We start from the raw sequence: 57,671 nt of genomic DNA on the forward strand, positions 1-57,671 counted from the left end.
CTTCAAAGTTAAGATGATGGTATGACAATTTTATATACTCCATAAACCCTTTAAATTAATTAGGTGGTTTATGTCGCACTTCAAGTTTTACTCTGCCTAACGACAAAATTTTCACAACCACTCAAAATAAAATCCTTCCAAATTTCACAATTAATCATGAAAAAAAACAAATCACAGCAGATCGAAAATTCACATATTTTAATTATAAAAATTTTATATATTTAAAATTAATTAAAGATTTCATAAAAACAGATGAAATACAAGATACAGATAATGAAGAATTTTATTCAGAACTTTTAACAAAATCTACATATGATTTTTTATACAAAGTTGATAAAAAAATTAAGAAAAAAATACCTTATCCTATTTTCAACTTAGATATAAAAAATCAACCTGATTATGAGAATATCTTCATTATATCTAAGCTTCCCGAGATATTAAATTATATAGATACATCAATATCTAAATATTTTAGAAAAGTACAATATTTAGAACCTTTAAGAGCAACTGCTCAAAGATATTATAGAAAACAGGAACTAGCTATAAATGAGGTAGATTCCAAAGGTTCAAATATTGCGATGTTCTTAGTTGAGCACCACACAAACCACGCCCTTAAAAAGTTGATTTATAAACATTTTAATTTAGAATTTATCACTGAGTCAAATAAAGGACATATCACTTTAAATTTATTACTTGATAAAATAAAAAATGAAAAAATTAATTTAGCTGATTTAGGTGTCGGATATTCTCAAATTTTACCTGTTATTTTACAACTATGGAGTGCTGTATATAATAACAATGATGAACAAGGTTGCTTGGTAGTTGAGCAACCTGAATTACATTTACACCCAGCATATCAAGCAAAAATAGCAGATATTACAATAGACATCATAGATCAAATTAAAAAATCTGGGCGAATATATAATTTTATATATGAGACACATAGCCCACACCTAATAAATAGAATAGGTGAATTAATTGAAGAAAAAAAACTTGATAAAAATGATGTTCAAATTCTCATTTTTAACAATGATTTACATGATACACAAATTACAGAGGCTACCTTTGATGACAAAGGTAGTTTGATCAATTGGCCATTTGGTTTCTTTCTTTAACTTAATTTGCGTATTTTAGACATGTATATTTATTTAGATGAATCTATTCTAAATTTAAATTTAGAAAATCCTGACAATTTATGCAAAGTTGAGTTTTTATTAACAGGCTATGCTGAAGGAAACTATATCCTTAATGCTCCAAGAAAATTACTTAAATTTTTTTTTGATAATAGTAGTCTTTCAAGAATAGCTAGAGATGCAGCAGTATTTGCATATAAAAACTATAGCATGATGAATGCTTTCTTAGAAAAAATACCTTACAAAATCATCGTTAAAGATAAAAGTAATATTAATAATTCTGATAATCAATGGATAATATCTCTCACAGATGTTAAATATGGTTTTTTAGTAAATGGAATAGTAATTCTTGGTGAAAATTTGAATGATTCTAAATTTTTAAATTTTACTGCACAACACTTTCAAAAAACAAGCAATGATTACAAACCTTTTATTTTGATAAATCATTTCCATGGTGGCGGAGGTAGTACTACTTACAATGAGCTAGACAATCTCCTTAATAGAAAACTTAATCATATTTTCTGCTTTCTTGATAGTGATAAAGAAAGCCCTACTTGTCTCGACACAGATACTGCAAAAAAATGTATTAGGAGTATTAATAAAAATTCTTGGTTAAGTAAATTTTCCTCAACAAATGACTACAGAGAGGCAGAAAACTTAATTCCTTTATCATTACTTGAAAAGATTGAACAATTTCCTTTATCAAATATTCAAAAAATTAAGCAGATTGAAGGTAAACATCAAGTCCTTTTATATCCATATATCGATATAAAAAATGGATTAACTAAGAAGTTTCTGACTAAAATTAGTCAAACACAATCTCAGAAAAAAGAGTTTTGGCATACTATATTACAAAAAATAGCTTTAGAAGGAATACCTATAGAATGCAATATAGTTAATGATATATGTACAATACACACCCAATTAAAAGATAATGTATGCCAAATATTACCCGCTGGTACACAAAAGACTCTAGAGAGTACAATTAAGGTGCTTGAAAAAATGCCTATAGATGAATCTTTCAATATTATTAAAGATGATTATTCAAGTAAGGCTTGGTTTGAGATCGGTGAAACAATTTTTTGGTTATCATGCGCCCTTCCTAAAATTAGACTATCTTGAAAATTTAACTTTACTTTTCCCTCACCTCTTAGGAGAGTGTGAGGGAGAGGTATTTTTCAACTCATAACAAATCTGCCAAAGATGCTCTAAAACCGTATCAGTATTTTGCAGCACTTCATGATTCCAATACCGCACCACTTTTAAATCTAAAGCCTCTAAAAAAAGAGTCCGTTCAGCATCATATTCTTTACCATCATCCATATTGTGCTGACTACCATCCAACTCAACCACTAAACCACTAAACCAATTTCATTACAGTAAAAATCGACAATATTCGTGTCTGCGAAATTTAAGATTCATAAATCGCTTAGCACGAAGTAATTGCCACATTAAATGCTCTTCATCTGTGGCATTCGTTCGCATGGTTTTGGCAAATTCAAGTAGTCTTGAATCTATCATTTTTCTTACTTCCTCTCCCTAGCCCTCTCCTAAAATGAGAGGGAACTTCACCTAAATTTATGTCGGGATTAAATCAATTACAACTCCCTCTCCCTCGGGGATGAGAAGCAATGCTTCGCAAGGGGGTGAGGGGAAAATTAAAGAGATGAGAAGCACTGCTTCGCAAGGGAGAGATATTTTTTTAGTCAATGAGAAGTGCTGCTACAACACTCCTCTCTCCATCAACATTTTCAACCCACTCACTTTGCCAAAATACTTCAACCGTTCCTTTTCCCACTTCACTTGCTGTTTTAAAGTCACCACATCTGCATCAATAGCTTTATACACTTCAGCTTCAGACCGCACAGGCTTAGAAATATAAAAACCTTCAATAATTTCATTAATTTTCTGTGCTAACTTCTGACTTTGCCCTTCCAAAGCCAGTTGATACAACTTTACTTGTTCAGCACTTAAAGCTTTTGAACTCGTACCTTTATTCTGTTCAAGTTGTAACTGCAATTTTAGTAAATAATACAAATCCTGCTGCGTATGCGCTTCATTCACAACTTGTTGTAACTCAGTCTTTTCTACCTTCTTTTCTTCATCGGGTTCACGGTCAGGATGAATCATCGCAGTGATTTTTAAATACACGGTTTTAAGCGATTGCTCTGCCATTTTTTCAGCTTGTTCACGTTTTTCTTGCTGTTTCTTTTGCTTATGCAACTCACGTTCACGCTGAAATTTTTCACTATCCCACTCTTCTATTTCATCATCTACTGGTACTGAATTTTCTAATACTAGCTTTTGAGTTTCAATAACAGCTTTAGCCTTAACTTTTTCATTTCGTAATTGAAAATAAAACACATTAATTTTATTCACAAATTCATGTTGTTGGCTTGAAAGCGACTTTGATTTTTTCAGTATTTTTGCAAGTTCAGCAGTTTTTTCATCAAGTAATTGCTGCTCAGCTTTAGAAAATTCATCACTTTGCACATTTGCCCAAAGCCGTTCTAATTGAGCAAATAAAATTTGATGTAACTCGCTATAAATTGGCAGCAGTTTTTGCCGTACATGCTGCAGGATCTCAGCCTGTGAATTTTGCCATTTAGAAAGTTCTATTTTTTGCTGTTCAATTTGATCAATCAACCGATTTAATTTTTTATGCTGCGGTGAAAATGCAGCCTGTGGTTGAGCAATATGTTTTAAATCGAAAGACATAATAATGAAACAATACAAAAGAAAAATTATACCTGAATTTATCCAGTTATCATTTTATCCTTCACATATTGATCATTATCCTGCTCAAGAACTGAAGGGATTTCAAAGCAATAAAATTTATAAATAACACTCTATTGTAAATCAAATCATTATTCTTTGAGATGATCCAAAGCCGTACCCTTCACAGGATTTCGTTTCCAATAATACGGTTGGAAAAATCTTAAAAATAAACGCCACGGCGTGATCCATGTGATTCGAACATTACTTTTCTTATTTTGACTAATACGCTTGGCTAAATAACCACAAACTTGCTCAGGTGGGTCAATAATAAACATAAATAACCACTTCATTTTATACCAATTTTTAACTTCACCTTGTTGCCAAGAAGATATTAATAAATCAGTCGCTACCATTCCTGGGCTTAAAGTTCCAATCAGAACATTACTATTCTTTGCTTCTTTATTCAGAGCATGGCTCAAATAAGCAACGGCTCGTTTACTGGTTGCATAAGGAGTCATTCCTGCACTCCATTCACCACGACTGCCCCAACCTTCCATATTAAAAATTTGTCCAGAACCTTGTGCAATCATTCCCTTAAAAGCCACTTGCGAACCATACAAACTACCAAGAACATTTGTTTTGACCACACTTTCTAAATCTGTACTGCTAATATCAGCAAATGCTTTTGCAGCATTACACGTTCCTGCATTATTGATCCAAACATTCACATGCCTAAATTTTAAAATGCTTTCATCCCACAGTTTTTGCAAATCTTGATATTCAGTTACATCACAGGTGACAGCAAAAATTCGATGTGGATCATAACGTTGACCTAACTCGATAACGACACGATTTAACTGCTGCGTATTTCGTGCCGAAATCACCACCGACCAACCTAACTTTAAAAATGCTTCCGCTAGACCTAAACCAATTCCACGTGTTCCGCCCGTAATCACAACCGATAAAGTTTGATCCGCATGTATTTTGTTCAAAATATTCTCCGTGGTCATAGTGATAAATCAATAAAAATAAGCAAGTACAGCGTGATGAAACTAATGCTAATTCAGGATAATTCGTATTACAAAATCAACTCTCAAAATAGAATCTAAAATATTCAAAATAATGATGAAGTTAAGTCATCATATGTTTTTTGCATAGTCTATTTATTTTATAAGTCATACTTTGTGAATAAAAATTTCATAATCAAAAAAACCATCAAGGATCTATTTACAATCAGTGGTTAGATTTGACTTTAAATTCTGCCAGCCAAAAAAACTAGATCATCGTGACCCATTTTTAGGAACATATTTTTTAGAGCGTGATTTTGCCCGCCATTATGCCGTCACAATAGATCGTAAGAACCCACTACTTTTACCATTATTTGCAGATTTTACAGATTTACCTCCCTTCTATGTGCAGGTTGGTTGAAAAGAAGTTTTATTGGATGACAGTCGAAAGTTTGCCAAACGAGCAAAAGCACAGGGGTAGACGTAACCTTGGATATTTGGACGGAAATGTGGCATGCGTGGGCAATTGTGCCTTTTGTCTCAGAAAGTAAAGCTGACAGTATTAAGGCAAGAAGATGGTTAGCAGGCTTTCTTGGATAAATTTTGGAAACAAATAACAGACATTTGTTGGATTTATTGACCTAAACTTTTCATCATCCCGCCATATCTTGCAATGAAGAATTTTTGTTTGATATAACACACACCATTTTAATGTTAATACAGGGAACGTAAAATGCGTATTTTAAAAATTGCATTAACATCTACCATGCTCAGTCTTTCCGTGAGTGCTTTTGCAAAACAAACAGTCTGTGTATTCGATCCAGTAGGGAAAGCAGGCGATGCATTTGCATTGGCAAAAGACTATGCCTTAGAAGCAAAAAAGTGGAATGCGAATATCGAACTCAGAGCATATGTAGATGAACGTATTGCTGCCGATGATCTTAAGGCTGGAAAATGTGATGGCGCAATTATCAGTGGCTTACGTGGTCGCCAATTTAATAAATATACAGGTTCATTAGATGCTATCGGTGCATTAACCGACATGAAAACGGCCATTACAGCCTATCAGTTATTATCTAAGCCACAAGCTGCAAAATCTATGATTAATGGGCCATATGAAATCGCAGGTTTAGGCACCATTGGCCCTGCTTATTTATTTGTGACCAACCGTAAAATTGATACACTTGCCAAAGCGGCAGGTAAAAAAATTGGTGTATTTAAATACGATGAGGCACAACCTAAATTAGTACAACAGATTGGTGCTCAAGCCGTTTCTGTAGATGTCACCAATGCAGGTGCAAGATTTAATAATCATGAATTAGATATTATCCCTGCACCTATTGTTGCCTTTAAGCCTTTCGAACTTTATAAAGGGCTCGGTGATAAAGGCGGGATTGTCAAATTCCCATTAACACAAATTTCTGCAAACTTTATTATTCGTAAAGATAAATTCCCAGAAGGATTTGGACAACAATCTCGCACATGGGTTTCGAGTCAATTAGGACGCACATTTAATATCGTAGCGAAATATGAGAAAGATATTCCAGCTAAATATTGGATGATTATTCCACCGCAAGAACAACTGAGTTATGTCAAAATGATGCGTGAAGCACGTATTCAGCTCACTAAAGAAGGCGTTTACGACCCAAAAATGATGAGTTTTCTTAAAAAAGTACGCTGTAAACAAAACCCAAGTAGTTTTGAATGCGTACTCAATGACGAATAAATAGCTGTAAATATTCAGCAGAAATAACCTAAAATTACTTCTGCTGAATCACTTCAACCATCCATAATCACTTTCTTTACCTACAAAAATTACATTTTTAATTATAACCGAATGAATTTTTTGCTTTATTTTAATAATAGAACCTTTACATCAATTATAAAGATAACCAGCATTTACCATGAAAGACCTTTTAAAATCCTAAGTTTCGGCAATAGCATTAAGACACATAGATAACACTCAAATTGATTGAGCATTTTCGCTAAGTTCTATCATTTTCACATATAAATTCAATGAATATATAAAATGATAAGTACATGATAAAGACTTGCAAAAATTTCCATATTAAAATAGTGTGATACATATCAAGCCATTTTATTTTAACATGATGAAAATAACAAAAAATCAAAAACTATGCTTTTTACTCTTTTTAGTGCCACAGCTCACTTTAGCAGAATTGCCAAAAGTTCCAGAGAGCGAAAAAATTCAAATATTTAAAGCAGCAAAGTTTAAAAAAACAGGCGTGGGATGGGAAAGCCGTTGTAGTCTGGTGCATATTCCCTCCTATGGAGATTTCAATAAAGATGGTCGCCCAGATGCAATCGTATTCGATGGTGGTTCGAAATGTTATTCACGTTTAGGGAGCGGCTTTTATTTATTAACTCAACAAAAAAATAAACAATGGACGAAGATCTTTAATAGCGAAGGAACACCTGAGTTTTTAACGACCTATGGCAGACATGGTTGGCCCGATATTTCTATTAATGATTCAAGTACATGTTTTTTGGTTTATAAATGGAATGGACATGAATATAAAAAAGATCGTTTCGAATATAAGAAAAAATCATGCGGAAGTGTTATTACTAAAAAGTCTTCATAATATTGGTTCAACTGTGATTATTAATTCGTTTTTAACAAGTTCGAGGAGATAAGTAAAAGTTACAAAATATAGTTTAAATGCGACTATTTTGATCATAAATTAAGTTTTAATGCCTTAAAACTGATCTTTTATGTAGCTAGATTAAATAAAATATTCAAAAATTACAAAAATATGACTCACAATATTTAATCGTTCCAATTATAAAAACATATTAACTTTATGAAGGCTAAATTCTCAATTTTAATTTTATAATTAAATATCAGTATGTTATAAAAAATATTGAATTTTATATCGCTTCATATGAGTGCAAAAAATCCAAATGAGTGCATCGCTTTGCTTTATATCGAGTCTTAGTAATATTTTGAATTGTTTAATCAATTTTTCCCGATAATGAACCCCTTTCCCTGATCAATTCTATCGCTATACTGAATCTAAATTGTGATCAATCGCACCAAAATAGAACCATACTATGCAAAATATCGATCTTCTCTTTCTACTACTTGGTGCCATTCTAGTATTAGCAATGCATGCAGGCTTTGCATTCTTAGAATTAGGCACAGTACGCCATAAAAACCAAGTGAATGCGTTAAGTAAAATCATTACAGATTTTTCAATCTCTGCGATTGCCTACTTTTTTATTGGTTATTACATTGCGTATGGGCAACATTTTTTCCATACAGGTGTGACCTTAACTGCAGAACACGGCTATAACTTAATGCGTTGCTTTTTCTTACTTACTTTTGCTGCGGCCATTCCTGCAATCATTTCAGGAGGTATTGCAGAAAGAGCAAAAATGCGTTCACAAGCAATTGCGACGTTGTTTTTAGTCGCGCTGATCTATCCATTTTTTGAAGGAATTGCATGGAACGGTAATTTTGGGCTACAAAAATGGCTAGAGAATACTTTTGGTGCAAGTTTTCATGACTTTGCAGGCTCTGTTGTCGTTCATGCAATGGGTGGATGGATTGCACTTGCTGCTGTGCTGCTTCTTGGTGCACGTCATGGTCGCTATAAAAAAGATGGTCGTGTCAGCGCACATCCACCCTCTTCAATCCCTTTCCTTGCCTTAGGCTCTTGGATTTTGATTGTGGGCTGGTTTGGATTCAATGTTATGAGCGCACAACGCTTAGATGCGATTTCTGGGCTTGTGGCGATTAACTCACTCATGGCAATGGTTGGCGGAACACTTTCGGCAAATTTCTTTGGAAAAGAAGATCCCGGATTTTTACACAATGGTCCATTGGCAGGTTTAGTTGCGATCTGCGCAGGCTCAGATATTGTTCATCCGATGAGTGCTTTATTTATTGGTATTTGTGCAGGTTTTATCTTTGTTAAATTGTTTACCTATACACAAAATAAGTTAAAAATTGATGATGTTTTAGGTGTTTGGCCTTTGCATGGTGTATGCGGTACTTTTGGTGGTCTTGTTGTCGGTATATTCGGTCAACAATGGATTGGTGGTTTAGGTGGCGTATCTTTCATGTCACAATTGATTGGTACAGTGCTTGCGATTACCTTAGCTTTAGCAGGCGGATTCATTGTTTACGGTATTCTGAAAGCAACCATAGGCATCCGTTTAAGCCAAGAAGAAGAATTTAGAGGCGCAGATTTATCTATTCATAAAATTTCTGCAAATTCTGAAGATGCGATGTTCTAATTTATATTCGTTGATGTTTTTGATTAATATTTAAAAGTGATTGTCTTTTCAATTGAGTCATAATGACTCAATTGAAACTGATCATCATATTCTTAAAAATTTAGCAGCAGAAATATCGTATATCTCTTCTTAAAATCGCCAATCTTTGCACTAAGAAACTTAAGTTTCCCGTACAAAATTAAGTCATTTTTAATTTTCATATATTTAAATTGCAATCAATAAATTGCAATTGAATGTGTGCAGTATGTCATTCTCAGAGTCGAATAAATTTTTCATTAGAAACAGTTTGATATTAGGAATATTATTTTTAATCCTTTGGTTATTTTTTCCTGTAGGCGGTGCAATCGATATGCAGATGATCCAACCTTGGATCAGCACTTCTGGAGAATTCCTACTCAAGGATAATTGGTTCTTAGTTGAGATTAATCATAAGCTCATCAAGTACATAGTGATTGTTTTCTACGTTTGTGTAATGGTAACTTGGATTGCCTCTTTTAAATCTGAAAAATTAAAACAATATAAGTGGCAACTCGGCTATTTATTTTGGGTGAGTCTTTTATCTACGGTATTTATTGGAATTGTTAAATCACAATCTGCACATGCTTGCCCATGGTCAATGACACATCAAACAACTTTAGGTTATATCTGGGATTTTTCAGCGACCCACGGTCATTGCTTCCCAGGTGGTCATGCCAGTACAGGTTTTTCTCTCATTGCTGGATTTTTTGCTTTTAGAACAACAAAGCCAAAAATTGCCTACCTATTTTTAGTACTTGGATTAATTCTGGGTTTCTTAACAGGTTGGGGACAAATGATGCGAGGTGCACATTTTCTCAGTCATAACTTATGGACTGGCTGGATCATTTTTACTTTTAATTTAGTTCTTTATCGAGTTTTCTACTCACAATCCTATGCTGTCATGGGTAAATATTTCAAAAATATCAATATATCCACAAGAACAATTGCACCTATTCAAGCCAAACACCGTAAAGACTTTCTATAAAATAAAATCTAGATTGGATAATTTTAAAACTGATCTATGAAAAAAATCTGACTAAACAACGCATCAGGTTCATCTTGGCTGTGATTTATTTTATGGTTCATTTTCAGAGTTATGAAATGGGTGTAACGATTACGAATTACAGTATGTATAAAGGTTGAATCTTAATCATACGAATATTCAACCAATTGAATTTTAAAATACTGATTTGAGTTATTTACTTAAGCTCAGTTTGAATCAGGTTTCTGTATCAACTGGACTGGAATTTTAACCAATACACTTAATCCACCTAATTCTACACTTCTCGACAATTTTAATTCACCACCCAAATGTTGAGTCGCTTTATCGACAATCGATAAACCTAAGCCACTACCCACTTCTAAGTGGTGATAAACACGATAGAAACGCTTCAGCACTTTGTCATACATTTCAGGATCAATACCTGAACCACTGTCTTCAATCTGCACATATGCAAAATGATCCACATCGGCAAATACTGAAATATTAATCATTCCAGACTCAGGCGTGTATTTAATCGCATTATCAATTAAGTTAAAAATAATTGAATGAATACTGTGCTCAATACTTTTCAGCACAATATCGTCATTACGAATAAAGCCGAGATCGATATCCTTTTCCATTGCCAAATTCATCAGTTGTTCAACACAATTAAGCGCAACATCATTCAATTTAAATTGCGTGATTTGTACTTCATTACTCAAGGTTGAATCTTGCTTCGCCAATGCCAAAAGTTGCGTCACCAAATGTTGCATACGTGCCAAACCCTTACTCAGATTTTGTAAGTTGGTTTCTTCTGGAAATTGACTCATTAAAATTTTTGTCTGCAAATTCAATGCAGTAATTGGCGTTCTAAGTTCATGTGCAGCATCTGCGACAAACTGGCGTTGTTCATGCTGTGCTACAGAAATTCGTTCAAATAAATGATTCATTTCCTGAATTGTCGGTGCTAACTCCAATGGATATTGTCCACCTGGAATGGCTTTTAATGAGTTTGAATCACGTTTAGCAAGTTCCGATTTAAAGTCTTCGAGTGGTTTCAAACTACGGCGAATAATATAAATCAAACCCAATAAAGCCAATGGAATAATCAACAAATAAGGTAAAAACATACTTGCAGCCAATTCCAGTGCTAAATGCTGCCTTACTTTCTCTTGCTGACTGATTTGGATTTGGTACGTTTGAGTTGGAATCACATAAGCAATCCAACTGCCATGTGGTGATTTTTGGCTGTAAAAGCCTGCTTTTTGTTTAGGCTCAACCAATAAATGTAGCGGATCAGATTTATGACTTTGTTCTGAATACATCCAAACATCTATGAATAAGTCTTCTTCATGGTAGCGTTTATGAACATCAAATTGACTTTGTATCGGACGTGGATTTAATTCTACACGTTCAGCCAGATACACCATTTGTGCATCTAAAATTTCATTAATTTCTTCCAAAGAAATTTTGTATGCAGAAAAGACTAAAACACAGCCCAATAAAATACTGAAAATTGATGTATAGCGAATCAGACGCTTTCTTAATGAAAAAGACGTATCCATATTATTCTGCTTTATGAGTCTGTCCTAAACGATAACCTAGACCACGGATCGTTCGAATAATATCTTTACCTAATTTCGAGCGTATATGATGCACATAAACCTCAATGGTATTACTGTTAATTTCACTATCAAACGCATACAACTTATCTTCTAAATTTGATTTTGAAAAGATTTTATTGGGATGTGTCATAAGTGGAATGAGAATTGCCCATTCACGATTCGACAATTCAATGGTGGTACCTCTTAACGTCGCAATATGCTGCTCTACATCTAAAACCACTTCACCATTTTTTAAAATTGCTGAATCCTGAACGACACCTTGGGCATTTGTATTATTTGTACGTCTTAATAATGCTTGAATACGTGCAACCAACTCATCAAACTCATACGGCTTGATCAAATAATCATCTGCACCTTGATTCAACCCATCGACACGATTCTCTAATTGATCTCGCGCTGAAATAATCAGAACAGGTAAACCTGAACGTTGACGTATTTGTTTCAGCACTTGCATCCCATCCATCATCGGTAAACCAAGATCCAATAAAACCAAATCAAATGATTGTTGGCTCAACATTTTTAATCCGTCTAAGCCATTATTCACCCACTCCACATCATAACCATGAAATTTGAGTAAGGTTTGTGATGATTCAGCAATCATAAAATCATCTTCAATCATTAAGATTTTTGTCATGGGTAATATCCTTTGTATCAACTATGAACTGCGCATGGATGCAACATATTGTCACTTTCCTTGATCACTTGAGTTTTAACATTCAGTAAACTCAATAAACTTGGAAATAAATTATCTTGACTTAATTGCGCAGCCTTCTGTTGAGTTAAACAGTTGATTTGCTTACTTGACGCAGATTTCCATGCGTCTGAGAACCATAACACCATCGGTACATGTGTTTGTTGGCTTGGTGCAATTGCATAAGGTGCACCATGTAAATACATGCCATGTTCACCTGTAGATTCACCATGATCAGACAAATACCAAAATGCAGTACGGTAATGAGTTTGCTGTTTCAATGACTCAATTAATTGATTCAAAACATGATCGGTATAGAGAATCGTATTGTCATAACTGTTAATCAATTCAGTCGATGTGCAACCTTGAATCGCATTGGTATCACAAGATGGCTTAAATTTTTGGAACTCACTTGGCGTACGTTTGTAATATGCTGGTCCATGACTGCCAATTTGGTGTAAAACGATGAGACGTGGTGTCTTATCATCTTTTGGTAATTTACTTAAATAGAGATTTAAACTATCCACCAAAACACCGTCAAAGCACTCATTATCTTTACACCATTTTTGTTTTAAATCTTCTGGAATAATAAACTGTTCAACACGGTCACACGCGCCTTTACAACCTGAATTATTATCAATCCAAGTGACTTTATAACCCGCACGTTGTGCAATATCGAGTAAACCTTCACGGTGGCTTGCTAACTGCTCATCATATTCTTTACGTGGCATGCCTGAAAACATACACGGAAGTGAAACAGCAGTCGCCGTACCACAAGAACTGACTTGCGAATAGTTAATCAAATTTGCTTGTTTTGATAATTCAGGATTGGTATTTTTGCTATATCCATTTAAAGAAAAACTTTCAGCACGTGCAGTTTCGCCAACCACCAAAACCATCAATTTTGGTAATTGGTTCAATGCTGTATCTTCAACTAAATGTGCATCTTCACCATAACGAATCAGTGGTAAATTTTCTTTAGGCGCTTTTTTATGGAAATACGACATGGTAGAAGCTATGGTATTTTGCGGAGAAATCATGCCTTTTAAATCACGATGCTCACGGAATATCGCAGCATAATCCACATAAAATACAAATAACAAGCTGCCAATAATGGCAAGTGAACCAATAATATTGATGCCTTTAAAGAGTAAAATTCGACTTAATTTTTCAGTCTTAATTTTAACCCAAGCAATAACGGCAATAGGAATAACGACAAAGAGAATTGTCCAAATTAAAAGCTGCAAAGACATTAAATCAGTTGCTTCTGAAGGGTCAGTTTGCACAATATTTTGAATTTGATCGGGTGAAATCACTGCGCCCAAAGAGCTGACAAAATACGAGCTAAATCCACCAATAAAGACCAGAACAATGGCGAAAAATTTTGCTGTCCACTTCCAATCTAAAATTTGTAGCAATAAATTATATATAGCAACTAAAACAAAACCTGTCGCAATAAGAAAAAGTTGAGCCTTAATCCCTTGATAAGGCGTCAGCGTCTGAACTTTACTTAAAAAAGCAAAATTGAGGCATACACCTAACCACACTGCCACAATTAAGTTAAATGCAGTGAGGGAAATTGAAATTTTACGTTGCTTGATCTGTTGTATTAAATTGGACATCACTCTAACGATAACTCTCTTCAGTCTTTTTAATTTAAGAAATGAAACTTAAATTGAACTTAAAAGTATTATTTTCAATATATTGCGTAACAATTACACCTTTAATAAGTATATTAATTTTCTCACCGCCTGATAAACAAAACACATTAACAGGTATAAATAAAATAAATTTACTGCTTAATTATTACCAATAAAAAAAATATTCACACTTAATAAGCTTCAAACAATTCATCCATGTGTAAAATTGGAATAGTTTTAAATTATTTAATTGCTATTCTGCGACTTAGATTACACTAATTTTATAAAACCGGTTGATTTTTTTATTCAAAAAATAACAAAAAAATATTTTATTCAACCACATATAATTAAATATAATTCAATTAAAAAACAACAGTATACTTAAATATGTGGTGTGAAAAAAAATCAATTTCAACAAAAAATCATGAATGTAAAACCAATAAAAATCCTTCCGCCACATTCACGTAATAATCATAATACCCATCAACTTAATAATCATTTATAAGTTAAATTAAATATTATGTGATTAACAATAATGTTGAATATCATAATAAGTGGGCGTGATTTTTTTGAATATAAAACCAACGAAAAATAGGGATTAAACAGATCAGCCCAATAATCAAAATCAAAGTTAAAAACTTAAAGTAGCCTAATAAATCGCCCAATACACCACTAAAAATATATAAAATCCCACTGATAAATGCCATGATTGAGACTTGTAAGGTAAAATCTGTTCCTGCATATCCTTTACGACTGTATTGCATCACCAAGGTCAAAATCACCACCAAAAGCATGGTAGCAAACATATCTTCTAAAGCATTGATCAGATAAATGATCCAAGGCGAAATTTGTGCTATTTGTTCATGCTTTGCAGCCAACCAAACAAAACCCAGTAAACTGATTAATTTCAAAAGAAAGAATATAATGAATGCGTAATCACGTCTTATTATTTTGAGTATATAACCTGCTAGACCAGCACCCAATAAAGCGGCACCTGCACCAAGCATAGTAATATAAATACCAATTTGAGACAGACTTAGACCTAAATCAACCAATAATGGTTTGGTGATGGGGCCAGATAATCCATCGGTAATTTTAATCACGCACAGTACCCAAAGCCAACGTCGCATAGATTCATTGGCAAAAAAATAGTCGAGATAAGACTTAAAACTTTTAATAAATTTGATATCGGTTTGAAGTAATGTTTCAGTTGAATTTGTGAATAATTTTGGTTGGCGACTCGCCTCTTGATAGCGCAAAATTGGAATAGTATTTAACGCAACGATGCCCGCTAAAATTAAAAAAGTTGCTTGCCAACTAAGCCAATCCATTGCCCATAAAATTGCACCACCACCCACAATAAAACCGAGTCGTGAACCAATCACTTGAAACATGTTTCCCAAATGCAGTTGATCACCTTTGAGAATACTGACCGCCAAACCATCTGTTGCAATATCTTGTGTCGCGCCAATACCATTCATACACAGTAAAGCAATGAAAAAACATAATAAATATAAGGGTTGATTGAGGGATTGAATCGGTAAAAAAGATAAAATGATGAGAATAACGATCATCAAAAACTGTGTCGGTAAAATCCAACTTCGATAATGCCCTGAGCGTTTAGATCCAAACTTATCAACCAAAGGTGCCCACAATACTTTCATTGCCCAAGGTGCCATTAACAATCCAAAGCCACCAATATGTGCCAAGGAAACCCCTTGAGCACGTAATATAGCGGGCAAAGCATGGGTCATGAATCCAACAGGTAAACCTTGTGCCCAATAAAGTGAAAATAACAGTAGGTACATCTTAGGCATGCTGTTTAACCTGTATTAAGGCATTGAAATAAAATCATATGTATCGTCATTATCTAGCTTGATCTAAAAATACACATCGTGGTAAACATAAACGAATTGTGAATAGACTCTATAATGTGTAATAGTCATTTCAGCCTATCCTTTGCCAATGACTGCATTTTGGCAAAATGCTACAATCATTCAAGTAAAATCACAAAAATGTTGTAATACTAAAAAATGTCACTCAATTTTCCAAGTCTACCCGACCAAGTTCCGCAACGTGGAACGGCTTCCAGCCGAAATATATTTAAAAGCCTTTATTTAGCACAGGGCTGGAGTTTTAATGGCGAATTTCCTAATTTACCTAAAGCAGTGGTCATAGTCGCACCACATACCTCCAATTTTGATGGCTTATTTGGTGTCCTTGCCATGTTAGGCGTTGGTTTAAATATCACTATTTTCGGTAAAGATAGTTTATTTAAAACACCATTAAAAGGGCTGTTTGAATGGATTGGAATTATTCCGATTAATCGTGACTCTCCACATGGTGTCACCCAAGAAATTATTGATATTATTAAACAAAAAAAACAAATTTGGATTGCCATTGCACCTGAAGGCACTCGAAAAAAAGCGGAAAAAATAAAAAGTGGTTTTTATCATATTGCTATGGGCGCACAAATCCCGATTGCTATATTCTCTTTAGATTATGACCGAAAAATGATTCATAGCTTAGGAACATTACAACCAACGGGAAATTATGAACAAGATTTAGAAGATATTTTGAATCGATTTAAAGGTAAATTTTCACCAAAAAGAAAAAGTCTATTGTCTATTCCTTTACAAAAACTATTGAAAAATGGCTAGAAAAAAAACATGCAATCTGTTCAGATGGGCGCATATTTTTTTGATCAAAAGTAAGACAATATGCGTTTTAAACAACTTGGATTTATAGGCTTATTGGGTCTAGCCCTAGTTGGTTGTGACAAGACCACTAAAACCCCAGTACAAACTTCTCAAATTAAAGCGCGTGAGCCTGTAATTGCCATCGCCTTGGGCGGTGGTGGGGCAAAAGGTTTTGCCCACATTGGTGTATTAAAAGTACTCGAGTCACATGGCATTAAGCCAAAAATTGTCACAGGTACCAGTGCAGGTAGTTTTGTTGGAAGTATCTATGCCGGTGGTAAAACACCTTATCAAATGCAACAAATTGCACAGCAATTAAAAGAATCAGATTTGCGTGATCTGACTTTAAATAGCCAAGGCATTGTTTTAGGTCAAAAACTTCAGGACTTTGTTAATCGCAATGTTGGAAATAAACCGATTGAACAGTTCCCTATCCGTTTTGCTGCAGTTGCAACACGTTTAGATAATGGTAAAAAAGCGGTATTTATCAAAGGTAATGCAGGTCAAGCGGTACGTGCATCGTGCAGTATTCCCAATGTATTCGTTCCTGCAACCATTGGTAAAACTAAATATGTCGATGGTGGTTTAGTCAGCCCAATTCCAGTTCAAACTGCTCGTGATTTGGGTGCAGATATTGTGATTGCAGTTGATATTTCTGCACGTCCAAGTGGCAACCAGTCTGTGAGTATGTGGGGTTTATTAGACCAAACCATCAATATTATGGGGCAACAAAGCATCAACTTTGAATTGAGCCAAGCCAATATTGTCATTCAACCACAAGTGGGACATTTAGGTACTTTAGATTTAAAATCCAGTAATCAGGCAATTTTAGAAGGTGAAAAGGCTGCACAAGCTAAAGTCACAACCATTCAAACTGCGATTAATAATTTTAAAAAATCTCCTGCTGCATTTAAACCTACACCAAGTCCAAGAATACAATAAATACTGAAGAAATCATTTTTTAAAGATTGAATGATGATAATGCAGCATTTGTTCGCATATACGTGAACAATCACGTTTTTATATGCAGCATCTCAATGATCTGATACATTGATATGGATGATCCGTCATCTATATCAATGATAATCACAAGAGTAGATGTATGAACTTTATTATTGAACCATGGCATTGGTTTGTACTTGGTATATTGCTGATATTATCTGAGCTCGTGCTACCTGCATTTGCTGCCATCTGGTTCGGCATAGCCGCTGTTGTGGTCAGTATTTTATACTGGCTTTTTCCGAGTATGAGTTTCACTCTACAAATCGTTTGTTGGATGGTGTTATCTATTATTTGTACGGTTGCGTGGTTCAAATTTGTAAAACCATTGTCTGTTGATAAAACCAAAGCTGGGCTTCCACGTGAAGCGACGATTGGACAAACGGGTATGGTCATTCAAATCGGTTTAGCGCATGAGCAAATTCGGGTTCGCTTTCCATTACCTGTTTTAGGTTCTGATGAATGGAATTGCCGAACACTTGCTACAGTACAAGTGGGTGATCGCGTTAAAGTCACTGATATTTTAGGCAATGACTTAGTTGTACAGCCTTATTCATCATCTTGATAATGAACAATAAAGAGGAAAATTAAATGAGTTTTGGTTCTATAGTCGTTTTAGTCTTATTTGCCTTTGTTGCAGTGACAATTTTTAAAGGTGTGCGTATTGTTCCACAAGGTTATAAATGGATCGTACAGCGCTTAGGTAAATATCATACAACACTCAATCCTGGGCTAAATTTTGTTATTCCCTATATCGATGAAGTTGCTTACAAAGTAACGACCAAAGATATTGTATTAGACATTCCTTCTCAGGAAGTGATCAGCCGTGATAATGCGGTACTGATGATGAATGCAGTAGCCTATATCAATTTAACCACACCTGAAAAAGCGGTATATGGTATTGAAAATTATACTTGGGCAATTCAGAATTTAGTACAAACCTCTCTCCGCTCTATTGTCGGTGAGATGGATTTGGATGATGCACTTTCTTCTCGTGACCACATTAAAGCGAAACTAAAAGCAGCCATTTCAGATGATATTTCGGATTGGGGAATCACCTTAAAAACTGTTGAAATTCAAGACATTCAACCATCACCTACCATGCAATCTGCAATGGAAGCTCAAGCAGCAGCTGAACGTCAACGTCGTGCAACGGTGACCAAAGCAGATGGTGAAAAACAAGCAGCTATTTTAGAAGCAGATGGTCGCTTAGAAGCATCTCGTCGTGATGCAGAAGCTCAGGTAGTATTAGCACAGTCATCACAACGTGCAATTGAAATGGTCAGTAGCGCTGTTGGAGATAAAGAAATTCCTGTCGCTTATTTACTCGGTGAACAATATGTCAAAGCAATGCAAGACATGGCAAAATCTTCAAATGCAAAAACTGTCATTTTACCTGCAGATATTATGAACACAATTCGTGGTGTAATGGGTCGCAACAACTAAATATTTAATTGATTATATTCAATCACTTAATCAAAACAGGCGACCAGTTGGTTGCCTGTTTTTTTATTGTTAATTTTATCGGCAAAATCCCATCGACTAAGAATTAATCAGTATTTTTGTGTGTTTTATGGTTAAATTTCACATTATTTAGAAATTCTCCCTTTTGATCTACATCCTTCCACGTATATGGATATCATATGAGTTCCTTGAATCCCACCTTAATTACCTTTCTATTTTATATAGTTGCAATGGTCGTCATTGGCCTGATTGCTTATCGTGCAACAACCAGTTTTGATGACTATATTTTAGGTGGGCGTCGTTTAGGAAGCTTTGTAACAGCACTTTCTGCAGGTGCATCCGACATGAGTGGCTGGCTGCTTATGGGTTTACCTGGTGCAATCTATTTATCAGGATTATCTGAAATGTGGATAGCAATTGGTCTAATTATAGGCGCATGGTTAAACTGGCTGTTGGTCGCAGGTCGCCTCAGAATTCATACCGAAATTCAAAACAATGCCCTCACCTTACCTGACTATTTCTCTAATCGTTTTAATGATCATAAAAAGATTTTAAGAGTTGTTTCAGCCGTTATCATCCTGATTTTTTTTGCAATTTATTGTGCTTCCGGCATGGTTGCAGGTGCGCGTTTATTTGAAAGCATGTTTGGTATGTCGTATACCACGGCGCTTTGGATCAGTGCGATTGCAACCATTAGCTATGTCTTTATTGGTGGTTTTCTTGCTGTAAGCTGGACAGATACCATTCAAGCCAGTTTGATGATTTTTGCTTTACTGATCACGCCTATTGTCACCATTTTAAGCTTAGGTGATATCAGTATAGTCAATGCAGCTCTAGAAGCTGCACGACCACAAGCTTATAATTTATTTACAGATATGAGTTTTGTCGCAGTGTTGTCTTTATTGGCATGGGGCTTAGGCTATTTTGGACAACCGCATATTCTTGTTCGTTTCATGGCTGCGGACTCAGTAAAATCTATTCCCAATGCGCGCCGTATAGGCATGACATGGATGATTCTCTGCTTGGGTGGTGCTGTTGCCGCAGGTTTCTTTGGTATTGCTTATTTCGAATTACACCCAGAACTTGCAGCTGTGGTCAATGCAAATCCTGAAACTGTATTTATGGAACTGACTAAAACGCTGTTTAACCCTTGGGTCGCAGGTGTGGTTTTGGCTGCAATTCTTGCTGCTGTAATGAGTACACTGAGTTGCCAACTATTGGTCTGCTCTAGCACATTAACAGAAGACTTTTATAAAGCCTTTATCCGTAAAAATGCTTCTCAAAAAGAATTGGTTTGGATCGGTCGTTTAATGGTGCTCTTAATTGCGATCCTTGCAATTGTATTGGCAACCAACCCTGAATCAAAAGTATTAGGTTTAGTGGCATATGCTTGGGCAGGTTTTGGTGCGGCATTTGGTCCTTTGATTCTTCTTTCACTCTTCTGGAAACGTATGAACTTATCTGGCGCACTTGCAGGTATGGTCGTAGGTGCTGTAGTGGTGATTGCATGGAAAAATATTTCGTTTTTTGCCTCAACTGGTGTTTATGAAATTATTCCAGGGTTCATTTGTTCATTCCTTGCTATTATTTTCTTTAGCTTAATCAGCAAAGAACCAACGGCTGATATGATCGAACGCTTTGAAACAGCTGATCAAATTTATAAAGATTCTGTTTAATTTATTAAAAATCAGAAATTAAAGGGGTTTTCGCCCCTTTTGTTTTATCAAAATTTTATTTAATATTTTATTTAACGAACTGGCTTATGTCCTAAACCAGTCGCCAATTTAGCTTTTACGTGCCAACAAGAACTGAGAAATTTGATTCAACTCTTGGGCATCATTACCAAAATATTCCAAAGCTTTAAATGCTTGATCATGCAATTGTTGTGCATATTTTTTTGCATTATCTAAACCCATCAATGCAGGATAAGTCGATTTATCCACTTGCTCATCTTTACCCGCAGTTTTACCCAAAGATTCAGTATCAGAAATGACATCTAAAATGTCATCTTGAACTTGAAAAGCCAAACCAATCGCTTGCCCATATTGGCGTAATTGCGGAATAGCTTGATCAGTACCTGAAAAAATCGTGACGGCTGACATCATAATCGCAGCTTGGATTAAAGCACCTGTTTTATTCAGGTGAATATTTTCCAACTGTACTTGATCTACATGTTGACCTTCTGCTTGAAGATCTAAAACTTGCCCACAGACCATTTTCGAACTTGCTGTCGCTAAAATCTGCAATTGTTTGAGAATAATTCCCTGATCAATCCCTTGCCCTTGATCAAATAAACGACTGCCTAGCACTTCAAATGCCATCGACTGAAGAATATCCCCCGCTAATAGCGCAGTATCTTCACCAAAAGCGGCATGACAAGTCGGTTGCCCACGACGTAATAAATCGTTGTCCATACAAGGCAAATCATCATGTGCCAATGAATAACAATGAATAAATTCAATGGCTACCGCAGCTCTACGCACCGCAGCAGTATTGGCATACTCAGCTTTTAAATGTGAGGTTGCATAACATAAAGCAGGACGGACTCGTTTGCCACCTAACATGACGGTATGGTGAACAGCAGATTTTAATGGCTCTGGTAAAGAAAATGCGTCTAATGCAGTTTGTAAATCTTGCTGAATTTGAATCTGCGCTCGTTTTAAAATTTCTGCATTTACATTGGGAATAGAAGTCACATCTGCCTCGATTTGTACGAATTTCTAAAACTCAGAATCATCAATGAATTTCAGTCAAATTAGTATATAGGGTGATTAAAGTCATTCTACTATGAGTCACTTTAATTCTCACCCATTAATTCCAAATACAAGACCACATATAAAATCCTGAATGATTCATTGAATTGAGAAAACCAAATTCGTGTTTTATTCACAATGAACAAATTTGCCAATGAATTTAACTTTTACGGATCAACTTTATAAATAGCCAAAGCATTTTTACCCAATGTTTTTGCATCACGAACAGCACGATCTAACTTTTGTAAAACATCTACGCTAAGGTCTTTTGGGCGATCATCATTCAAGTTTTCTGGGTTGACTAAACAATCGGCTTGATTCAAATGATATATCCCGATCGATGCCGTGAGATATTCAAATATTGCCCCGAGCTGAATTTTCTCATTGAAAATGGCAAATTTAAGACGTTCTGCAAGTGTCACGACAGCCCATTCGGTTAAACCTTCAACGACAACCACAAAACTCGCAGAGTTCAGCCTAAAAATTTTGACTTCAGTTTGAGAAACCGCTTCATTTAAAACAGATCCTAATTGAGCGAGAACTTCATCACCTTTGGTATAACTATTTAATTGATTAAAACGTTTAAAATCATCTAGATCTAATTTTAAAAATGAAATATCAGTCTTACGTTTTTTTTGTGCTAATCCACTTAAATAGTGGTCTAATGCGATTTTATTTTGTAAACCTGTAACAAAGTCTAAATATAAATGATCATGTAATTTCTGATTATTTTGTAGTAATACATTTTCACGGCGTTTTAAACGCGTTACATCTGAGCAAACTAAAAGAATCGTTTCTATATCATTATTTTGGTCTCGACCCACTTTGTAATACCCGAGATAAAACTTTCCCTTCACATAAAATTCTTGTTCAAAATACTGATGTTGCTGATTAAAATGGAGTAAAGCCTCATTAAATTGTGCATAGACGACAGTAGAAAATGTTCTGAGTGATTTATCAAAAAGATATAAAGCATCGCATTCATAAATATCAGAAAATTTTTGATTAACACCTAAAAAACGTGCATTTTTATCAAATAAAGCAATGGGTAAAGGAATTTGAGAAATAAATGAAACTAAATGCAATTTATCTAAGTTTTGCAAATAATCAAATACACTTATATCCTCAAGACTTTGTTTTAATTTTACAGATTCTAATTCCATACGCCACCTCGAACTTAATTGGCATTTCTTCGATATATTGTCATAAATGAAGCATAAATATTTTCTATTTATAATTTGTGCTGTTAAAATTTTTCATCACACTTTTTTCTAAAACCTATTCTATAATCACTCTAAAACGTATCGATGAAGAGAATAAATACCTGAGTCAATCATATGATTGATAAAAATATGCAATAGGTAATGAAGTCATTTTCCAATTTAAAATCAATCAATTTGCTTAATATTCATGCGCCTTCAATTCTTACTGAAATTATTTACGTTGAGTTAAGCATAAATACTAGAAAATATTTTGTCATATATTCAACAAAAATAATATAAATGATGAAAGATATCTCAAAAAAAACCTTGCGGTTGCAAGGTTTTTTAAATATTGAAAAATTTAGAACTAAAAACTATCTGCTGGAACGCGAACCCAACCATCCATTAGCACACGTGCGCTACGACTCATAATGGCTTTTTTAACCACCCATTGACCATTTTCATTCAATGCTTGAGCACCTACACGAAGCGTTCCAGAAGGATGACCAAAACGAACAGCGTCTCGTTCACCACCACCTGCAGCCAAATTGACTAAAGTATTTGGAATTGCTGCTGCTGTACCAATCGCAACAGCTGCTGTACCCATCATTGCATGGTGTAATTTCCCCATAGACAATGCGCGTACCAACAAATCTGCATCGCTTTCACTAACAGCTTTACCACTTGATGAAATATAAGCTTTCGGTTTAGAAACAAAGGCTACTTTTGGCGTATGTTGACGATTTGTAGCTTCACTAATGTCTTTGATCAGCCCCATTTTTACTGCACCATAAGCGCGAATTTTTTCAAAACGCGCCAATGCAGCAGGATCACTGTTAATATCTTCTTGCAGCTCCGTTCCTGTGTATCCAATTGCTTCTGCATTTAAGAAAATCGTTGGAATACCTGCATTGATCAAAGTCACTTGGAAAGAACCAATTTCTGGAACATCTAAAGTATCGACAACATTGCCTGTGGGAAACATCGCACCGCCATCTTCACCATCATCTGCGGGATCTAAGAATTCAATTTGAACTTCCGCAGCAGGGAAAGTTACGCCATCTAATTCAAAATCACCTGTTTCTTGTACCTGACCATTGGTCATAGGTACATGAGCAATAATCGTTTTGTGAATGTTTGCTTGCCAAATTCGAACAGTACACATACCATTTTCTGGAATACGTGAAGCTTCGACTAAACCATTGCTAATCGCGAATGAACCCACAGCCGCGGTCAAATTGCCACAGTTACCACTCCAATCTACAAATGCTTTATCAATAGAAACTTGTCCAAAAAGATAATCAACATCATGCTCTGCTTGCTGACTTTTCGCCAAAATAACTGTTTTACTGGTACTTGACGTTGCAGCACCCATTCCATCAATTTGCTTTCCATAAGGATCGGGGCTACCAATGACACGAAGTAATAGTTGATCTCGTGCCTGCCCTGCTATTTGTGCACGTTCAGGTAGGTCATCTAATTTAAAAAATACACCTTTGCTTGTACCACCGCGCATATATGTTGCTGGAATTTTAATTTGTGGTGCAGAACTCATCTTGTCGCATTCCTTTCATTTATCTTTGTTGTAACAAATAATGAATCATCATTCAGTTTTATATTACCCTGTTTTTGTCGAAAAACACGGACTCATTGACTTAAGTATTAATAATTTTTTTAAAAATGCCTAAATATCGAACATAGCATTTGATTGTATATAAATAACCAATATAATTTATTTAATTGAAAATTAAACAAAATATTAAAAAACTATTTTTTGACTTTGCAGTTTCCCTACATAGATCAGTCATGTACTAGGTTTAAAGTAACCAATCAATTACAATAATTCCATTCTTATAAATAGAGCTAATTACATTGAGCAGCGAGTCTACACAACTACAACGTGGACTTAAGAATCGTCATATCCAATTGATTGCTATGGGTGGTGCAATTGGTACAGGCTTATTTTTAGGTTCAGCGCAGGTCATCCAATCTGCGGGTCCATCCATTATTTTGGGTTATGCCATTGGTGGTTTGATTGCATTTTTAATTATGCGCCAGCTCGGAGAAATGATTGTTCATGAACCTGTTGCAGGTTCATTCAGTCACTTTGCCAATAAATATTGGGGGAAATTCCCAGGCTTTTTAGCAGGTTGGAACTACTGGATTTTATATATTTTGGTTGCAATGACCGAATTAACTGCAGTCGCAAAATATATCAATTATTGGTGGCCTTATATCCCTGCTTGGGCATCGGTTTTATTTTTCTTTGTTGTGATTACGCTAGTTAACTTAGGCAATGTAAAATTCTATGGTGAATCAGAGTTTTGGTTAGCCATTATTAAAGTGGCTGCAGTCGTTTCTATGATTGTCTTTGGTATTTACTTATTATTGACCGCAGATACTAATTCTACAGCATCATTCTCCAATCTTTGGACACAAGGTGGTTTCTTTCCGCATGGTTTCCAAGGTTTGTTCTATATGTTGGCATTTTTGATGTTTGCCTTCGGTGGTATTGAACTGATTGGTATGGCTGCAGCTGAAGCAGAAAATCCTGAAAAAACAATTCCGAAAGCAATTAACCAAGTTGTATTTCGTATTTTAATTTTCTATGTGGGTTCGCTTACGATTCTTTTATCTCTTGTGCCTTGGAATCAATTAGATCTAGGTGGTTTAGATAAAAGCCCATTTGTGATGATTTTCAGTCAATTAGGAATTGGTTGGGCGGCACATTTACTTAATTTTATTATCTTAACTGCTGCTTTGTCTGTTTATAATAGTGGGATGTATGCCAATAGCCGTATGTTATTTGGTCTTGCACAACAAGGCAATGCGCCTAAGATTTTTGCAAAAATCAATAAACAAGGTGTGCCAATTCCTGCTGTGCTTTTCTCGGCATTACTCATTTTTGGTTGCGTATTGTTAAACTATTTTGTCCCTGAAGATGCCTTAAGCCATTTGATGTATATCGTCGTTGGTGCATTGGTTTTAAACTGGGCAATGATCAGTTTGACCCATTTGAAGTTTAAACAAGCAATGAAAAAAACAAATGAATTAACGAAATTCCCTGCTCTTTGGTCACCTATTAGCAACTATTTAGTATTATTGTTTATTACAACAGTACTTTATATTATGTGGACACAAGGGTTCAAAGAATCAGTGATTATGATTCCAGTGTGGATTATTGTGATGGCATTATTGTTTAAAATGCTTAATTCAAAAAAATCAAATTGATTTAAAACATTTGTGAATTGGTGTTGTAACTGATTAGAACTTCATTTTTTAAAAGCTATTATTTCGATAATAGCTTTTTTTTCATAGATATATGCGGTAGATTGTGTGTCTAATGCGCCTTTAGCTTAACTGGATAGAGCAGTTGCCTCCTAAGCGACCGACGTGGGTTCGAGTCCCGCAGGGCGCACCATTTCATACTTTTTTTAGTCTGTAATGTTTAAAATTAATAAATAAAATTCGGTGGTGTTTCAAAAAGTATGCTGATCATATTTTACTCGCAACACAAATATCAAAAAGCTTTGAAAATACAGTGAATTTATTCTACTTATCTTCAATTTTTTTATTGATAGATTTAACTAGCATAAAATTTAGAACACTATCTAAAATTCAATATATTAATAAAAAATAATATCTAAATAAGTCTATAAAAATACAACTTAATATATTTTTTTGCGGTAATTTTTACCGTAAAAATGCCAAAAAATAGTTATACCGCTGACAGATACCAAAATTAAAACGATTAAAGCAGACTCTACAAAAGTACAGAAACTTGCAGACGACTATGGCTTATTTTTTGATTATCTCTAAAACTGGTGACAAAAGCTGGAGATACGATTTTACTCACGCCCCTATACCCAAAAAAGAAATTCCTTATGTTTTGGTTCATACACTACGGCCTCTTTAGCCGATGCAAGAATTAACCGTACCAAGTATTTGGATAAAAGAAAGATCATAATGCAGAAATGGGCGGATTATTGTGATGAAATAAAATTAGCAAAGCTCAAACCATAGTTTGTTCAACAATTAATGTACTTTTATGGCTCGATGGAGTTTATTGCACAAAAAACATAAGCCACTGATATTTAAAACATTAATAATTTTTTAATTTAAATATTAATTCAATAATATTAATAGTTTAATTTTTTGTGCAACAAAGTCTCTCTAGCTTACTAGTTCAATTTTCTTATCCATTAAGATCAAAAAATAGTGAAAGATAAGATTTAAGATTATTTACAATAACAGTAATCTCATTGATTATGAGCATGAGAAAGAAAATTTGATTCATGCATTTCATAATTTTAAAAACTGAATCCAATATTCAGATTCACTCTATACATCCATTTTTCACTATTTTCGGATGTTGCAGAAGTAAAACCTGTTCCATTGGTTGCCCCACCAATAATATTAGAATTTTTACCCCAAGTATAATCAGTCCAGACCATGAATGGTGATGCTATGAGCATTGCCCCTGTAGTATTCATCTGTGAAGCAGCCCAATCACTACGTTCTTTATCCAAATAGCTGTAGTCATTATAAAAACGGATTGCCTTTAATTTACCCATATTTTGCATAGGCAATGTATAGGCAATATTTAAACTGGCTATAGTTCCTTCAGAAGCAATAAAATACGAAGGTGTTAAACCATTTGCACCCATTAAAGTCATATCATTATTAACTCCAGCTGGATTTTCTGCATCATACTGATAGTGGATAACAGATGACTGCAAATTCCATCGTTGATAATTACTGTTCGTATGCAAACCAGCCGCATAATAACTGCCATCTTTATCAGTAGTTTTGTTATGCAATTGCGCAACTGCCCCCGATAAGCCAACTTCATGTTTGCCTATTTGTTCATTACCGAATTTGCGTACAATTCGAGTATTTAGCTGATTTTGCTTTTCATTCTGATAAGCGGCTTGAAATGGTAAATGATTTTCTGAAAGATCATCATAAGTTGCAGACTCGGGTGAGTAGCGTAAGTTAGTTTCCAACATTCGCGGGTAATAGCCCATTTTGACATCCCATTCGGGATTATTATAGTTCCAGTTCACCCCAGGTGCAGCATTATTACCATAACCCAAAAAGAATGGAATTTGATAAGTCCAGCCATTTTGCGGATAAGGATAAATTGCAAAAGGCTTATATACAAAACCCGCTTCAATACTCTGATTTTGATTTAAATTATATCCAACATAGGCTTTTTCAATGGAGGTCTTTTCCTGATCTTGAATAATATAGCTAGCATTTAAATAAGCATCATCTGATTTACCTTTCAAATCCACACGGAAAATATCAAAATCTAGTTTGCCAAATCCACGATTTGGGCTGGCATCCCATTGTTCATAGCGGTGATTAAAACGTAACACTCCCCCCACTTTCAGTGATTGAGTACCATCTGTACTTTTCCACTCTAATAGATCATCTTTTGCCTGAACCGATATTGCGACGATGCTCAGCAACATCATGATAGCTACAGTTAAAATTGTTTTATTCATATCATTTCCCTATAACCACTTTGTTTTATATACAAAACTTTGTTTATTTGTGTTTTTAGCTAAAAAAATTTAGCCATGTTCCTGCTGTCCAGTTTTATAAACAGGTCTTAGCAATATTTGAACAGCCAGCAGTCCGTGTGACCGTTTAATCTTTTAAAGCGCTTCGGCAAAGCTCAATTCATATGAATAAAATCTTTTATCTTAAAACTTAAGTTCAAATGATTTTCATCTAAAAATGGTTTTCATCTAAATATGGTATGCCTGCATGCAATCTCTCTTATGAGAAATTGCACTATAGGTGCGCTTGTTAGAAATCATTTACTAGGTGAATTAGTACAATTTTTTCTGTGGTGGGCCCGCAAATTTCAGTGGACCAATCGCATTCATATCCAGCTCAATCACGGCTGGGCCGTTCAGGTTAATCGCTTCTTGAATGGCTATTTTGAATTCGTCGGCACTACCAACTTTCCAACTCTTCACACCCATCGACTCACCCAATAAACGATAGTCTGGTGTATGTAATTCATTAAAATACTGTCGACCGCCAAAGTAGTTATTTTGAATACCGCGCATAACGCCATAACCACCGTCATTCATTACCATTAGCACCATATCGGTATTTTCTTGTGCCATAGTCGCTATTTCACCAATACCGAGCATTAATCCGCCATCACCCACCAAACCCACCACTTTTTTGTCTGGATTAGCAATGGATGAACCAATGGCATGCGCGAGACCAAGACCAATCGCCCCTGCCAAAGAATGAATGTTTTTATTAGGTGTTTGCACTGGGAATAAGCGACTGCCCCATGTACTACCAGACATGGTAATGTCACGAACAAAAATTCCATCTTCTGGTAAAGCTTCACGTAAATGATCACAAATCAAAGCATATTGATCCATTTGTGTACGCAATGCTTCAATTGCATTTTCACGTGCTGCTTTGATTTCAGCATCGTAAGCCGCATCTACTTTGCTCACTCCATTTAAGGCTGTAAGTACGCGTGCTAAAGTATCTTTAGTATCGGCACAAACAAATTGTGAGACCTTATAGTTACGCTGCTGTGCTACTGGGTTAGCATCAATTTGGATAATATTCGCAGGAAATTCTACTGAATAAGTTTTAGTTTCATTGCTACGCAAGCGTGAGCCTGCAACTACGACTAAATCCGCTTCTTTTAGCAATTTTTCTACTGCTACAGAGTTATGGAAAGCACCTAAAGTACGGGGATGCTCATCAGCCAATACACCGCGGGCATGGGTAGAAGAAACGACTGGAATACCTAAGTCTGCAATGGCTTTAACTTCTTCCACCGCAGTTAGCGTACCACCACCAATCCAAAATACGGGACGCTTAGCTTTTTTCAAAGCATCAGCAATCAATTGAATTTCTGCATCATCAGCCTGAGGTAATTGCATCGCTTTCACAGGACCTAAATTTAAAGGTAAATCAATTTCTGCAGCTTGTACGTCAATTGGAATTTCCACACTAACAGGTCCCATTGGTACAGTCGTTGCCACACGAATCGCTTCTCGGATAACACCTACAGCATTGTCTGGACTGGTAATACGGAATGCGGCTTTACTTGAAGCTTTTAAAAAGGTTAGCTGATCTTTGGTTTCGTGAATAAAACTGGCATCGCGATCTAAATATTCACGTTCAACCTGACCTGTTAAATGCAATACTGGACTGCCTGCGTTCATTGCCTCAATAAGTGAACCCACAGCATTTCCTGCACCTGCCCCAGTACTGGTTAATGCGACTCCTAAACCTTTAAAACGGGCATGTGCATCGGCCATGGTCACAGAACCAGCTTCGCCACGTGCTGCAACAAAGCGTGTTTTTTCACGGCGACCAACGGCATCTGCTATTGGTAAATTATGAATTGAAATCACACCATAAATGCTGTCTACATTGTGTTGTTCTAATACCCGTGCGATCGCTTCGCCTACATTTACACGTTCAGTCATTTTCTCTTTCCTTAAATTTTTTGATTTTTGATTTTTGGGATATGGGTTTTCTAATCCGCCCACGGATTGGCTTGTTCGTTTAAACCCAAATAAATACTTTTTTGCTGCATATAAGACAAAATGCCGAGGCGTCCTTTTTCACGACCAATACCACTGTCTTTAAAACCACCAAATGGCGCACTAATCGAGAATTTTTTGTAGGTGTTAATCCACACCGTACCGACTTCTAAAATCCGTGCAAGTTGCCATGCCTTACGGTAGTTTTCAGTCCAAATACCTGCGGCTAAACCAAAACAACTGTCATTGGCTTGCGCAATTAAATCCTGCTCATTTTCATAAGGCAGTACCACTAATACTGGCCCAAAAATCTCTTCTTGGCAGGTTTGTGCGCTGTTGTTTAAACCTGTAATAATGGTTGGCTTATAGAAACTACCTTTGGCAAAATCACCATGAGTAATTGCTTCGCCACCTGTAACAACCTTGCCACCTTCGGCTTTAGCTAATTCCACATAACGATGTACAGATTCCAAATGTTTTTGGTTAATCAAAGATCCCATGTGCACATTTGACTGTTCAGGATGACCAACTCGTAAACCTTCAGTAATTTCGACCAAGCGTTTTAGAAAAGTTTCATAAATAGACTGATGAATAAACAAACGTGAACCTGCAATACAGGCTTGACCAGCCGAACTAAAAATACCGTAAACAATACCTTTAGCTGCAATTTCAATGTCAGCATCTGGCAGTACGATGGTTGGAGATTTACCCCCAAGTTCTAAGGACGTGGTAATCAATTTTTCGGCAGCAACATGCGCTAGGTGACGACCAGTTGATGTACCGCCTGTAAATGAAATTTTGCGTACTAATGGATGTTGCGCAATGGCATCACCAATAACTGAACCACGACCGACAAGTACACTAAGAATACCTTTAGGCAAGCCTGCTTCTTCAAAAATTTTTGCCAATTCCAAAGCAATTAAAGATGTTGCTTCGGCAGGCTTTAAAATTACGGCATTCCCTGCTGCAATGGCTGGTGCCAACTTTTGTACTTCACTAGCAATTGGAGAGTTCCAAGGTGTGATGGCTGCAACGACGCCTACAGGCTCATGTACACTCATGGTCATAAAGTCAGACGCACGCTGTGTGGTCAGTTCTTCATTGAAGGTTTCACAGGCTGCTGCATTAAAACGGGCTGTCGCTGCCGCACTCATAACCAAAGCGCGAGTTTCAGACAAAGGCTTGCCATTATCACGGGTTTGTAGTTTAGACAATTCATCGGCACGGGCTTCAATAATGTCCGCAACACGGTACAAAATTTTTGCACGTTCATGTGGCAATGAATTACGCCATTCAGGTTTACGCCAAGCTTGATCTGCTTTCGTAATCGCCTCTTCAACATCTTCTAGAGTTGCTGTTGAAATTTCAGCATTCACAGAGTTATCTGCTGGAAATAGGCTTTGAATTACATTCCCGCGCCCTAGACGCCATTCACCTGCAATATAAATTTCTTTTACCATGGCACTCACCAAATCCTTTTAAATCTGAATTGCGTCTACGCTGTTTCTACATGCACGGATCACACTCAGTGCTGCCAGTGTTGATGTTTTTGGATTACTCTCCAAAGGCACACCAATCATTTCAATATTCATTTGACCAAACCGCCCTTCGGCAATAATGGTATGTTTGTTTTGACTAATCGTTGGATCTACCGTCAACTCAACCATAGTTTCATCCATACCTATGCCTGCTAGTGCAATAGTTGCTGCCACGTTAGCATTGGCTGGAAAATTCAGTGCCGCTTCACGTGCAGTACCTGTATAAAAAACTGTTGGCTCAGTCACTTGGTCTAAATCAATCAGTTTTTCTGCATAACTACCACGCCAGCTATTTGGACTTTTACAGCCTTTATAAGTAACTTTTTCTAGACCACCTTCTTTGGCAGCAGAAATACCATCAATCCCTGCAATAGCACCTGCCAACAAATGAATATGTGCGCCAGACTGTTCTGCTGTATTTTTCAGTTGAGCCAAGAACACGCTGTCTGCCAGAGTACCCACTGAAATCAAGCCAATGTTCCAGCCTTTTTCTAGTACTTTTCCTGCATGCTCTTTCACTGCTGCCTGTCCCGCCACCTCAATGACATAGTCTGGTGTGCCATCACAGTCATCAACATTGGAAATGACCTGCACATCTGCTGACACAGCCTGCTGAACGCTTTCAATACTAAACTCGGGCACAACTATCCATTTCAGCTCAAGGTCTTTAGGTAAATGAGTACGAACTTCATTCGCCATTGCGCCAAAACCAATCATCATTAACTGTTTCATACACACACCTTATAAATGCTTGTTAAAGCCACCAGAAACATCAATTGCAGAGCCTGTGGTATAAGACGCCATTGGCGAAGCTAAGAACACCAAAGCACGGGCTGGCTCTTCTGGCTTACCCAAACGCGCCATTGGAATACCACGTTTTTTTGCAATATTGCCAATCCACTCTTCCCATGATTGATTTTGGTCAGAACGGGTTTCAAAACGGCGTTTCCACTGTGCAGATTCGACCATGCCCAGTAAAATAGAGTTCACACGAATGCTGTATTGTGAAAATTCATGTGCTAATGAATGGGTTAAATTCAATAAAGCAGCACGTGCAGATGATGTCGCAATCATGTGCGGTTCAGGCTGTAGTGCCAAGAGCGAGTTCACATTGGTAATAGATGCGCAATCTGACTGCTTTAATGCAGGTAAAAATGTGCGGATTGGATGCAGAACGCTGAAATACTTTAATTCAACTTCTTTAATCCATTCCTCATCTGCTGTATTTTCAAAATTTGAAACACGACCTTGACCTGCGTTATTAATTAAAATATCGACACCGCCAAATGCATTTTGTACTTGATCTGCAAATTTTTTGACATCTGCTTTGTCTAAAACATTACAGATTGATGTCAACACTTTGGCATTTGGGTAGCGTGATAAAATCAGTGACTGCGATTCTTTTAAGCGCTGTTCGTCACGGCCACACCATGCAACACATGCACCTTCTGCAACTAAAAGCTCTACCGTTGCCAATCCAATCCCAGACGAGCCACCGGTAACCACTGCCTTTTTTCCATTTAATTGGAAACTCATTTCCCTATCTCACATCAGTGCTTAATTAAGCGACAATAAAATTTGGTTGAATTGCGCTGCTTGGTCCAAATAACTTAAATGACCTGCTTCTTCAATTTCATAACATTTCTTCAGCTGAAACTGATCTGCCAATGCTTGAATATCTTGTGGAGGCGTAATGCCATCCGCCATACCTTTAACAACATAAATATTTTGCTGTTTCGGGTTTAAATAACTTTGAATCGAGTCATACGCCAATAAATACGATGCATCTGTAAAACCATCTAAATGAATGTTTTGCATCACAACTTCTATTAGTTCCAAAACATCTGCTGACGCATGTGCAACCAAGTGTGGTCCACGCGATTGCGCCATGCCAGAAGTCCCTAAGCTTTGCAACATTTTTGGGCGTTTTTCAAATACATCCTGCTGTTTTTGCGTACCAAAACCTTTGTAACCCTGCGCCACATTAGCAATCACCAATGCCTCAACAACATCTGGATATAAAGCATTAAATGCAGCGGCCTGCATTGCACCTAATGAATGCCCAACCAAAATGACTTTGCTCAGTCCCAAACCATCCAGCATGCCTTTTAAACGTCGTGCGTAATCTTTTGCATTTGGATGCTCCACGGCTAGCCGATCAGACTGACCATAACCCGGTGCATCCCATGCAATTACATGAAAATGATGACTTAAATCTTGTAGCTGTTTGACCCAAGAACCTGAACCAGAACTAATACCATGTAGTAATACTAAGACTTTGCCTGCTCCCGCTTCACGGTAAGATTGCTGTACGCTGTCAAACTGAATGGTTTTCAAATCAAACTTTGCTAACTGATCAATTAAAGTCATCGCATCACTTCCTTAAAATTAACGCTTGATTTGAGAAAGCGGATGTTCAGGTGGATAGTTCGGAATAGTGGGTTTACCTGTTCCCAACATCACGCACATCAAGGCATCTTCCTTACCTGGATTAAATAAACCACGATAAATACCAGGTGGAATTGAAATCAAATCGCGCTCTTTTAAGCGAGTCGAAAATTTTTCGCCTTCATGTTCAATGAACAAATCAATTTCACCGCGCAACATGAAAAAAACTTCTTCTACATCATGATGAATATGCAGTGGACCTTCACATTGCGGTGGTAAAACCATCGTAGAGAACGTGAAGTTTTCTGCAAGAACAGTGTTGCTATCGCTGGCCACACCAGTTGCACCTGTGCCCATGTAACGCATTTGCGCACGGCGGTATTTCGGGTCGTAATCGGCTTGGAACTTTAAAGCATCAAAGTCATATTTACGTGTTTCAAAACGTGCAATACGTCCGCCAATCCAGTCTTCAAGTGACTGCTCTGCTGGCTGTTTCCAAGATTCAAATTGTTGTACAGACATGACTTTCTCCTTTTTCAGCCCTATGCAATTTCACAAAAAGTGGAGCTGTATCTCATCTAGTTTGGGTGTTGACCGTCACATAGACATTAATTGCTATATGACGACATAAATAATAGTGAATGATTAATAACGTTTAAGTAGTGGTAACAAGAAGAACGATCCAATCACAGCGACAACTGCCAAGAAGGTAATACCTATATTGAAACTACCTGTTTGCATCACAATTGCACCAATAATGACGGGTGCTGCAGCGCTAGCGAAGTTACCTAAGCCATTAAAAATACCGCCTGCTGTTGCTCCAACATCTGCTGTCGTAATACGCGCCAGTAAGGCAAATATGGCTGCTACACCAAAGCCCCATGCCATTGCGCTTAAAGACATAGCTAAAATCACCAGTATTGGATTGGTTGCAATGACCATCAAGTACATGAAAATACCTGCAATAAGTAACCCACCACTGACTTGAATGGCACGTTTACCCAATTTGTCAGATAAAAATGCACCAGCAACCTCACCAATCAACATGGCAATAAATGGTAAGCTTGAATAAAAACCAAATTCTTTTAAGTTAAAGCCTTTGTCTTGAATTAAATAAGATGGCACCCAGCTGTTTAGTCCCCACAGGTAGGTCATCAAAGCAATGTTAAAAATGCACAGTAGCCAAAACGAAGAGTTGCTTAACAGTGTTTTGGTATTGTTTAAATGCGCTCTAAAATTCACACGCTTACCAACACCTTCTAAATCAACAGTACGCTTTAACTGCAAGTTACGTAGACCAAAAACAATCAAAGCCAATACAATGAATGTCATTGCACCCATCACAAAGAACGTTGTATGCCAATCATAATGTGCCAACACAAATGCAGTAATCGGGAAACCTAAAAATGCGCCAATGGGGGTACCTAAAAGGAACATAGTTGATGCACGTGCTTGCTGACGATCTGTATAAGTTTGTTTCACAATGGTATATGCCAAAGCAAATAATGGCCCTTCGGCTAAACCTAATAAAACACGTAGCGTTAACATCGTTGAGTAATCTGTGGTAAAGCCCATTAAAATCATGAGTAGGCCCCACGATGTCACGCTCCAAAACAACATTTTTTTAGGGCAGAAAATATCGCCTAAAAAGCTCAGGAACATTGAAGAAAAGCCATAAGCCAACAGAAAACTTGTCATTAACCAGCCTAGTTTGGCTTTGTCTTGTCCTATACCCATTGCTTGCTGGAACGTTGCATCAGAAAACAATACGGCAATACTGATTTTGTCAAAGAAAGCCAACACAACGCAGATCATTAAAATGATTGCAGGTGTCCAATGCTTGATCCCTGTTTTCACATCATTATCCATGGTAAATCCTTTAATTCATGGGCTAATATTTTTGAGTCTGAACGACTATTTTAATTTCATTAAATTATATTCTGGATCTTGCAGCTGTGTTGGATCCAACTCACGATGACTGGCCATCCAACGTTTTGCTAATTTCACTAATTTAGAATCATTAACGGCAATCACATTTAGTAGATGATGTTGTTCATCTAAATAGAAAAACGTAATTTGCGTATTCAATGTTTTACGAATGATCACTTGATGTGTTTTTTCAGGCTGATACGTACCTAGAATTTGAATATTGCATTGGTACTGATCTGACCATAACCAAGGAATATCTTGATATGCCGTCATTTCACCCAACATTGATTTTGCTGTAGCAATTGCTTGATTTTGCGCATTGGCCCAAGACTGAATGCAATAACCCAAACTCGGGTGAATTGCGACATCACCTGCCGCATAAATATGAGCATCCGAGGTTTGACCAAATTCATTGACCACAATGCCATCTTTAACTTCAAGGGCTGCTTGTGATGCTAACTCTTTGGCAATTTCTGCCCCAGCACCCACAACTACACAATCAAACTGTTTAAGTTTGATGTCTGCATCAAATACTTCAACTTTTTGAGTTGTAGTTTCAATCAAATGTAATTTCGTTGCATTTAAATGAATCGCCGTACCTGCATCCTCATGTAATTGCTTTAAAAATACCGAAACTTCAGGGCTTACACTTCGTGCGCATAAACGTGAACCGTATTCAAAAATTTCAACATTCTTGCCTTGTTTACGTGCTGTCGCAGCAATTTCAAGACCAATCCAACCACCGCCAATGACTGCAATGTGTTCTGATGATTTTAATTTTTCCGCCAATTTTTGGCAGTCTTTAATATCACGCATAGTGTATACATTGTGCATGCTTGACCAAGCCGAAACAGGAATACGTGCACGGCTACCAGTCGCAATCAACAGCTTGTCATAAGCCAAAACCTTGCCACTTTCTAAATGTACCGTTTTATCGGCTTTATCCAGTTTTACCGCATGGTCTGGCTTATGCCAAGTCACAGAAAAATCATTTACCTGATCTGCTGAAAATAGATTTAAGCTTTCAATTTCTGCTTCTTGCGAGAGCACTTGTTTAGACAACGGTGGGCGTTCATAAAAGACTTGATCTTCATTCGATACCACATGAATTTCGCCGCTAAAACCTTGACCACGTAAAGTATGAACTGCCCATCCTGCTGCTTGACCTGCGCCTACAATCACAATCTTGTTCATGCCGATCTCCTTATCATCACTCTCTGTTAAGCGGGCTTAACCTGACGACGGGTTTTATGGTCTAAACCGCCTTCAATCGCCCACTCAGTAAACAATTCCAAGCTGTGTTCTTCTTCACGTGGCTGCCATTCCTCAGTCAAATAATCGTCATTGGTGTAGTACTCGAAAGCACCGCCCAATGGGGAATTGACATACCAGAAATATGCTGATGAAATTGGATGACGACCAGGGCCAATAAAGGTCGACCAGTCCTGACGGTTCATGCTTAAACCACCACCAATCACTTCATGAATATCACGCACCACAAAAGCGACATGGTTTAAACCAGCAGGTTTATTTGGAATAGACAGTAGAAATAAATCATGATGGAATCCTTCACCACGGCAACGTAAAAATGCACCACGCTGACGGTAAGCATCCGATAAATGGAAGCCGACTTTTTCAATATAAAATGCTTGTGTCTTTGGCAAATCTGGTGTGAAAAAAACCACATGACCAATATCTACAGGTTCTGCTTTTTCATATACTGGACTGGCAGCATTGATACGTTGAACATTGCCAAACTGGTTAATACCTTCAGTTTTAACGACTGGTAATTCATGAGTAATGCTTTTTTTAAACACAATGGTCATACCATTTGGATCACAGCATTTCACATGCAAAGCCGAACTTTCAAAACAAGGTTCATTGGCTAAGTTTGTTTTTAATTTTTCAAAATCCTGCTCATTTTCAACACCCCATGTCACTTCACGCAATGTTGAACCTGCCTCAATAGCTTCTGGCAAACGTGTATCTACAATATCAAATAAGTAAACTTTGCTGCCATTTTGGGTTTGGTATAAATCGGCACCCTCAATATCTGAATTAACCGATTTCAAGCCAAAATCAGCTAAAAATGTATTTGCCTCTTGGCGGTCTTCGACACCAAATTTAAGGACTTCAATTCCTGTAATCATGCTGTGTTCCTTAATTAAATACAAAACCGCCATTCACAGGAATATTCTGCCCTGTCACAAAAGAAGACATATCTGAAAGCAGATAAATCGCTGTGCCGTTCACATCCTGTGGTAGTTGCTGACGTTGTATTGCTCTTCCATTGACATACAAATCATGACGCGACTGCGGTACATATTCTGTCGCTTCAACCAAAGTTAGGCCTGGACTAACAGTGTTAACGCAAATATTGTCTGCGCCTAACTCACTGGCCATTGAACGTGTCATAGATAGAATTGCACCCTTACTGGCCACATAAGCCATCAATTTCGGTGCGCCCCATAATGCGGTGTCGGAGGAAATATTAATAATTTTGCCCTGACCTGAAGCCTTCAAATGCGGAACACAGGCTTGTGAAACAAGCCACGTACCTTTCACATTGACCGTCATGACACGATCCCAAAGCGTTTCGTCGTATTCCATCATGTCTACACCACCAACGCCTGTTGCTAGCGCAGCGCAGTTGATTAAGCCATCCAATCCGCCGAGTATACTCACTGCTGTTTGTACTGCTTGCTGAATAGATTTTTTCTGACTTAAATCAATACTAACAGCAGAAGTATTCAAGCCTATACTCGCTAATTTCTCAGCCTCTCCTTGCACCAAATCTGCCAAGACATCCGCCATAACGACTCTAGCGCCTGCTTCCGCAGCAGCTTGAGCGAAATCACGACCTAAGCCACGTGCCGCACCCGTCACAAGAATGCGTTTGCCCGATAAAATCTGCAGGCTAGCCATTGGCAGCTTCCTTCATTTCAATACGATTTTTATTTTGATCAAGCTGAAGTGCTGCAATTTTTTTAATTTGCTTCTCAGCTTCTTTTTTCATTAAACGGCGCAAGCGAGATAATCCAACATCGTGTTGATATAAAAATTCGTGTTGACGTGCATTGGGTGCCATATTTTCAAGAATTATGCGATCTTGTTCCAAAACATCCCAATGCAATTTTTCAAGATGATTACGGTACATGAAGCGCCATACATTACGTTGCCAGCCCGAAACTTTACGGCAACGCCAGAAGAACACACGTGTATTGTTGGCATCAATTGGGGTTGCAAAACCAACAATCCAAAATTCACCACCCGGCCCAAAAGACTTGCGGTATGGAATAGAAAGACGTAGCCAAGCCGCACCAGTTTGACCATATTCAACCCAGTCAAAGTTCACACCTGTTTGACCTTCTTTTTCAAATACAAAGCCATCTTTGGTCGGACGATGCTTCATTTCAGCTGTTCTTTCACCATCCGCCATAGAGTGTGATGTTGCATGCAAATAGCTTCCATGCATTGGATCCATCACATTATCAATGGCATATTGATGATTCACTTTCCAGTCCGCCATGCATAAGAATGAACTCCATTCTTCACTTACAAGCTGATCTGGTAATAGTAATTCTACTGGTGCTTCAGCTGTATCTATACCAAACCAAATGAAAATTGCATCATGCATTTCCTTGATCTGGTAAGACTTCACACAGTCACTGCCACTTAATGGACAGTCATGAACGGCTGGTACATCTTCAACAACACCATCATGTCGAACTTCTACACCGTGGTACCAACACGCTACACGATCGCCTAAATTCCAACCTAACGACAAACGTGCTCCACGATGTGGGCAGCGATCTTCCAAAGCATGAACATTGCCTTGGTCATCACGCCAAACCACAATATTTTCACCTAAGCGGGTAATACCGACTGGGTTTGAACCTACTTCCCAACTTGCCAATACTGGATACCATTGATCTCGCAAACCCAAATCCAAGTATTGTTCAATATCAATTCCTGTTGTCATGATGATGTCCTTATATCCTATTAATACCCTAAGCGTTGCATCTCTTTAGAGAAGCTTTCGACAGTCCATAAATCGCCAGCGATGTTTCTAAATCCTTGTAGGTTTAAAGCATCAGTCACAGCATCCAGCGCTGTCACATCCTTACTAAATGCTTGAATTAAATGTTGCACAAAATCTAATTCATACTGGCTAGGTGCTTTACTACGGTTTTGCCAAACCAAATGTTCGATATCACCAGGGATTTGAATATTATTAATGCCCGCATCTTTTGAAGGTGTCGCATTAATCCATCTCGCAAGCTTTTCGTTAAATTCTTTCATTCGAATATTTCCTTTTCTTCACTATTTTAGAGTTGAATTTGAACTTCTCCGTTCTCAACTCTGACAGGATATGTACATAAATCTCTGCACCCAGGGCCACTTTCCAAAGCACCCGTTTCTAAATTGAAAATCGCTTCATGTAATGGGCATTCAACTGTGAGTCCTTCAATAAATCCTTCTGTTAATAATGCATATGCGTGGGGGCAAACGTTTTCAACAGCGAAATAATTTTCTTCAATGACAAAGACACCAATCTTTTTGTCTTCGATTTCAATCGCTTTTGGCTCTTCCTCTGCGATTTCATCCACTTTGCAAACAGATATCCAATTCATGCCCTATCTTCCGTGTTTTATATGTAAAACATAATTTAATATTCAAAACATTATGAATAGCATAAGCTTTCACCAATTTAAAAGTCAATTAATATATAGTTATAATTATCAATATGTTACAGAAAATAAACATTTTAAAGGTTTTATATGTAAAGAAAAGTTTTATATACAAACATTGTGATATTGAAAATTGACAGTTAAAATATAATTTAGATATTCCTTTTTTTAAGGAGTTTTCAACATAAATACAGGTCGGCTTGGCAATGAATTCAATAAATACAGATGCACTTATAGAGCAAGAAACTGAATCTAATAATGACGAACGTTACTTAGTGCCAGGCTTAGTACGTGGCTTAGCGGTATTAAAATTATTTGATCAAAATCATCAAGAAATGACGATTTCTGAAATTGCAGAAAAATTAGATGTAAATCGTTCTAGTGCTTTTCGTCTAATACACACTTTAGAATATTGTGGCTATTTAAGAAAAATGTCGCAAAAAACTTATGCTTTAAGCAGTAATGTCATGGAACTTGGTTTTAATAGTCTATCTAAGTCGTCTTTAATAGATTTGGCTTCACCCATCATGCGTGAACTACGTGATAAAATTAAAATTGCCGTGCATCTATCTATTTTAGAAGACACCAATATCGTCTTTATTAGCAATGCACAATCTATCGGGCCATTTACAAGTAATGTGCATATTGGAACGCGATGGCATGCACATGCAACTGTGATTGGTCAATTAATTTTATCCCGATTATCTGAATCTGAAGTTATCAAACGCTATGAAAATTTTACAGATTGGAAAGTGTATTCTGAACGTACGCCGCATAATATTGACTCGTTGTTAATTCGACTAAAAGAAGTCCGCGAACAGCCATTCATGGTCAGTTGGGGGCATTTCAATACTGATATGGCTGCCTGTGCTACCCCAATTTACAGTAAAGCTACCCAAGAAATGACGGCTGTATTGTCTGTAAGTTGTCCTTTAAGTACATATTCTGAAGAAGAATTTAGAGGTCGTATTGCCAAAGACGTCGTGGAATATGCCAAAAAAATTTCTAAGTTTATTTATATTTAAGGCACAAAAATTAGGGAGCCGTAGCTCCCTATCATCAACGGGTTGTCAATTTTAATTTAATCCATTGATTGATTTCTAAAGCGGATCACCCGACACGATCCACTGTATAAATACCGTTTTAAAATAAAAGTACTGAAAAAAAGGGACAAATGTCTTTTTATAAGATTTCAAAAAATTTTTAGCAGAATTCATTTTTAGTTTTGTCTGTTGATTTTTTATTTAACATAAATCCCATTATGCGAATTTGAATTGTACGCCTCATTAGAACATATAAATTTTACCTATAGGAATCGAGTCATCTCAAACTATATTCTTTAGAATACCGAAATACCGTTTTAGCTAATAATGTATAAGTAAAAAAACTTTAACTTGGGCGATTTTTAATCCCTCTACGCTTACTATTATCAAATATCCCTTTACTACTCTGAGATAGATTAGCTTTTATGTATTCCATTAATTACTTAAAGCATCATTCATGGTCATGCTTCAATAAGCATGACCATATAAACCAACCTAAATCTCAGGTATCAACATTTAAATCGAATTAGTCACATTTAAAAATACTGGATAGTTCATTTTTTTTCGTAAATTTGCCCACTAGAGTATTTACTCTTATTTTTTATATGTTATTTTGTAAAAAGAAGTAACTTTGAGTTATTTTCAGTCGTTTAAATCGCTTCTAGATTACTCACTAAGCGCTTAAAAAGATTCATTTTATTATATTAGGGAAAAATTAAAATGAAATTAAAAAATTTATCGATCGCAATTATTGCAGCAACTTTACCAGTTACAAGTGTTTTTGCTGCAGCATTAGACCGTTCTGGTCAATCTATTTCAGCTTTCTTACAGCCAGGGAACTATTTTGAAGCAGGACTTTCAGTTTTAGACCCGACTGTTGAAGGTAAAGAAGCTGGTACAAGTGATACACGTCGACATATTTCTGACATGGGCGATGATTATTATTTCCCATCGGCTGCAATCAAACTTCAACCAACAGACAAGTTTTCTTTTGGTTTAATTTACGATCAACCTTTCGGTGCTGATGCAGCCTATTCTGGTGATAATGCTTTTGTATCTAAGCCAGGAAGTGACACTATTCTAGGTCAAGCAGCTTTAACAAAAATTGCAACCGATAGTATTAATCAATTAGTTAAAGCATCTGGCGCTGCATTTGGTCCAGCTCTTATTGCTGTTACTACACAAACTGGTGGTGATCCAAACAAACCAACTCAAACTGAAGTTTTAGGTGCATTACAGCAAGTTGCAAAAGGTGGTAATGCTATTGTCGCTGGTGGACTAGGTAAATTACAAGCAACTCAAAATGCTTTGAATGCTGCGAAAGGATATTTAGGTCAAGGGAGTACGAGTGTTGAAGTCGATACCCAAAACCTTTCTATGATTTTTGGCTTCCAGCCTGTCCCAAGTATCAACCTTTATGCAGGTGGTGTTTATCAAACTGTTAAAGGAAAAGTAAGTTTACGTGGTCAAGGCTATAGTCTGTTCAATGGTTATGATGCAAATATTAAAGAAACAAGTGGTGTAGGTTGGTTAGCAGGTGCTGCATATCAAATTCCAGATATCGCATTAAAAGCTTCTATTACATATCGTTCTGAAGTTACTCATAAAACTGATGTAAACGAAGAAATGTCCATTACTGATTATCCAGGTTTTACGACAGTTTTGGCTGGTCTAGGTGTAAGTGCTGATAAAATTGCGGCATTAGATACCGATGGAAAAACCAAAATTACAACACCACAATCTGTGAATCTTGATTTACAGACGGGTATCATGGCAAATACTGTTGCTTTTGCTAATGTCCGTTGGGTGAACTGGAAAGACTTTTCAATTCAACCTTATAAATTTGGTAAAATATCGGAAGCTGTAGGTAACTTAGTTGGTCAACCGAATGGTTTTAACCTCGTTGAATATTCAAAAGATCAAATTTCTGCAAATGTAGGTGTTGGTCGTAAAGTGAATGATCAATGGGCTGGTAATGTATCAGTGGGTTGGGACTCTGGTGCAGGTAACCCAGTTTCAACTTTAGGTCCCACAGACGGTTATTGGAATCTTGGTTTAGGTGTTCAATATAGCCCTACTCCATCAACATTTATTGCTGGCGGTGTAAAATACTTCTGGTTAGGCGATGCTAAAGCTCAAACAGGCGCACAAGCAGGCACTAACGAATATGTTGCAGAATTTTCTGATAACAATGCAATCGCTTACGGTTTAAAAATTGGTTATAAATTCTAAGAATTTAAAATCGAAAAAAATCCCACTTTAAGTGGGATTTTTTATTGTATTAAGATTTTAAATAAGCATACATTTGATGCTAAAAATTTTATGGATTTAACCTTAAAATTTTAGCTTTGAAGTGTTAGCACTTAGAAATCGTAAAAAGATACTTCACCGGTTTCTAATGAATATTCAGCACCGACGACTTCAAGTTTACCTTTGGCAATTAAGCTCTCTAAAACTGCCGAACCATGACGTAATTGATTAACCGAAGCAAATACATTCGACTTCACTGCATGCATCGATAATTTTTCTAAATCATCTTTCAGTTCGGTTTGCATCAAAATCTCTACAGACGGACGAACACGATTTACAATTGACATTAAATTGACTGAAGGTGGTGTTTGAGGGTTTTTAAGTGCTTCAATCGTCGAATGAATCGCACCACAATGGTTATGCCCGAGTACAACAACTAAAGGACAAGAAAAACTTTCTGCAGCGAATTCAACACTACCGACTTGAGACGGAGCGACAATATTTCCCGCCACACGAATCACAAATAAATCTCCAAAACCTTGGTCAAATACCATCTCTGCTGGAACACGCGAGTCTGAACATCCTAAAATAATCGCAAATGGCTCCTGACTACCTACCATCTCTAATCGCTGTTGATGCGTTAAGAACTTAGTCAGATTTGTTTCACCATGCGCAAAGCGTTCATTACCTTGTTGCAATCGTTCTAAAGCTTCTTGAGCAGTTAGCATTTGTATGCCATTCCATTGTGTGGAGATTGTTGTTGATTTTAATGCTGTATAATTTGAAAGTCACTGACTAAAAATAAACTCTGTTACAATATTTGTTAATTGTCATTACCTTTAGGAAATTAACAAAATTTAGTGATTAAAGTCACATATTATTGATGATTTATAAAAATAACCACATAAAATACGATTCATCCTCTTACTTTATTTTTAAGCCTTGGTAAAAAATATACAAATATGACCATTTTGGCGAATGCTGAAAAATTAATGATCATCGATAATCATTTTGCTTTATATAATGGCAAGCCATTAGCGAGGAAACCTTGAATGTCTGAACTGTCCAATAGAAAATTTCTACAATTTTTCAGTAGTATATTATTAAGCATATCTTCAATTGGGATGCTTTCTTTCGTTAGTCACGCTTATGCAGCAAGTAATACTCCTGAATATGTCGATTATTTAAAGATTGTACAAGAAGAACGTGCTTGGGCAGGCTTAACCACTAAGACATTACGTGTGGGAGATGTAGTTTGGGCATATAGTGAAGGCGGCGATAAAACAAAACCTACCGTTTTGTTGATTCATGGCTTAGCCAGTAGTCGCGATACTTGGAACAATGTAGCGAAATCATTAACGCCTTATTATCATGTCATTATTCCTGATTTACCTCTAGCCGGTAACACTCAAGTCCCTGCAAATTTTGATCTCTCCGTTCCCAATGTAACTGAACAACTTCGACGTTTTATTGAAGCAGCACATATTCAAGATAATCTGAATATTGCAGGACATTCGTTAGGAGGAACAATTGCGATGTTTTATGCATCACAATATCCCTTTGATACTAAAAGTTTATTATTAATGAGCACAGGTGGAATTTTTAAAAATAATAATACCAACTATTTAAAAAACCCAATTTATTTAAAACAATTGTTGATTACTCAAAAAGGTGATTTAAACTTTGTCCTAAACAAAGTCATGTTTAATCAACCTTTTACAGCAAGTATTATTAAAGAAGAACAAGAAAAGATATTTATTGCAAGATCGGCAGAGACAGCAAAAATTATCAATCAAATTGATGCCTTAAATCGACTTTATACACCAATGACATTCACCACAATGCTCAAAAATATTGAAGCACCTACGATGATTATGTGGGGGCAGCAAGATCAAATTATTAATGTTGAAGTGGCAAATGAATTAAAGTCGACACTCAAAAGACCGACAGAACCCGTCATTCTTAATCGTGTCGGGCATATGCCATTATTAGAAGCACCTGAGCGTGTTGCAGAAAATTATTTAGCTTTTTTAAATAAGGTTCAACCCATGCTAAATCCCCTAGCCGATCAGAAAATGTATAAATAGAGCCTGATAATATGAAAAATAATCTCATCGAACAGCTTATAGATGCTCAATTGGCTTTTTTAGATCAAGAATTTTCTCAAGCTGAAACGATTAAAATAGAATTTACCGAATTTTATCATTGGTTTAGAAAACAAAACTTGAAAGATATTTGGACGTTTGAGCAAATTAATCATTTGATCCAAAAACAAATTTTAGCAACACCATCAAGTAGCTCGTTGATTGAACAAATTTCAGAACATATTCGTTTTGCATTGATTCATCCAAGTAACGATAACACCTTGATTGAAGACATTATTCCAGTAACAACTATTGATAAAATTGCACAATATATTACAAGTAAATCGGGGCATCGCCAAGCATTGATTAAACGTGTTGTGAATAATGCTGCTTTTTCTACCATGCTAACTCAACTTATTCATCATTCGATTCAAGACTATATTGATAATTCTGTGATGAATAAAAAAGTGCCTGGTGTGGGTCGCTTTATGAAAATGGGAAAATCCGTTTTAGAGTCAGTTACAGATACCAACTTAGATGATACTGTTAAACATTATCTTAAAAAAAATATTATTAAAATTAGTCAATTGAGTGAGCAAGTCATCAACCAACAATTTGATGATAATAAGCTCTATCATTTCCAAGCCAATCTTTGGCATAAAATTAAAAAAGTGCCTGTCGGTACTTTACGCCAATATGTTGAAGTCACCGATCTACCAAAAACTGTGGAAATGGGTCATGAAATTTGGGAGCATATTCGCCAAACAGATTATCTAAAGCAACAAGTTCATGATGGTGTTTTTGCATGGTACGTTCGTAATGAACAACGCCCTTTTGACTTGATACTTAGAGATATTAATATTGATGAAAGTTTGGTTCAAAATCAATTACAAGTATTGCTTGAGCCTGTACTCCAAAACATGATTTCTTCGGAACATTTAAAATCACGTGCGCGTATTTATTTAGAAAAATTCTATTATTCAGATACAACTTTGAAAATTTTAAATGTAGAAAAAGGCGCTTAAAGCGCCTTTTTTTTAATTGATCATTAATTAAAAATTTGCGATGAAACTAATACCGTAACGACGCCCGTCGAGAACTTGATCACCGTCCGCATCTTCAGCTTTTTCATCTAAAATATTATATACGCCAAATTTACCTTTTAAGTTTTGAGTAAATTTGTAGTTAAATCCAACATCTAAGAATTGATACGCAGGTGTTGGTTCAGACATCGAGGCACGACCTAAATAAGCAGATGATTGACTTCGATGATGTAAACGCGTCCAAACATCCATTGCATCATTAATACTGTAATCTACAGTTGCATTAAACATATGCTTAGGTATTTCATTTAAAGGTTGTCCTTTTAAACTACCCGATTTTTGCTCAGTTTCCGTATATGTATAATTCGTACTTAAGTTAACACCATCAGCAAGCTCTGTATCAAAAGTAGCTTCTACACCGTGCATTGTTGCTTCGTCCACATTAATTCGTGAACTAATAAAATTCCATAATCGAATATCACCTGTTTTCGGATCTATACGTCCAAATGGGTCTTCACATGCCCATGTTGCTGAATTACTATTACTACCATTCGGTGATGAGCATTCACGAATTTCGGTAATTTTGTCTTTGAATTCTGTAAAAAAAGCAGTAACTGAAGCTTTAGATTTATCACCCTGCCATGCTGTACCAAACTCATAGCTTAATGATTTTTCAGGCTTTAATCCATCATTCCCCATGATAAAGGCACTGCCTTTACCAGTTACAGAATGCACATTACTTGATGATTGCTTTAAATCGGGTTGCTTATAACCTGTAGAAATACCACCTTTGAATGTCCATGCATCGGTTGGGTTATACACACCATATAATCGTGGAGAGAAATTACCATCATAATTTTCATCATGATCGTAACGTAAGCCCGTGGTTAAATTAAATGTATCTGTAATAGACCAAGTATCTTCTGCAAAAATTGCAGCACCCCAACGCTCTAACTCCGTAACAGGCATTTTTGCATTTTGATTTGTTGCTTTATCAACTAAAGATTCATTTTTAAAATAAACCCCACCAATAAGATTGTGGTTGTTTAGCTGCCAATTCCACTGACTATTCGCCAACCAAGTTTCAAGTTCAATTCCACTTAGACCCGTTGAACTATTGATACGATCTGGATTTTTTGAATTTTCATATTGGATATATGAGTTACTACTTAAAGTATCACTGTAATGACCGTTGTGTGTTAAGCCATAAACTTGACGATAATTACGCCCATATGAATCTGCACCTGTACTTAAAATCGTTTTTCCCGCAGTCGATTCAGACTCTTGTTTCATGAAGTTTGCTTCAAATTCAAGGTCATGATCATCATTAATTAAATAGGTCAATCTTGAATTGAGGCTTTCTACATCTGTCCCTCTAAAACCACCGACATAACTGTCTTCTTCACGTTTAGACTTATTTACGCCAAGTTGCATACCCAATTTATTGGAAATTAAAGGACCTGCCAAATAAGCAGAGCCATTTTTAATGTCGCCAGAATTGCCTTGATCTTGGATAACTGTGCCTAACTCGACCGTACCCGACCATTCATCACTTACTTTTTTAGTAATAATATTGATTACACCACCCATGGCATCAGTACCATATAAAGTCGATGCAGGACCACGAATCACTTCTATACGCTCAATCGCAGCCATTGGCGGTAAAATATTTTTTTCAAACCCGCTATCATCGCCATTTGGATTCACATCTTTAGAGAACTGACGCTTCCCATTCACCAAAAACAACGTATAACTTGAGCCCATTCCACGAATGCTCACCGTCTGTGCCGAACCAGCCCCTGAGATTACAACCCCTGGCGTATTTCTTAACACATCCGTAATATCATTATACTGACGCTTTTCTAACTCTTCTCGACTGATCACAGTCATCGATGCAGGTGCATTTACTACATCTTGTTCATAACCTGCCGCAGTCACAACAATAGTTTGTAATTTGGCTAAATCATTCGTTTTAGATTCTATTTCACTTGATTTTTTTTGTGAATCTACTGCATGTGCAGCATTTATCATAATACAAACAATCGAGAGAGATAAGACAGATTGGATAATGCGGCTTGACATAAAAGTATTCCAAAGAGGCTGATTTATGAACAAATACGGGAGATTTCGATACGCAGTTTAACAAACAGATATACTAATACAATAAATAATGGTAATAATTCTCATTATTAGTATTTATTTGTTTAATTAATGCTCGATTATTTTTAATTCTTAAGGATTTTTTAAGATTAGATATATTTTTTAATTAGCCGATATCTAAATATAAAAAAACCTCCGAAATTCGGAGGTTTTCTACAACACTTTTCAAATATTGAAGCTCATTATTTAAAATAAGCGCCTTCTGCTTGGCTGTGATCCGTTTGGTCAACAACACGAGCAAGTTCAGGAACATGCTCACGTAATGTCTTTTCAACACCTTGTTTCAAAGTTACATCAATTGCTGAACAACCTTGGCAACCACCACCAAATTTGAGTACAGCTGTTAAACCGTGTTCTTCATCTTCAACAACTTCTACCAATGCACAATTTCCGCCATGACCTTCAAGTCCTGGGTTAATTTCTGATTGGAGCACATAAGTAATACGTTCTTCGATTGAAGCGCCAGGACCTACACGTGGAACTTTTGAGTTTGGTGCACGGAACGTCAACTGACCGCCAAAACGGTCTTTGTTGTAATCAATGACCGCATCTACTAGATAAGGAATAGACGGCGCATCGATAAATGCAGGGAATTCAGCATAGTCTTGTTTGTAATCTGTGGGCGCAATTTCTTCAGGTGCACTATATGCCATACAGCATTCAGCACGAGGAGTACCCGCATTTTCAACAAATACACGAACGCCAATTCCCGGAGTGTTTTGCTTCTCCAAAAGATCTTTTAAATACTCTTGTGCATTCGGAGTAATTAATAAATTTGGAATTTCTTCTGCAACTGCAGTATTGGTGTTCTCAGTCGACATAACTCTATCCTCAAGCTGAAGTCGGTATTTTAACTGAAGATGAGGTCAAATTAAAAAAAATCAACTAAAATTGTCGGAATTAATTTAGATATTTATTTTGCAGAGAAAATTATTGATAAAAAACCACCCTGTTCAGAGTGGCGGAGGGAAAAACCTTAAATTATCTGTTGCTATAACAGATATTTCAGCAGATATTCAAATGGACAGTGCTTCATCCATGCAACGGGATCTGAATATCTGAACTGAAGTTTATTATTGTTCTTTTTTCAATCTCTCATTTTTAAAAAACATAGCCTAGATTAAGCAGAAAGCCTTTTAACCCTTTATCTGCATGGGTATAAGTAACACCCGCACGATATTCATCTACCCATGCTTTCTTTTTCTGATTTTTAAACCCTAGCGATGCCGAAATATCATGTGAAACTTCGGAGAATAATTCATCACCATGATAGTCAGTTCTTGCAAACTGGAATTTTGCAACCAAAGGACTATTGTTCACACTACGACTTAGCACATGGCTATATTCCGCACCATTTCTATAGACAGTATTCTGTAAATCATAACCGCTGTTAAAATCTTTAATTTTAATCGGATCGGTCTTATAATATGACACCATATTAATGATTCCGACACTGCTACGCTCATTCAGTGGAAACTGTAAATTACTCCCAAGCCCTCCCCCATAAATCAGTGCAGCTGTTCCGAAATCTTCAGAAGCAGTAACTCCACCGCGAATCTGTGGCATCAAATACCAACTAAAAGCATGATTCGAAGTCACTTTAAAATTCAGACCAATCCCCAGATTAACACTGCCTGTTAGTGAACCTTCGGTATCTACGAGCGTCAATGGCATATCAACCGCAATACCCATATCTTTCGAATCAAACCAATGCGCATAATTCAATGGTAAGTTATAAACATCTACCCCATAACCAGCCTGAGTATAGCGACCAAAACGCGGCATAATTCCAATGCTGCCTGAAGTGCTTTTAATACCTAAGGTTTGATTACTGGTCATATCTGAAAAACTGTCTGTAGATGATACAACCATTGTGGATAATAAACTGGTTGGATTACCTGCAACGGGGTCAATAGGTGAGTGTTTTACCCATTCCTTAGTTAAAGCCTTGAGTAAGTTTTTATCCTCGCCTTTTAAAGCATCCAAAAATGCATCTTTAGCATCTTCTCTTGAGCCATTAACTTCACCATAACTGCGAACGATTCCAAGTGATGGAATAGTGAAGTTCAACTTGCCTGAATTTTCAGCAAAATCTAGTTTTACATCAACGCCTCTTAAATCTAGTTTTGCAGCAACCTGAGTTGTATCACTGTAATTCGGGAACATTTTCAACATCTGCGCTGTATCGTACTGATCTGCCACATTCGAAATATTGTTATAAGTTAATATTTTCGCAGCTTGATCTCCCACCTGAATTTCAGAAGTAAAAATTTCTTTAGCGTGTGCAGAACCTAGTCCTGTAATACATAAGCCTGCAAGCATCCAACCCCATACTTTTTGCTTCATTGTCATTCTCCTATTCACAACTGCTCATCTCGAACATTAAAAAATTATATTTTTTAAACTTTCTATCTCGTTGTTGTGTAATTTATTATTTTTCAAAATTAAAGCTATTCCTCAAATGAGGGATAGCTTTTTTATAATCAATGCTTTTACATAATCTAACAAACTATCTATCTGATATTACTTAACTATTAATTTATCTATTTTTAACATTAGAATTCATTATTTTTATAAATTTATGCATAAAAGCATTTTTTTGAGCACAACTAAGGAAAAGACTAAGTGGCTTAAAGTAGATCTGGCGGACTATCATCATTTCAAACACCCATAAATTCAGACTATATCCATTCTTTCTCTTTATATTCCAATCTCTATTCTGTACTTTATACATATAAGAATCGTTGTCTTGATGAGACAAATTTTAGCAAAAATTTATACTGAATTTCGTACAACTTAACGATTTATACAATCAATATTCTTTCATTTTTTAATGGATAATTCTCTCAATTTTGGCATCTTATGCCACCATAAACTTTAACTTGGCATGGATAATGTATACATCTGTATATTAAAGACAAATTAAAACGAGATATTTTGCATGTCCATTTCAAATGAAGGTTTACAATTCCCTATCGACCCAATTAGCCAAAAATCAAGCTCTTCCAATGTTGGTAAAGAAATCATTGCCGAAGCATTATCACTTGTTGATAATCGCACTTCGCAACATGCTTTAGATGAAAAAAACTGGCGACAAAATTATCCAACTTATTTTAAAGCTTTGGTCGAAAATGGCATCAAATCAGTCAACAATCCGATTACCATTGCTAAACAAGGCTTACATAAAGCTCAACATAGCTTTGATTTTTTTAGAGATAATCAAAGATATTCACTCAAAGATGTTATGTCTGTTCCACTTACAGAAAAAATTAAAACACATATTTTCAAAGGTCAATCCGATACTGCACCGGAATGGTTTGTGCCGTATCGTGGGCAAAATTTAAAAGGTCAAAGCTTACTCAATCAAATTCAACTTTGGGAAAATACGGGAATTATCGAAGCTAGCCATGCAAAGGCTTTACGTGAGGTGAATGCGCATCCTGAATGGTTTGATTTATCAGACCGAACCATGGTGTTATTTGGTGCTGCATCTGAAGCAGGACCATTGACTTGGTTATCTCGTTGGAAAGCCAATATTATTGCTATTGATTTACCCAATGAACGTGTTTGGGAAAAAATACTCAAAACGATTCAAAATGGTAATGCCACTCTCTATGCACCTCATTTTGAACACATTATAGATGCAGACAAGATTGACGAATTAAAAGCAAAATTAGGTACTAATCTGCTCACTCAGATTCCAGAAATTACCCAATGGCTCTGTGATAATCCGCACAAACTAGATTTAGCATCTATTGCTTATTTGGACGGTGAAAAACATGTCCGTGTTTCCATGGCAATGGACAGTATTATGAGCCATGTCAGTGAGCAAAAACCTGATTCTTCACTGATGTATATGTGTACACCAACTGATGTTTATGCCGTACCAAAAGAAGTGATTGAAGGTGCTACAGATAAAAACTTACAACGCTCAAAACTAGAGATTATTTTAAGTAAAAGCATTGCTACACTGTCCATGAAGCAATTTTTTAAAGATAATAATCAAAAGCTTATTTTATCGGACAATGGTAAATCCTACGGTATTGCAGACTGTTTAGTGGTTGAACAAGGCCCAAATTATGCTTTGGCAAAACGCATCCAACAATGGCGTGCAACTTTAGCAAGACATCAAGGTCAGCGTGTCAGTATTAATATTGCACCATCTACAACGACCTATTCAGTCACCAAAAACCCATTACTCAAAGCGGCATTTAATGGCGCAAGTCTTTTTGATGTAGAAGCATTTAGCCCTGAAACAACCAATGCCATCATGGCGGCATTATGGATTCATGATTTAAAAAATCCTGATTCTGTTTCTAACCCTGAAACAACAATGGAACATCCTTTAGAATTGATGATGGAAGGTGCAAATCACGGCGGTTTATGGCGAGTTGCTTATCTTGCACGTACAGCACTACCTTTTGCAGCAATCTATGGCTTTGCAACAGATAAACTCCCTATGAAAAAATTCTTTGGAAAATTGAAAAAGTAAGCTTAGCTATTTTTTCGTTGCCGAATCATAAGTTTTTTATTGTGAATAGCTTTAGATTTCAAAGTCTAAGTGTTTTTTAATATTTTACAGTTTATTGAACTGCTGATTAATTTTACTTTCAAATAGTTAAGTGCATAAAAAACGCTGCAATCGCAGCGTTTCTTTTAACTTCAGTTCTAAGCTCAAAGTTAAGCTAAATCACAGATTAAAATACTTTCAATAATAACCAGTACAATACACCCGATAAACAAATCGTTGCGGGTAAGGTAAAGATCCAAGCCGAAAGAATGGTGCGTACAGTCGCAAAATTCAATCCAGATTTATTCGCCACCATAGTACCTGCAACTGCGGAGTTTAAAACATGCGTTGTAGAAACTGGCATACCAAAACCATCAGCTGCTGCGATTGTGGTCATTGCCACAAGCTCTGCCGACATCCCCTGACCATAAGTCATGTGATGCTTACCAATACGTTCACCAACCGTCACAACAATACGTTTCCAACCCACCATTGTTCCTAAACCAAGCGCCAGTGCAACGGCAACTTTTACCCAAGTTGGAATATATTGTAGGAACGAATCTAAGTTTTTACGATATTCTTTAACTACTTTTTGCTGTGATTCATTCATTTTCGGCAGTTGTTCTGCTTTATCTAAACGTTTGAATGCAGTCGTGCTTAAGTACATATCATTACGTAATAATGAAACTTCAGCTTCTGGAATATCTTTCAAATTTCCATACTGACCAACACGTTCACCCAAATGATCTGTCAAACTTGCCAAAGCTGGAACAACTTCAGGCGAGATTTCTTTGGTTTGAATATATTTGGTAATGGTTGTACGTGCTTGTTCATCTGAAATATCTGTATGCTGCGTATAAATCGCTGCTGCAGTTTGACTTGATAACTGAGAAAAAGACTGTAAATGTTGATGGTCTAAATTTTTATTCAAAGAATAAGCAAGTGGAACTAAACCTATCAAAATCAACATGATCAAGCCCATACCTTTTTGCCCATCATTTGAACCATGCGCAAAACTTACACCGGTACAGGTGAAAATAAGAATGGCACGAATCAGTGGCGGTGGTGGTTTATTACCTTCAGGTGGTTGAAATAATTCAAGTTGATTCTTAAATATTTTCTTCACCAATAAAAATACAACCGCGGCAAAAGCAAAGCCAATCAATGGGGAGAATAATAAAGCCTTACCCACTTTAGTCACTTGATCCATGTCTACACCACTTGCACCACTTGAAGCGTGCAAAATGTAGTTCATGATGCCTACACCTAAAATCGAACCGATTAAAGTATGCGAGCTAGACGCTGGAATACCTAAGAACCAAGTTCCTAAATTCCAAAGAATTGCAGCAATTAACATGGCAAAAACCATGGCAAAACCTGCGCCGCTTCCGACATTCATAATCAATTCAACAGGAAGTAATGCAATGATACCGTATGCAACTGCACCACTCGCAACCATTACTCCAAGAAAATTACAAAAACCTGCCCACATCACTGCGACAGGCGCAGGCAAGGCATTGGTATAAATAACGGTCGCTACAGCATTGGCTGTATCGTGGAAACCATTCACAAATTCAAAGCCTAAGGCAATGAATAAAGCAGTCGCTAAAAGCGTAACAGAATATAAACTTAAAGGTGGTACATGCGATAAATCTGCATTTAATTGCACACCAATATAGATTAGTGTGGCAATGATAATCGTCAAAAACACCGGCATAAAAAATTTCGGTGTAGGTGCGTGAACATTGGTCGACTTTACAGTGTTTGAATGTTCAGAATCTGAGACGGGAGGTAAATTCGAATTCATGCAGACGGTAAGAGGATAATAAAATCCCCTTATTGTTCAATTTAATTGTGACAATTATATGACAGATAACTGCCTTATGAAGTGAATTTTTAATTATTTCACTCCATAATTTTGCAATACTTTTGAACCAAATATTATTTTTATCATTTAAAATCATATGCTTGTTATTTTAAAGCTTTTCTATTTTGACAAAAATAAGACATTTCTTGATCCAATAATATTTGTAATATTTCTGTCAAATATTACAACTGACCACTTTAACAACATCATATTGCACTGCTTTCATGACAATTTAATGAAAAAATAACCATCTCATCGATATCATTTTAAATTTCTGCCCATAATGCTCACGTCTCAAACTTTTGCAAATGTAATACCAATAATGAATCCTTATAAAAGGTGACGTATATCAATAAATTTTATAAGCATTCTTCTGTATCCTTACTAGTTATAAGTAATTGATCTAATCATTCTGCTTATCAACAATACCAATTTTTCAAATAAAATATTCTCATCATTAAAAGAGCAATAAAATCTAGTTGAAATCAGCTTTTACAGCATTCGCATAGAGTATCTGATAATATATTGCACGTTTTGAAAACCTGTCTGAGAGTTTTAAATGTCGACACTTGCCACCCTAAAATCGCTTCTCGCTCAACGTATCCTGATCATTGATGGTGCGATGGGAACGATGATCCAACGCCATAAACTGGAAGAAGCCGATTACCGTGGTGAGCGTTTTGCCGATTGGGCATCTGACCTGAAAGGTAACAATGACCTTTTAGTGCTGACTCAACCTCAGATTATTCAGGATATTCATGAAGCCTACTTAGATGCAGGCGCTGACATTATTGAAACCAATAGCTTTAACGGCACACGTGTTTCCATGTCGGACTATCACATGGAAGATTTGGTTCATGAGATTAACTTTGAAGCAGCACGTATTGCCAAGACAGCTTGTGCAAAATATTCAACACCTGACAAACCTCGTTTTGTTGCAGGTGTCTTGGGGCCAACATCACGTACTTGTTCAATTTCACCAAATGTAAATGACCCTGCTTTTCGTAACATTACCTTTGATGAGCTAAAAGAAAACTATATTGAAGCTGCACACGCCCTCATTGAAGGCGGTGCGGATATTCTGCTGATTGAAACTGTATTTGATACACTGAACTGTAAAGCTGCCATTTTTGCAGTAAAAGAAGTCTTTAACCAACTTGGTCGTGAATTACCATTAATGATTTCGGGCACGATTACCGATGCTTCTGGTCGTACTTTAACAGGTCAAACTGCGGAAGCATTTTGGAACTCTGTACGTCACGGCGATTTATTGTCGATTGGTTTTAACTGTGCGCTCGGTGCAGATGCAATGCGTCCACACATCAAAACTGTATCTGATATTGCAGGTACTTTTGTTTCGGCGCATCCAAATGCAGGCTTACCGAATGCTTTCGGTGGTTATGATGAAACTCCTGAAGAGACTGCCGCATTCCTAAAAG

Annotated in this window: 47 protein-coding genes, 1 tRNA gene and 1 pseudogene (1 of these 49 running past the window's edge); 20 read left to right on the forward strand and 29 right to left on the reverse strand. The window is 36.5% G+C overall.

The genetic code is table 11. From position 1 onward, the window contains the following. The first annotated feature begins 131 nt into the window (after positions 1-131). The gene (locus ACG94X_RS13360) at positions 132-1,115 is read left to right on the forward strand and encodes an AAA family ATPase (RefSeq protein WP_419384259.1); all 984 of its coding nucleotides are present in this window, start codon (positions 132-134) and stop codon (positions 1,113-1,115) included. 21 nt (positions 1,116-1,136) lie between these two features. After that, complete coding sequence (locus ACG94X_RS13365; RefSeq protein ID WP_419384200.1) at positions 1,137-2,255, forward strand: hypothetical protein; 1,119 nt, start codon at positions 1,137-1,139, stop codon at positions 2,253-2,255. Between the two features lie 21 nt (positions 2,256-2,276). Here ACG94X_RS13365 and ACG94X_RS13370 read toward each other — a convergent pair. The 3 genes and pseudogenes from ACG94X_RS13370 to ACG94X_RS13380 form a co-directional block, all read right to left on the reverse strand. Then, positions 2,277-2,654 (reverse strand): annotated as a pseudogene (locus tag ACG94X_RS13370) (endonuclease domain-containing protein). A 201-nt stretch (positions 2,655-2,855) separates the two neighbouring features. Next, complete coding sequence (locus tag ACG94X_RS13375; protein ID WP_419384201.1) at positions 2,856-3,851, reverse strand: molecular chaperone DnaJ; 996 nt, start codon at positions 3,849-3,851, stop codon at positions 2,856-2,858. A 149-nt stretch (positions 3,852-4,000) separates the two neighbouring features. Then, positions 4,001-4,861 carry an SDR family NAD(P)-dependent oxidoreductase gene (locus ACG94X_RS13380; protein ID WP_419384202.1) on the reverse strand — a complete coding sequence of 287 codons (861 nt, stop codon included), beginning with the start codon at positions 4,859-4,861 and terminating at the stop codon, positions 4,001-4,003. A gap of 226 nt (positions 4,862-5,087) precedes the next feature. On the opposite strand from ACG94X_RS13380, the gene ACG94X_RS13385 reads away from it, so the two are divergent. The 5 genes from ACG94X_RS13385 (at position 5,088) to ACG94X_RS13405 (ending at position 10,121) form a co-directional block, all read left to right on the forward strand. After that, positions 5,088-5,279: an alpha/beta hydrolase family protein gene (locus ACG94X_RS13385; RefSeq protein WP_419384203.1), complete on the forward strand. Its 192-nt coding sequence runs from the start codon at positions 5,088-5,090 to the stop codon at positions 5,277-5,279. A gap of 345 nt (positions 5,280-5,624) precedes the next feature. Continuing rightward, positions 5,625-6,584, forward strand: a complete 960-nt coding sequence (locus ACG94X_RS13390; protein WP_419384260.1) for a putative solute-binding protein — start codon at positions 5,625-5,627, stop codon at positions 6,582-6,584. 382 nt (positions 6,585-6,966) lie between these two features. Further along, positions 6,967-7,461: a hypothetical protein gene (locus ACG94X_RS13395; RefSeq protein ID WP_419384204.1), complete on the forward strand. Its 495-nt coding sequence runs from the start codon at positions 6,967-6,969 to the stop codon at positions 7,459-7,461. Positions 7,462-7,930: 469 nt separating this feature from the next. Continuing rightward, complete coding sequence (locus ACG94X_RS13400; RefSeq protein WP_419384205.1) at positions 7,931-9,118, forward strand: ammonium transporter; 1,188 nt, start codon at positions 7,931-7,933, stop codon at positions 9,116-9,118. Positions 9,119-9,362: 244 nt separating this feature from the next. Then, positions 9,363-10,121, forward strand: a complete 759-nt coding sequence (locus ACG94X_RS13405) for a phosphatase PAP2 family protein (protein WP_419384206.1) — start codon at positions 9,363-9,365, stop codon at positions 10,119-10,121. Positions 10,122-10,345: 224 nt separating this feature from the next. Here the strand turns inward: ACG94X_RS13405 and ACG94X_RS13410 are convergent, their stop codons facing one another. From ACG94X_RS13410 to ACG94X_RS13425, 4 genes are all read right to left on the reverse strand, one after another. After that, positions 10,346-11,683, reverse strand: a complete 1,338-nt coding sequence (locus ACG94X_RS13410) for an ATP-binding protein (RefSeq protein ID WP_419384207.1) — start codon at positions 11,681-11,683, stop codon at positions 10,346-10,348. A 1-nt stretch (position 11,684) separates the two neighbouring features. Next, the gene (locus ACG94X_RS13415; protein WP_419384208.1) at positions 11,685-12,377 is read right to left on the reverse strand and encodes a response regulator transcription factor; all 693 of its coding nucleotides are present in this window, start codon (positions 12,375-12,377) and stop codon (positions 11,685-11,687) included. A gap of 17 nt (positions 12,378-12,394) precedes the next feature. Continuing rightward, the gene (locus ACG94X_RS13420; protein ID WP_419384209.1) at positions 12,395-14,056 is read right to left on the reverse strand and encodes a phosphoethanolamine transferase; all 1,662 of its coding nucleotides are present in this window, start codon (positions 14,054-14,056) and stop codon (positions 12,395-12,397) included. Positions 14,057-14,619: 563 nt separating this feature from the next. Then, a complete protein-coding gene (locus tag ACG94X_RS13425; RefSeq protein WP_419384210.1) occupies positions 14,620-15,891 on the reverse strand; it encodes an MFS transporter in 1,272 nt (423 codons plus the stop codon). A gap of 216 nt (positions 15,892-16,107) precedes the next feature. On the opposite strand from ACG94X_RS13425, the gene ACG94X_RS13430 reads away from it, so the two are divergent. The 5 genes from ACG94X_RS13430 (at position 16,108) to putP (ending at position 20,912) form a co-directional block, all read left to right on the forward strand. After that, positions 16,108-16,734, forward strand: coding sequence for a 1-acyl-sn-glycerol-3-phosphate acyltransferase (locus ACG94X_RS13430; protein ID WP_419384211.1), 627 nt, complete (start codon positions 16,108-16,110; stop codon positions 16,732-16,734). Between the two features lie 60 nt (positions 16,735-16,794). Then, positions 16,795-17,715, forward strand: coding sequence for a patatin-like phospholipase family protein (locus tag ACG94X_RS13435; protein WP_419384212.1), 921 nt, complete (start codon positions 16,795-16,797; stop codon positions 17,713-17,715). A 160-nt stretch (positions 17,716-17,875) separates the two neighbouring features. Next, complete coding sequence (locus tag ACG94X_RS13440) at positions 17,876-18,337, forward strand: NfeD family protein (RefSeq protein ID WP_419384213.1); 462 nt, start codon at positions 17,876-17,878, stop codon at positions 18,335-18,337. A 26-nt stretch (positions 18,338-18,363) separates the two neighbouring features. Beyond that, positions 18,364-19,218 (forward strand): SPFH domain-containing protein, encoded by an 855-nt coding sequence (locus ACG94X_RS13445; RefSeq protein WP_419384214.1) that lies wholly within the window; start codon positions 18,364-18,366, stop codon positions 19,216-19,218. Positions 19,219-19,415: 197 nt separating this feature from the next. Then, positions 19,416-20,912: a sodium/proline symporter PutP gene (gene putP / locus ACG94X_RS13450; protein WP_419384215.1), complete on the forward strand. Its 1,497-nt coding sequence runs from the start codon at positions 19,416-19,418 to the stop codon at positions 20,910-20,912. A gap of 108 nt (positions 20,913-21,020) precedes the next feature. On the opposite strand, the gene ACG94X_RS13455 is transcribed toward putP, so the two are convergent. From ACG94X_RS13455 to prpF, 3 genes are all read right to left on the reverse strand, one after another. Beyond that, positions 21,021-21,932: a polyprenyl synthetase family protein gene (locus ACG94X_RS13455; protein ID WP_419384216.1), complete on the reverse strand. Its 912-nt coding sequence runs from the start codon at positions 21,930-21,932 to the stop codon at positions 21,021-21,023. Between the two features lie 224 nt (positions 21,933-22,156). Then, on the reverse strand, positions 22,157-23,152 hold the full coding sequence (locus ACG94X_RS13460) for a sensor domain-containing diguanylate cyclase (protein WP_419384217.1): 996 nt from the start codon (positions 23,150-23,152) through the stop codon (positions 22,157-22,159). A 406-nt stretch (positions 23,153-23,558) separates the two neighbouring features. Continuing rightward, positions 23,559-24,746, reverse strand: a complete 1,188-nt coding sequence (prpF, locus tag ACG94X_RS13465) for a 2-methylaconitate cis-trans isomerase PrpF (protein WP_419384218.1) — start codon at positions 24,744-24,746, stop codon at positions 23,559-23,561. 317 nt (positions 24,747-25,063) lie between these two features. Here prpF and ACG94X_RS13470 point away from each other — a divergent pair, with 317 nt between their 5' ends. Beyond that, a complete protein-coding gene (locus ACG94X_RS13470; protein WP_419384219.1) occupies positions 25,064-26,422 on the forward strand; it encodes an amino acid permease in 1,359 nt (452 codons plus the stop codon). A gap of 114 nt (positions 26,423-26,536) precedes the next feature. Further along, a tRNA-Arg gene (locus ACG94X_RS13475) sits at positions 26,537-26,612 on the forward strand. A gap of 889 nt (positions 26,613-27,501) precedes the next feature. Here the strand turns inward: ACG94X_RS13475 and ACG94X_RS13480 are convergent. From ACG94X_RS13480 to nirD, 14 genes are all read right to left on the reverse strand, one after another. Then, positions 27,502-28,701 (reverse strand): hypothetical protein, encoded by a 1,200-nt coding sequence (locus ACG94X_RS13480; RefSeq protein WP_419384220.1) that lies wholly within the window; start codon positions 28,699-28,701, stop codon positions 27,502-27,504. A 330-nt stretch (positions 28,702-29,031) separates the two neighbouring features. Further along, the gene (locus ACG94X_RS13485) at positions 29,032-30,672 is read right to left on the reverse strand and encodes a thiamine pyrophosphate-binding protein (RefSeq protein ID WP_419384221.1); all 1,641 of its coding nucleotides are present in this window, start codon (positions 30,670-30,672) and stop codon (positions 29,032-29,034) included. A 50-nt stretch (positions 30,673-30,722) separates the two neighbouring features. After that, on the reverse strand, positions 30,723-32,189 hold the full coding sequence (locus tag ACG94X_RS13490) for an aldehyde dehydrogenase (RefSeq protein WP_419384222.1): 1,467 nt from the start codon (positions 32,187-32,189) through the stop codon (positions 30,723-30,725). A gap of 18 nt (positions 32,190-32,207) precedes the next feature. Next, the gene (locus ACG94X_RS13495) at positions 32,208-32,999 is read right to left on the reverse strand and encodes an aspartate dehydrogenase (protein ID WP_419384223.1); all 792 of its coding nucleotides are present in this window, start codon (positions 32,997-32,999) and stop codon (positions 32,208-32,210) included. Positions 33,000-33,008: 9 nt separating this feature from the next. Next, positions 33,009-33,803, reverse strand: coding sequence for an SDR family oxidoreductase (locus ACG94X_RS13500; RefSeq protein ID WP_419384224.1), 795 nt, complete (start codon positions 33,801-33,803; stop codon positions 33,009-33,011). A 21-nt stretch (positions 33,804-33,824) separates the two neighbouring features. After that, the gene (locus ACG94X_RS13505; protein ID WP_419384225.1) at positions 33,825-34,637 is read right to left on the reverse strand and encodes an alpha/beta fold hydrolase; all 813 of its coding nucleotides are present in this window, start codon (positions 34,635-34,637) and stop codon (positions 33,825-33,827) included. Between the two features lie 18 nt (positions 34,638-34,655). After that, a complete protein-coding gene (locus tag ACG94X_RS13510; protein WP_419384226.1) occupies positions 34,656-35,177 on the reverse strand; it encodes a cupin domain-containing protein in 522 nt (173 codons plus the stop codon). 123 nt (positions 35,178-35,300) lie between these two features. Beyond that, complete coding sequence (locus ACG94X_RS13515) at positions 35,301-36,524, reverse strand: MFS transporter (protein ID WP_419384227.1); 1,224 nt, start codon at positions 36,522-36,524, stop codon at positions 35,301-35,303. Positions 36,525-36,569: 45 nt separating this feature from the next. Next, on the reverse strand, positions 36,570-37,778 hold the full coding sequence (locus ACG94X_RS13520; RefSeq protein ID WP_419384228.1) for an NAD(P)/FAD-dependent oxidoreductase: 1,209 nt from the start codon (positions 37,776-37,778) through the stop codon (positions 36,570-36,572). Positions 37,779-37,804: 26 nt separating this feature from the next. Continuing rightward, positions 37,805-38,734: a VOC family protein gene (locus ACG94X_RS13525; RefSeq protein ID WP_419384229.1), complete on the reverse strand. Its 930-nt coding sequence runs from the start codon at positions 38,732-38,734 to the stop codon at positions 37,805-37,807. Positions 38,735-38,744: 10 nt separating this feature from the next. Further along, on the reverse strand, positions 38,745-39,509 hold the full coding sequence (locus ACG94X_RS13530; protein WP_419384230.1) for an SDR family oxidoreductase: 765 nt from the start codon (positions 39,507-39,509) through the stop codon (positions 38,745-38,747). After that, entirely contained in the window at positions 39,502-40,566 is a 1,065-nt protein-coding gene (locus ACG94X_RS13535; RefSeq protein WP_419384231.1) for a Rieske 2Fe-2S domain-containing protein, read from the reverse strand. The genes ACG94X_RS13530 and ACG94X_RS13535 overlap by 8 nt, the downstream gene beginning before the upstream one ends. A gap of 20 nt (positions 40,567-40,586) precedes the next feature. Continuing rightward, positions 40,587-40,886: a recombinase-like helix-turn-helix domain-containing protein gene (locus tag ACG94X_RS13540; RefSeq protein WP_419384232.1), complete on the reverse strand. Its 300-nt coding sequence runs from the start codon at positions 40,884-40,886 to the stop codon at positions 40,587-40,589. Between the two features lie 26 nt (positions 40,887-40,912). Next, positions 40,913-41,218, reverse strand: coding sequence for a nitrite reductase small subunit NirD (nirD, locus tag ACG94X_RS13545; RefSeq protein ID WP_419384233.1), 306 nt, complete (start codon positions 41,216-41,218; stop codon positions 40,913-40,915). 263 nt (positions 41,219-41,481) lie between these two features. On the opposite strand from nirD, the gene ACG94X_RS13550 reads away from it, so the two are divergent. Continuing rightward, positions 41,482-42,300 carry an IclR family transcriptional regulator gene (locus ACG94X_RS13550; protein ID WP_419384234.1) on the forward strand — a complete coding sequence of 273 codons (819 nt, stop codon included), beginning with the start codon at positions 41,482-41,484 and terminating at the stop codon, positions 42,298-42,300. Positions 42,301-43,038: 738 nt separating this feature from the next. Continuing rightward, positions 43,039-44,550, forward strand: a complete 1,512-nt coding sequence (locus ACG94X_RS13555) for a long-chain fatty acid transporter (RefSeq protein ID WP_419384235.1) — start codon at positions 43,039-43,041, stop codon at positions 44,548-44,550. 131 nt (positions 44,551-44,681) lie between these two features. Here ACG94X_RS13555 and ACG94X_RS13560 read toward each other — a convergent pair whose 3' ends face one another. Continuing rightward, positions 44,682-45,296, reverse strand: coding sequence for a carbonic anhydrase (locus ACG94X_RS13560; protein ID WP_419384236.1), 615 nt, complete (start codon positions 45,294-45,296; stop codon positions 44,682-44,684). A gap of 324 nt (positions 45,297-45,620) precedes the next feature. Here ACG94X_RS13560 and ACG94X_RS13565 point away from each other — a divergent pair, with 324 nt between their 5' ends. Continuing rightward, the gene (locus tag ACG94X_RS13565; RefSeq protein ID WP_419384237.1) at positions 45,621-46,655 is read left to right on the forward strand and encodes an alpha/beta fold hydrolase; all 1,035 of its coding nucleotides are present in this window, start codon (positions 45,621-45,623) and stop codon (positions 46,653-46,655) included. Positions 46,656-46,666: 11 nt separating this feature from the next. Beyond that, entirely contained in the window at positions 46,667-47,677 is a 1,011-nt protein-coding gene (locus ACG94X_RS13570; protein WP_419384238.1) for a hypothetical protein, read from the forward strand. A 27-nt stretch (positions 47,678-47,704) separates the two neighbouring features. Here the strand turns inward: ACG94X_RS13570 and ACG94X_RS13575 are convergent, their stop codons facing one another. The 3 genes from ACG94X_RS13575 to ACG94X_RS13585 all read right to left on the reverse strand — a co-directional run bounded on the left by ACG94X_RS13575 (position 47,705) and on the right by ACG94X_RS13585 (position 52,201). Next, entirely contained in the window at positions 47,705-49,777 is a 2,073-nt protein-coding gene (locus tag ACG94X_RS13575) for a TonB-dependent receptor domain-containing protein (protein ID WP_419384239.1), read from the reverse strand. Between the two features lie 260 nt (positions 49,778-50,037). Next, complete coding sequence (gene nfuA, locus ACG94X_RS13580) at positions 50,038-50,676, reverse strand: Fe-S biogenesis protein NfuA (protein WP_419384240.1); 639 nt, start codon at positions 50,674-50,676, stop codon at positions 50,038-50,040. 280 nt (positions 50,677-50,956) lie between these two features. Next, positions 50,957-52,201, reverse strand: coding sequence for a hypothetical protein (locus tag ACG94X_RS13585; protein WP_419384241.1), 1,245 nt, complete (start codon positions 52,199-52,201; stop codon positions 50,957-50,959). Between the two features lie 595 nt (positions 52,202-52,796). Between ACG94X_RS13585 and ACG94X_RS13590 the strand changes: the two genes are divergently transcribed. Then, on the forward strand, positions 52,797-54,347 hold the full coding sequence (locus tag ACG94X_RS13590; RefSeq protein WP_419384242.1) for a hypothetical protein: 1,551 nt from the start codon (positions 52,797-52,799) through the stop codon (positions 54,345-54,347). 205 nt (positions 54,348-54,552) lie between these two features. On the opposite strand, the gene ACG94X_RS13595 is transcribed toward ACG94X_RS13590, so the two are convergent. Further along, entirely contained in the window at positions 54,553-56,172 is a 1,620-nt protein-coding gene (locus ACG94X_RS13595) for an inorganic phosphate transporter (RefSeq protein ID WP_419384243.1), read from the reverse strand. A gap of 619 nt (positions 56,173-56,791) precedes the next feature. Between ACG94X_RS13595 and metH the strand changes: the two genes are divergently transcribed. Further along, positions 56,792-57,671, forward strand: partial view of a methionine synthase gene (gene metH / locus ACG94X_RS13600; RefSeq protein ID WP_419384244.1) — the beginning only. 2,810 nt of this gene lie beyond the right edge of the window; the window shows 880 of its 3,690 coding nt (coding positions 1-880); it begins with the start codon at positions 56,792-56,794; the stop codon falls past the right edge of the window.

Source organism: Acinetobacter psychrotolerans (genome assembly GCF_048552595.1).
Classification (GTDB): Bacteria; Pseudomonadota; Gammaproteobacteria; order Pseudomonadales; family Moraxellaceae; genus Acinetobacter.

Excerpts from the sequence above, each read along its gene's own strand:
- ACG94X_RS13365 (WP_419384200.1), top strand. The coding sequence starts at position 1,137 with ATGTATATTTATTTAGATGAATCTATTCTAAATTTAAATTTAGAAAAT.
- ACG94X_RS13375 (WP_419384201.1), bottom strand. The coding sequence starts at position 3,851 with ATGTCTTTCGATTTAAAACATATTGCTCAACCACAGGCTGCATTTTCA.
- ACG94X_RS13380 (WP_419384202.1), bottom strand. The coding sequence starts at position 4,861 with ATGACCACGGAGAATATTTTGAACAAAATACATGCGGATCAAACTTTA.
- ACG94X_RS13390 (WP_419384260.1), top strand. The coding sequence starts at position 5,625 with ATGCTCAGTCTTTCCGTGAGTGCTTTTGCAAAACAAACAGTCTGTGTA.
- ACG94X_RS13395 (WP_419384204.1), top strand. The coding sequence starts at position 6,967 with ATGATGAAAATAACAAAAAATCAAAAACTATGCTTTTTACTCTTTTTA.
- ACG94X_RS13400 (WP_419384205.1), top strand. The coding sequence starts at position 7,931 with ATGCAAAATATCGATCTTCTCTTTCTACTACTTGGTGCCATTCTAGTA.
- ACG94X_RS13405 (WP_419384206.1), top strand. The coding sequence starts at position 9,363 with ATGTCATTCTCAGAGTCGAATAAATTTTTCATTAGAAACAGTTTGATA.
- ACG94X_RS13410 (WP_419384207.1), bottom strand. The coding sequence starts at position 11,683 with ATGGATACGTCTTTTTCATTAAGAAAGCGTCTGATTCGCTATACATCA.
- ACG94X_RS13415 (WP_419384208.1), bottom strand. The coding sequence starts at position 12,377 with ATGACAAAAATCTTAATGATTGAAGATGATTTTATGATTGCTGAATCA.
- ACG94X_RS13420 (WP_419384209.1), bottom strand. The coding sequence starts at position 14,056 with ATGTCCAATTTAATACAACAGATCAAGCAACGTAAAATTTCAATTTCC.
- ACG94X_RS13425 (WP_419384210.1), bottom strand. The coding sequence starts at position 15,891 with ATGCCTAAGATGTACCTACTGTTATTTTCACTTTATTGGGCACAAGGT.
- ACG94X_RS13430 (WP_419384211.1), top strand. The coding sequence starts at position 16,108 with ATGTCACTCAATTTTCCAAGTCTACCCGACCAAGTTCCGCAACGTGGA.
- ACG94X_RS13435 (WP_419384212.1), top strand. The coding sequence starts at position 16,795 with ATGCGTTTTAAACAACTTGGATTTATAGGCTTATTGGGTCTAGCCCTA.
- ACG94X_RS13440 (WP_419384213.1), top strand. The coding sequence starts at position 17,876 with ATGAACTTTATTATTGAACCATGGCATTGGTTTGTACTTGGTATATTG.
- ACG94X_RS13445 (WP_419384214.1), top strand. The coding sequence starts at position 18,364 with ATGAGTTTTGGTTCTATAGTCGTTTTAGTCTTATTTGCCTTTGTTGCA.
- putP (WP_419384215.1), top strand. The coding sequence starts at position 19,416 with ATGAGTTCCTTGAATCCCACCTTAATTACCTTTCTATTTTATATAGTT.
- ACG94X_RS13460 (WP_419384217.1), bottom strand. The coding sequence starts at position 23,152 with ATGGAATTAGAATCTGTAAAATTAAAACAAAGTCTTGAGGATATAAGT.
- prpF (WP_419384218.1), bottom strand. The coding sequence starts at position 24,746 with ATGAGTTCTGCACCACAAATTAAAATTCCAGCAACATATATGCGCGGT.
- ACG94X_RS13480 (WP_419384220.1), bottom strand. The coding sequence starts at position 28,701 with ATGAATAAAACAATTTTAACTGTAGCTATCATGATGTTGCTGAGCATC.
- ACG94X_RS13485 (WP_419384221.1), bottom strand. The coding sequence starts at position 30,672 with ATGACTGAACGTGTAAATGTAGGCGAAGCGATCGCACGGGTATTAGAA.
- ACG94X_RS13490 (WP_419384222.1), bottom strand. The coding sequence starts at position 32,189 with ATGGTAAAAGAAATTTATATTGCAGGTGAATGGCGTCTAGGGCGCGGG.
- ACG94X_RS13495 (WP_419384223.1), bottom strand. The coding sequence starts at position 32,999 with ATGAAACAGTTAATGATGATTGGTTTTGGCGCAATGGCGAATGAAGTT.
- ACG94X_RS13500 (WP_419384224.1), bottom strand. The coding sequence starts at position 33,803 with ATGAGTTTCCAATTAAATGGAAAAAAGGCAGTGGTTACCGGTGGCTCG.
- ACG94X_RS13505 (WP_419384225.1), bottom strand. The coding sequence starts at position 34,637 with ATGACTTTAATTGATCAGTTAGCAAAGTTTGATTTGAAAACCATTCAG.
- ACG94X_RS13510 (WP_419384226.1), bottom strand. The coding sequence starts at position 35,177 with ATGTCTGTACAACAATTTGAATCTTGGAAACAGCCAGCAGAGCAGTCA.
- ACG94X_RS13515 (WP_419384227.1), bottom strand. The coding sequence starts at position 36,524 with ATGGATAATGATGTGAAAACAGGGATCAAGCATTGGACACCTGCAATC.
- ACG94X_RS13520 (WP_419384228.1), bottom strand. The coding sequence starts at position 37,778 with ATGAACAAGATTGTGATTGTAGGCGCAGGTCAAGCAGCAGGATGGGCA.
- ACG94X_RS13525 (WP_419384229.1), bottom strand. The coding sequence starts at position 38,734 with ATGATTACAGGAATTGAAGTCCTTAAATTTGGTGTCGAAGACCGCCAA.
- ACG94X_RS13530 (WP_419384230.1), bottom strand. The coding sequence starts at position 39,509 with ATGGCTAGCCTGCAGATTTTATCGGGCAAACGCATTCTTGTGACGGGT.
- ACG94X_RS13535 (WP_419384231.1), bottom strand. The coding sequence starts at position 40,566 with ATGACAACAGGAATTGATATTGAACAATACTTGGATTTGGGTTTGCGA.
- ACG94X_RS13540 (WP_419384232.1), bottom strand. The coding sequence starts at position 40,886 with ATGAAAGAATTTAACGAAAAGCTTGCGAGATGGATTAATGCGACACCT.
- nirD (WP_419384233.1), bottom strand. The coding sequence starts at position 41,218 with ATGAATTGGATATCTGTTTGCAAAGTGGATGAAATCGCAGAGGAAGAG.
- ACG94X_RS13550 (WP_419384234.1), top strand. The coding sequence starts at position 41,482 with ATGAATTCAATAAATACAGATGCACTTATAGAGCAAGAAACTGAATCT.
- ACG94X_RS13555 (WP_419384235.1), top strand. The coding sequence starts at position 43,039 with ATGAAATTAAAAAATTTATCGATCGCAATTATTGCAGCAACTTTACCA.
- ACG94X_RS13560 (WP_419384236.1), bottom strand. The coding sequence starts at position 45,296 with ATGCTAACTGCTCAAGAAGCTTTAGAACGATTGCAACAAGGTAATGAA.
- ACG94X_RS13565 (WP_419384237.1), top strand. The coding sequence starts at position 45,621 with ATGTCTGAACTGTCCAATAGAAAATTTCTACAATTTTTCAGTAGTATA.
- ACG94X_RS13570 (WP_419384238.1), top strand. The coding sequence starts at position 46,667 with ATGAAAAATAATCTCATCGAACAGCTTATAGATGCTCAATTGGCTTTT.
- ACG94X_RS13575 (WP_419384239.1), bottom strand. The coding sequence starts at position 49,777 with ATGTCAAGCCGCATTATCCAATCTGTCTTATCTCTCTCGATTGTTTGT.
- nfuA (WP_419384240.1), bottom strand. The coding sequence starts at position 50,676 with ATGTCGACTGAGAACACCAATACTGCAGTTGCAGAAGAAATTCCAAAT.
- ACG94X_RS13585 (WP_419384241.1), bottom strand. The coding sequence starts at position 52,201 with ATGAAGCAAAAAGTATGGGGTTGGATGCTTGCAGGCTTATGTATTACA.
- ACG94X_RS13590 (WP_419384242.1), top strand. The coding sequence starts at position 52,797 with ATGTCCATTTCAAATGAAGGTTTACAATTCCCTATCGACCCAATTAGC.
- ACG94X_RS13595 (WP_419384243.1), bottom strand. The coding sequence starts at position 56,172 with ATGAATTCGAATTTACCTCCCGTCTCAGATTCTGAACATTCAAACACT.